31 protein-coding genes and 3 pseudogenes are annotated in these 44,525 nt (G+C 40.0%); 22 read left to right on the top strand and 12 right to left on the bottom strand.

Going from position 1 to position 44,525, the window contains the following annotated elements:
- Nucleotides 1-579: 579 nt before the first annotated feature.
- Nucleotides 580-1,467: a 16S rRNA (guanine(527)-N(7))-methyltransferase RsmG gene (gene rsmG / locus F7734_RS35570; RefSeq protein WP_155749213.1), complete on the bottom strand. Its 888-nt coding sequence runs from the start codon at nt 1,465-1,467 to the stop codon at nt 580-582.
- 526 nt (nt 1,468-1,993) lie between these two features.
- Here rsmG and iscB point away from each other — a divergent pair.
- The 15 genes and pseudogenes from iscB to F7734_RS35495 all read left to right on the top strand — a co-directional run bounded on the left by iscB (nt 1,994) and on the right by F7734_RS35495 (nt 26,044).
- Entirely contained in the window at nt 1,994-3,367 is a 1,374-nt protein-coding gene (gene iscB / locus F7734_RS35565) for an RNA-guided endonuclease IscB (RefSeq protein ID WP_155749208.1), read from the top strand.
- A 10-nt stretch (nt 3,368-3,377) separates the two neighbouring features.
- Complete coding sequence (locus F7734_RS35560; protein ID WP_155749207.1) at nt 3,378-4,631, top strand: ABC transporter substrate-binding protein; 1,254 nt, start codon at nt 3,378-3,380, stop codon at nt 4,629-4,631.
- Nucleotides 4,632-4,806: 175 nt separating this feature from the next.
- Nucleotides 4,807-5,757, top strand: coding sequence for a branched-chain amino acid ABC transporter permease (locus tag F7734_RS35555; RefSeq protein ID WP_155749206.1), 951 nt, complete (start codon nt 4,807-4,809; stop codon nt 5,755-5,757).
- An 85-nt stretch (nt 5,758-5,842) separates the two neighbouring features.
- Nucleotides 5,843-6,775, top strand: coding sequence for a branched-chain amino acid ABC transporter permease (locus F7734_RS35550; protein ID WP_155749205.1), 933 nt, complete (start codon nt 5,843-5,845; stop codon nt 6,773-6,775).
- Nucleotides 6,776-6,827: 52 nt separating this feature from the next.
- Nucleotides 6,828-7,604, top strand: a complete 777-nt coding sequence (locus F7734_RS35545; RefSeq protein WP_155749204.1) for an ABC transporter ATP-binding protein — start codon at nt 6,828-6,830, stop codon at nt 7,602-7,604.
- Nucleotides 7,605-7,630: 26 nt separating this feature from the next.
- Nucleotides 7,631-8,353 (top strand): ABC transporter ATP-binding protein, encoded by a 723-nt coding sequence (locus tag F7734_RS35540; protein WP_155749203.1) that lies wholly within the window; start codon nt 7,631-7,633, stop codon nt 8,351-8,353.
- A gap of 1,314 nt (nt 8,354-9,667) precedes the next feature.
- Nucleotides 9,668-16,333: pseudogene (locus F7734_RS35535) on the top strand (sigma-70 family RNA polymerase sigma factor); the annotation flags it as partial.
- Nucleotides 16,334-16,495: 162 nt separating this feature from the next.
- Nucleotides 16,496-19,777 carry a helicase-related protein gene (locus F7734_RS35530; protein WP_155749202.1) on the top strand — a complete coding sequence of 1,094 codons (3,282 nt, stop codon included), beginning with the start codon at nt 16,496-16,498 and terminating at the stop codon, nt 19,775-19,777.
- A gap of 25 nt (nt 19,778-19,802) precedes the next feature.
- A complete protein-coding gene (locus tag F7734_RS35525) occupies nt 19,803-19,946 on the top strand; it encodes a hypothetical protein (RefSeq protein WP_155749201.1) in 144 nt (47 codons plus the stop codon).
- A 728-nt stretch (nt 19,947-20,674) separates the two neighbouring features.
- Nucleotides 20,675-21,433, top strand: a complete 759-nt coding sequence (locus F7734_RS35520) for a hypothetical protein (protein ID WP_243147262.1) — start codon at nt 20,675-20,677, stop codon at nt 21,431-21,433.
- A 536-nt stretch (nt 21,434-21,969) separates the two neighbouring features.
- Nucleotides 21,970-22,641 (top strand): hypothetical protein, encoded by a 672-nt coding sequence (locus F7734_RS35515; protein WP_155749200.1) that lies wholly within the window; start codon nt 21,970-21,972, stop codon nt 22,639-22,641.
- Between the two features lie 536 nt (nt 22,642-23,177).
- Nucleotides 23,178-23,849, top strand: coding sequence for a hypothetical protein (locus tag F7734_RS35510; RefSeq protein ID WP_155749200.1), 672 nt, complete (start codon nt 23,178-23,180; stop codon nt 23,847-23,849).
- Between the two features lie 217 nt (nt 23,850-24,066).
- Complete coding sequence (locus tag F7734_RS35505; RefSeq protein ID WP_155749199.1) at nt 24,067-24,714, top strand: type I restriction endonuclease subunit R; 648 nt, start codon at nt 24,067-24,069, stop codon at nt 24,712-24,714.
- Between the two features lie 190 nt (nt 24,715-24,904).
- Nucleotides 24,905-25,576: a hypothetical protein gene (locus F7734_RS35500; protein WP_155749198.1), complete on the top strand. Its 672-nt coding sequence runs from the start codon at nt 24,905-24,907 to the stop codon at nt 25,574-25,576.
- Between the two features lie 279 nt (nt 25,577-25,855).
- A complete protein-coding gene (locus F7734_RS35495) occupies nt 25,856-26,044 on the top strand; it encodes a hypothetical protein (protein WP_155749197.1) in 189 nt (62 codons plus the stop codon).
- A 254-nt stretch (nt 26,045-26,298) separates the two neighbouring features.
- Here F7734_RS35495 and F7734_RS35490 read toward each other — a convergent pair whose 3' ends face one another.
- The 3 genes from F7734_RS35490 to F7734_RS35480 form a co-directional block, all read right to left on the bottom strand.
- Nucleotides 26,299-29,391, bottom strand: a complete 3,093-nt coding sequence (locus tag F7734_RS35490; protein WP_155749196.1) for an AAA-like domain-containing protein — start codon at nt 29,389-29,391, stop codon at nt 26,299-26,301.
- Between the two features lie 3 nt (nt 29,392-29,394).
- Complete coding sequence (locus tag F7734_RS35485) at nt 29,395-30,738, bottom strand: AAA-like domain-containing protein (protein ID WP_155749195.1); 1,344 nt, start codon at nt 30,736-30,738, stop codon at nt 29,395-29,397.
- A gap of 400 nt (nt 30,739-31,138) precedes the next feature.
- Nucleotides 31,139-31,510: a hypothetical protein gene (locus F7734_RS35480; RefSeq protein WP_155749194.1), complete on the bottom strand. Its 372-nt coding sequence runs from the start codon at nt 31,508-31,510 to the stop codon at nt 31,139-31,141.
- A gap of 444 nt (nt 31,511-31,954) precedes the next feature.
- Between F7734_RS35480 and F7734_RS35475 the strand changes: the two genes are divergently transcribed.
- The 3 genes and pseudogenes from F7734_RS35475 to F7734_RS35465 all read left to right on the top strand — a co-directional run bounded on the left by F7734_RS35475 (nt 31,955) and on the right by F7734_RS35465 (nt 34,221).
- A complete protein-coding gene (locus tag F7734_RS35475; protein ID WP_155749193.1) occupies nt 31,955-32,935 on the top strand; it encodes a site-specific DNA-methyltransferase in 981 nt (326 codons plus the stop codon).
- A 182-nt stretch (nt 32,936-33,117) separates the two neighbouring features.
- A pseudogene (locus tag F7734_RS35470) lies at nt 33,118-33,583 on the top strand (Uma2 family endonuclease).
- Between the two features lie 218 nt (nt 33,584-33,801).
- On the top strand, nt 33,802-34,221 hold the full coding sequence (locus F7734_RS35465) for a hypothetical protein (protein WP_207714289.1): 420 nt from the start codon (nt 33,802-33,804) through the stop codon (nt 34,219-34,221).
- A 29-nt stretch (nt 34,222-34,250) separates the two neighbouring features.
- Here the strand turns inward: F7734_RS35465 and F7734_RS35460 are convergent, their stop codons facing one another.
- From F7734_RS35460 to F7734_RS35440, 5 genes and pseudogenes are all read right to left on the bottom strand, one after another.
- Nucleotides 34,251-35,978, bottom strand: coding sequence for an NAD+ synthase (locus F7734_RS35460; RefSeq protein ID WP_155749210.1), 1,728 nt, complete (start codon nt 35,976-35,978; stop codon nt 34,251-34,253).
- A gap of 41 nt (nt 35,979-36,019) precedes the next feature.
- Nucleotides 36,020-36,313, bottom strand: coding sequence for an isochorismate lyase (locus F7734_RS35455; protein WP_155749191.1), 294 nt, complete (start codon nt 36,311-36,313; stop codon nt 36,020-36,022).
- A gap of 31 nt (nt 36,314-36,344) precedes the next feature.
- Nucleotides 36,345-37,091 (bottom strand): NUDIX domain-containing protein, encoded by a 747-nt coding sequence (locus F7734_RS35450; protein ID WP_038083633.1) that lies wholly within the window; start codon nt 37,089-37,091, stop codon nt 36,345-36,347.
- A 156-nt stretch (nt 37,092-37,247) separates the two neighbouring features.
- Entirely contained in the window at nt 37,248-37,832 is a 585-nt protein-coding gene (locus tag F7734_RS35445) for a nicotinate-nucleotide adenylyltransferase (protein ID WP_166482352.1), read from the bottom strand.
- A 69-nt stretch (nt 37,833-37,901) separates the two neighbouring features.
- Nucleotides 37,902-39,299, bottom strand: a pseudogene (locus F7734_RS35440) (nicotinate phosphoribosyltransferase); the annotation flags it as partial.
- Nucleotides 39,300-39,677: 378 nt separating this feature from the next.
- Between F7734_RS35440 and F7734_RS61005 the strand changes: the two are divergent.
- Nucleotides 39,678-39,830 carry a hypothetical protein gene (locus F7734_RS61005; RefSeq protein ID WP_166482351.1) on the top strand — a complete coding sequence of 51 codons (153 nt, stop codon included), beginning with the start codon at nt 39,678-39,680 and terminating at the stop codon, nt 39,828-39,830.
- Nucleotides 39,831-39,920: 90 nt separating this feature from the next.
- On the opposite strand, the gene F7734_RS35435 is transcribed toward F7734_RS61005, so the two are convergent.
- Nucleotides 39,921-40,532 (bottom strand): hypothetical protein, encoded by a 612-nt coding sequence (locus tag F7734_RS35435; RefSeq protein WP_155749190.1) that lies wholly within the window; start codon nt 40,530-40,532, stop codon nt 39,921-39,923.
- 703 nt (nt 40,533-41,235) lie between these two features.
- On the opposite strand from F7734_RS35435, the gene F7734_RS35430 reads away from it, so the two are divergent.
- A complete protein-coding gene (locus F7734_RS35430; protein WP_155749189.1) occupies nt 41,236-41,679 on the top strand; it encodes a hypothetical protein in 444 nt (147 codons plus the stop codon).
- 201 nt (nt 41,680-41,880) lie between these two features.
- Here F7734_RS35430 and F7734_RS35425 read toward each other — a convergent pair whose 3' ends face one another.
- Complete coding sequence (locus F7734_RS35425) at nt 41,881-42,585, bottom strand: diacylglycerol/polyprenol kinase family protein (RefSeq protein WP_155749188.1); 705 nt, start codon at nt 42,583-42,585, stop codon at nt 41,881-41,883.
- A gap of 61 nt (nt 42,586-42,646) precedes the next feature.
- On the opposite strand from F7734_RS35425, the gene yidD reads away from it, so the two are divergent.
- Together yidD and F7734_RS35415 are read left to right on the top strand one after the other, a co-directional pair.
- The gene (yidD, locus tag F7734_RS35420; protein WP_155749187.1) at nt 42,647-42,919 is read left to right on the top strand and encodes a membrane protein insertion efficiency factor YidD; all 273 of its coding nucleotides are present in this window, start codon (nt 42,647-42,649) and stop codon (nt 42,917-42,919) included.
- A gap of 23 nt (nt 42,920-42,942) precedes the next feature.
- On the top strand, nt 42,943-43,650 hold the full coding sequence (locus F7734_RS35415; protein WP_155749209.1) for a M15 family metallopeptidase: 708 nt from the start codon (nt 42,943-42,945) through the stop codon (nt 43,648-43,650).
- A gap of 66 nt (nt 43,651-43,716) precedes the next feature.
- On the opposite strand, the gene F7734_RS35410 is transcribed toward F7734_RS35415, so the two are convergent.
- Nucleotides 43,717-44,190 carry a TspO/MBR family protein gene (locus tag F7734_RS35410; RefSeq protein ID WP_155749186.1) on the bottom strand — a complete coding sequence of 158 codons (474 nt, stop codon included), beginning with the start codon at nt 44,188-44,190 and terminating at the stop codon, nt 43,717-43,719.
- Nucleotides 44,191-44,525 lie beyond the last annotated feature (335 nt).

Here is a 44,525-nt window from a genome sequence, read left to right as displayed (position 1 = left end):
ATATAAGGCTGACAAAGAAATTATTAGACATAATTATTTAAAGCTATTTTCTAGAGTAAAAATAGCTCCTTGATGGAGAAACTATGCATTTTAAAAATCTAATTAGATGACTAATCGACAACATAACAACAGAATTCTCCTTCGCGATTCTGTGTCAATTCTTCTATATTTCTTTTGAGAAAACTCAAATTTTTCTATTTCTTTTATTTTCGTGACTCAATCTTCAACAGGATTGCATCCTTATTGAGAATGGGAATATATCTCTACTGACTTTTTTCTTAATGCTATAAATTTTCAACTATTTGATTGCACTCTACTTTTTCTTTAGTTATTCTGTACAATTTTCTCTTTGTTTTTTTGTATGTGACACTTAGGGTGCGGAAGGCAGGTACCAAATCTGAGTTCTACAACCCCTTGTGTGCCAATCTCTAGCCTCTCGATCCGATGGTTCTACCTAGAAATGCAGATCGCGAAGCTCTGCCGAGCGCTAGTTGCATACTGGAGGCGGAGCCTCCCGGTAAGCATTCCCAGGCTGCAGCCCAGGAACGAGATGAGGGAACAAGATGAGGGGTCTCATGTTTAAAGGGGTTTTTGCGTGGGGACACCAATAGCACGAGGGAACTGAGATGGGGTAGTTGCTATTTTCCGTAAGTAAAGACAGTGACGAATGCTTTGAGTGAGGGGAGTTTTAAATTCTTCCACTGATTCAATTGTCCCACCTAGTTGTTGAACGGCATTTTCTAAAGATTTTGCTTCATCTTCCGTCCAATTACCCCGGTAAATGACGGCTAGCCCGTCCTGTTTCAACAACGGTAAGGTATACTCAGCGCACACAGAAGCTGTTCCGACAGCACGGATGAGAGCAACATCATACTGTTGCCGATGTTGGATCTGATGGCTAATCTCTTCTGCTCTACCAGTCACTGTTTTAATGTTGCTCAGGTGAAGCTCGTCTTTCACGCGATCGAGAAAAGCGATTTTTTTCCGAGTGGAATCTAGAAGAGTTACAGTGCTATGAGCAACCGTCATGGCTACTGGGATACCTGGAAAACCCGCACCAGTTCCAATGTCGATGAATGTGGGGGATTGGGAATTTTGGATTTTGGATTTTGGATTTTGGATTTTGGATTGGGGATTTTGGATTGGGGAACTCGGGGCCCCCTCTGGGGATAAGGGGCAATGGGGATTTTGGATTGGGGAACTCGGGGCCCCCTCTGGGGATAAGGGGCAATGGGGATTTTGGATTGGGGAAGATGAGGGAGTGGAGTCTTCTTTGTCCCCTGTGTTTTCTTGTGTTTGTCCTGAAAGCAAAAAAGCAATTCCCCGTAGAGAATCCCAAAGATGCTTCTCCCAAAACTCTTGAGGATCGGTAATGCGGGTCAAATTCTGCTGGCTGTTCCCGGATAAAATTAACTCGTAAAGCTTTTGAAACAGCTCTTGCTGCTGGACTGTGGGAGTCCAATTCATGGTTTGCTGCCAGATATCTACCATATCGGGCAAAAAAGGCGAATTCAAGTTATTCACAATTTAATGGTTTGCCGATAAACTTTTGCTATGCCAATGACTATATCAAGCAGTATCTTAAGTTACATTTTTTAGTAAAAATGCTACGAATTTTTTACAATAGCATCTTGCATTCACTCTGACAACTGCTTAGTATTTAATTCCTTGGCTCATATCTCAAGTCTTTTCCTTGAGTTTATCAAGGATACACGAAACCCTGCGTTATTCGAGAAGTTTGCAAAACGGAGAAATCCGTAGTAAATCGGAGTAATCCGGTGAACTGACTTCACCAAGACTCAGTGCAGAACTGTTGATTCTGCATTACCTGCAAAGGTTTAAGTCCGCTTTTAAATCATGACTTAATGGGATGAGCCAGTCCCAAGCGTCGAGGGAGGAACATAACTACATTGCGATAGTGTAACACCGAACCTTTTTGAGAAGTTTAAAAGCAGTGTCGAGGCAAACTATACCCCGAATGGGAGTTAATCAAATGATTACTAATTCTGTGTTTGTTCTTAGTAAAAATGGAAAAATACTCAAACCAACAACACCAGTTAGAGCGAGGATTTTACAATCCCAAGGCAAAGCTAAAAAACTTAAGTTGTTTCCATTTACTCTAATTTTAGAGAAGGAGGTAGATGAAAACGTAGAGCTATATTTAGAATTACGTGTCGATCCAGGAGCGAAATTCACGGGCATCTCCCTTGTAGATTTAAAGAAAAATGAAGTCGTGTGGGCAATGGAATTAGAACATCGGGGATTAGCCATTAAAATGGAATTAATCAAGAGAGCAGGTGTTCGACGTTCTAGAAGGTCAAGAAAACTTCGCTATCGCAAAAAACGCTTCGCTCGCAAAAAGCCCTCTGGTTGGCTACCACCATCTTTAAGACATCGCCTGTTAACTACTGAAACTTGGATTAAGCGATTGCTTAAGGTAGCACCAATTAAATCTATTGCAATTGAATCCGTCAAATTCGATCTGCAAAAATTAGAAAATCCTGACATAGAGAGCATCGAATATCAACAGGGTACGTTATTCGGCTATACTCTACGCGAAGCACTCCTAGAACATTGGGGAAGAGAATGTGCATATTGCGGTAAGACAGATGTACCCCTACAAATTGAACATATTCACTGCCGTTCGCGAGGTGGTAGCGAACGCTTTTCTAATTTCACCTTATCTTGTGAAAAATGTAACCAAAAAAAAGGCACCAAACCAGTAGAGCAATTTCTGAAAAACAAACCAGAAATTCTCAAAAAGATTAAATCCCATCAGAAAAAATCATTATCAGATGCTGCAGCAGTTAATTCAACTCGTAAAGCAATATTTGAAATGGCACATCAATTTGGGTTGCCAGTGATCTCAGGTAATGGTGCATCTACTAAAATGATTCGGATTCAAAGTGGATTACCCAAACAGCACTGGCTCGACAGTTCTTGTGTGGGAACTGACCAAATCGTTAAATTACGAATATGCCAACCATTGCGAGTCACTTGTAAAGGTCATGGAACAAGACAGGTACAAAGAGTTAATGCCAAGGGCTTTCCTGCCATAGCCAGTGTGAAAAAGAATCCCATCACTGGAAAAAAAGAAGTTAAGTTAGTAGCCAAAAATCAGAAATATACTCATGCTACTACAGGTGATTACGTGATTTGCTTTCTGAATCAGGATCGTAAGCACGTTAAAGCAGGAATTTATCGTGCCAGGGTGAAAACACCTACCGAGAAAGGGGTAGAAGTGTTGATTAGCGGTCATCGGATTGCTGTCGCTCAACGACACGTTAAACTTATTCATTGCTCTGATGGCTATGAATACAGTTTCCCTAGGATTTCTGACGATTTACTACGTTTTCAAGCTATTTGATAATATGACCATGAAAAAAACTACTACTTTAACAACTGCATTATTCGCAACTTGCGCTATGCTGCTAACAGCATGTGGTGGCGGTTCAACCAATAGTACCAATACGGGAACTAACGGTAACACCAGTACGACTTCTACAACAAATACAGCTGCAACAACGAACACATCTAGTGAAATTCCTATCGGTATTGCCTTTGCACAAACCAGTAATGTAGCTTTGCTTGGTCAAGAAGGTGTTGCTGGGGCAAAAATTGCTGAGAAGTATTTTAATGATAAGGGCGGCGTTAATGGCACTCCCATTAAACTGGTGTTCCAAGACACTAGTGGGGATGAAGCCGGAGCTATTAACGCTTTTCAAACTTTAATTAACAAAAATAAAGTGGTTGGGATTGTTGGTCCAACTTTGTCGCAGCAAGCTTTTGCAGCCGATCCATTTGCTGAAAAAGCTAAAGTTCCGGTGATTGGAGCATCAAATACTGCAAAAGGAGTTCCAGAAATCGGTGATTATGTTGCACGTGTATCGGCACCTGTTTCTATTGTTGCTCCTAATTCAGTCAAAGCTGCTCTTAAACAAAATCCAAATATTAAGAAAGTAGCAGTCTTTTTTGCACAAAATGATGTTTTTAGTAAATCGGAAACAGAGATTTTTCAGAAAACAGTTAAGGATCAAGGATTGGAAATTATAACAGTTCAAAAATTTCAAACAACTGATACCGATTTTCAAGCCCAGGCTACTAATGCTATTAACTTAAAACCCGATCTAGTTATTATTTCAGGTTTGGCTGCTGATGGTGGAAATTTAATCCGACAATTGAGGGAATTGGGTTATAAAGGTTTAATCATTGCTGGAAATGGGCTGAACACGGGAAAAGTATTTGCAGTGTGTCAAGCATTTTGTGATGGTGTGATTATTGCTCAAGCTTACAGCCCTGAATATTCTGGAGAAATTAACAAGGAATTCCGTGCTGCTTATTTAAAGCAATATAATGAAGAACCGCCCCAATTTAGCGGTCAAGCTTTTGCAGCAGTGCAGGTGTATGTCGAAGCTTTGAAATCTTTGGATAAAAAGTCGAAAGTGAGTACAATGCCTTTGCCTCAACTGCGTACAGAATTAAATAAGGAGCTACTATCAGGAAAGTACAATACTCCTCTTGGTGAGATTGCTTTTACTCCTGTAGGCGAGGTGATTCAAAAAGAATTCTATGTGGCTCGAATTACGATGGATAAAAATGCAAAGAAAGGTAAATTTGCAATTTTAAAGTAGTCAGCACAATTATTTGTCATTTGTCATTTGTCATTTGTCATTTGTCATTTGTCATTTGTCATTTGTCACTGATTTTCTATCTTGTAGGGGCGCAAAGCCTTGCGCCCTACTCTCTTACCCTTTTCCCTACTCCCTACCCCCTACCCCCTTTTCCCTACCCCCTACTCCCCAGAAGATGAATTTAAGTCTATTTTTGCAACAATTTCTAAATGGGTTATCTATTGGTAGCGCCTACGCTATTTTTGCCTTGGGGTACACCCTGGTTTACTCAATTTTAGGCATTATTAATTTGGCTCATGGTGCAGTTTTTACCTTGGGGGCATATTTTACGTATACACTTATGGGTGGGACTTTTGGATTTAATGGTGTTCTGGCTAATGCAACTCTCCCAATACAATTACCATTCCCTGTGGCCATGATTTTGGGAAGTATTTTTGCTGGGTTGATTGGTGTGGCGATTGAACGCATTGCCTTTCTCCCTCTGCGAAAACGAGGTTCTGACCCATTGTTAACGGTGGTTTCTAGCTTGGGTGTAGCGGTGGTTATTGTTAACTTAATACAGTATTTAGTTGGTGCAGAAAGTTATACTTTTCCAGAAAATACTTACGGTAATTTGCCAGCTGCTATCAACTTTGGTACAGCAGAAAATCCGATTCCTATTCGTAGTGTTCAGTTGGTAATTTTTGCCGTATCTGTGATAGTTGTGACAATTTTGACTTATTTTATTAGTAACACAAAGTACGGTAAAGCAATGCAGGCGATCGCAGAAGACTCTACCACCTCAAGTTTACTGGGAATTAACAGCGAGCGCTATATCGTACTGACATTTTTCATCAGCAGTTTCATTGCAGGAGTGGCGGGAACGTTAGTCGCTACAAGTGTCAGCATTGCTGGACCATACTTTGGGCTTGGTTTTGGTTTGAGGGGTTTATCGGTAATTGTATTGGGCGGGTTGGGTAGCATCCCTGGTGCAGTATTGGGAGGTTTACTTATCGGGTTAGTAGAGGCGTTTGTCCCTGGCGAGTATTCCGGTTATAAAGATGCCGTTGCTTTTGGCATTTTGTTTATTATGCTGTTAGTGCGACCTCAAGGTTTACTTGGTCGTCGGTTTATTCAAAAAGTCTAGTCATTTTGGATTTTGGATTTTGGATTTTGGATTGAATCTAAAATCTAAAATCTAAAATCTAAAACCTAAAATCTAAAATCTCTTTATGGCTGAATTTTTTACGACTTATGGAGCTCTTATCGTCTCTATGGTATTGGGGGCGCTCCTGGGGCTATCTCTATACTTACCTCTTATGGCTGGGCAATTATCTCTAGCAAGCCCTGGCTTTTATGCTTTGGGTGGGTATATTGCTGCTATTCTCTCGACAACTGTTTTTTCTACTACGGGAGTTTTTCCTGTTCCACTGCTATTGCTAGAAATGCTGATAGCAGGTATCGTTTCTGGTGTACTGGGAGTGGTAGTAGGAGTCCCAGCGCTGCGGTTGCGGGGGATTTATTTAGCGATCGCGACCATTGCTTTTGTGGAAGTCCTGCGAGTTTTAGCCCTAAACTTAGACATTACAGGTGGGGCTGTGGGTATTTTTGGTATCCCCCAACCTTTCACTGAACCAATTGAATATTTATGGATTGCACTGCCATTACTGATTGTAAGTATGGTGCTGATTTACCGTTTGGAACGTATAAAAGTTGGTAGGGCGTTCTTAGCAATTCGCGAGGATGAATTAGCTGCGGGTGCAATGGGTATAAATCCGACTTACTACAAAGTACTGGCATTCACTCTAGGGTGTATTCTTGCAGGAGTCGTTGGAGCAATTAACGCTCACGTTCTCAACACTTGGAATTCACGTCAAGGGACTTTTGATACTAGTATTAACTACCTCACTTTTGTGTTAATTGGTGGTTCAAGAACTTTTTTAGGTTCGGTAGTGGGAGGTATGGTGTTCACAGCGTTACCAGAGGTATTAAGAGCAATGGCAGACACGGGGGGTTTACCTCCATGGTTGACACAATTATTGCGAGATGGCAGGTTAATTATTTTTGGGTTGCTAATTGTCATTGGGACTATCTTTTTTCCCCAAGGTCTTGTGACTCCAGATATATTTAAGAAGCGCCGTAAATCAGTGACCAGTAATCAGTGACCAATGACCAATGACCAATGACCAATGACCAATGACCAATGACAAATGACAAATGACAAATCCTAAATTCTCTTTATTGGAAGCTAAAAACTTAACTCGCCGTTTTGGGGGTTTGGTGGCAGTCAATAATGTATCTTTTCAAGTAAATAAATATGAAATTTTTGGGCTAATAGGGCCTAATGGTGCAGGGAAGACTACACTATTCAATCTAATTACAGGGTTAATTACTCCTTCTAGCGGTCAATTAATTTATCAAGATAGAAATATTTCTCAGTTGCGTCCCCATCAGATTGCAGGTTTGGGGATTGCGCGGACATTTCAAAATATTCGTTTGTTTGGCGAACTCTCAGCTTTGGAAAATGTTGTCATAGCACGGCATTTGCATACTAAGAGTAGTATGATACAGGGAATTTTGGGATTGCCTCCTGCTCCTAAAGAAGAACAAAACAGCAAACGAAGAGCTGTAGAATTATTAGGGCTTGTTGGTTTAAGCGATCGCCTGGATGAAAAAGCTAAAAACTTTGCCTACGGTGACCAAAGGCGTTTGGAAATTGCACGCGCTCTTGCTTTAGAACCACAGGTGTTACTTTTAGATGAACCTGCAGCAGGTATGAATCCCAGTGAAAAGCATCAATTGAGCGATTTTATCCGCAACTTACGCGAAAGCTTTGAGTTAACTATCGTTTTGATTGAGCATCATGTTCCTTTGGTTATGGGTTTGTGCGATCGCATTGCTGTTTTGGATTTTGGTCAACTCATTGCTTTGGGTGAGCCTTCTGTTGTCAGAAATGACCGGGCTGTGATTGAAGCATATTTGGGGAATGAATAAATATATTAACCGCAACCTTAACGCAGATGAACGCTGATAATTTGAGGATTTTGGAGATTAAAGACCTGTATGTGAATTATGGGGGTATTCAAGCTTTAGAAAATATTAATTTATTTATTAATAGTGGGGAAGTTGTAACTCTTGTGGGTGCTAATGGTGCTGGAAAAACAACGACTCTCCGCGCTATATCTAAAATAGTGAATCCCCGTCGTGGTGAGATTCTTTATCATGGACGCAATATCACTCGCCGTCAGCCTCATGAAGTTGTGCAATTGGGTATTGCTCACTCTCCTGAAGGGCGGAGGGTATTAGCACGGCAAACTGTATATGACAATTTGTTATTGGGTGCTTATATTCGCGGCGATTTTTCAGAAATTAAAGCTGATATTCAACGACAATTTGAGTTATTTCCCCGTTTGTCACAAAGACGCAATCAATTAGCGGGAACTCTGAGTGGGGGAGAACAACAAATGCTAGCGATCGCTCGTGCTTTGATGAGTAGACCGAAACTTTTGCTGTTAGATGAGCCTAGTTTGGGTTTGGCACCTGCTATAGTGAGAGAAATTTTTAGCATTATTGAAAATTTACGTGCTACAGGTGTGACGATTTTGTTGGTTGAACAAAATGCCAACCTCGCTTTACAAATTGCCGATCGCGGTTATGTTTTGGAAGCTGGTTGCATTACTCTATCAGGTCTAGCATCGGAATTGATGACTGATGAGCGAGTTAGGAAGGCTTATTTAGGGTAATGAGCTTGCATTTACACTCAATATTTAATGGAGATAAGCTAATAATTCTTTAACTTGCACAACCTCAGTAAACCTAGCTCTTGTGAAACGGGCGTCCTCGCCCATCCTCGAAATGCATTCTTAAAAGCGCAACAGCTTATGCTTGCTAGTGAGTTTATTGTATATATTTTCACTACTTACACTTAACTAATAGGATCGTTGTCAATATTGCGTAGGTTTTGCGTATAAATACGAAAATACGTAGGTTGGGTTGAGGAACGAAACCCAACATTTACAGCCATTTGTTGAGTTTCTTCACGGTGATTCCAACGCACAAAAATTCTTAGACGAGTAGTATTGGGAGCGTTGTTTCATTTATTCCAAGTTGCCAGCTTTTGTTCATTTATATTATGTATCTAAAAAACCATATATTACTTAAGTATAACTATCGCTTTCATAAAACTTGTTGGTCTACTGAAAGTACTTGCGAGCTCTTCCAACAAAGTTTATGAGCCTTACAGTTCATTTTATTAAATCTACACACGTAAAAAAAATACGATATAATATATACTAAATGTATCCTGCTAATATCCGCGCATAGCCAACCTTCAATCTGCATCAGCCTAATGTCAATCAAAAGACCTTTAATGAATCAGCTTAAGGTTGGTTAGCTTAATCGTTAACTTTTGTCTTTAACTGGCTGATGAAACTTATTGAAATTTATTAAATTCAATCAAAGAGCAAAAGTTATGGGTGAATGCAAGGCATTTTTATTTTGGTAACGACCGATATGATTTCTCTTGTAATTAGATGCCTGACAGATTACTACACCTAGATGATGTAAAAAACATAAAAAAACCAGAACAAGTAGCAGCAATATTTCAAAAACTTGGGTACAAAACCATTTGCCAATTGCTGGATGTTACAGATTTAGAGCTTTCACAGGGAAGTACTCAAGCTGTTAATCAGGTCTACTTAATTGCAAACCAAGGAAATGCAGAGTTACAGGTTCTTCTGTTTCAACTTAAACCGTCAGAATGGCTTTCGCTTGATGCAGTTTCTTATAGAATGCAAGCTATTGCCAAAAGCCTCTGTCAGCGATTGTCTTACTTTTTATTATTATGCACAAGGGACTACAGCCAGTTAATGCTCGTCAGTCCTCGCATGAGCTTTGATGCTCAAATGAATTTTAGGCTCAACATTAACAAATATTTCATAAACACTGCTGACCCTAGTTATCATGACCTAAATCGATTAGAAAAAATTGCTGCTTTTTCACTTGACCCCCAAACGCTTCACCGCATTCAACACGAAGCACTTAGATTTAGAGCACTTCAAAAGCAATGCGAAACCCAAGATTCAATTCGCTGGTATCTGCAACAAATTGGTCGAATTAAATTGTTAAAGGCGTCAGAAGAAATTTTTCTTGCTCGTCAAGTTGCACAGTTAGAAGAGTTAGAAAACATTAGACAACGATTACAAAAACAACATCAACGTAATCCTCAAGATGAAGAGTTAGCCTTAGAATTTGGTATATCCGTATCACTGCTGCGTGAACGAATAGCAAATGGGCGATTTGCTAAAAATAAGCTAATACAGGCAAATCTACGGTTAGTTGTTTCCATTACTAAGAATTATATAAATCGAGGAGTTGATTTTTTAGATTTAATTCAAGAAGGGAATTTGGGATTAATTAAAGCAGTTGAGAAATTTGATTATACAAAAGGTTACAAACTATCAACCTATGCAACTTGGTGGATTAGACAGGGTATAAAACGAGCGATTAATAATCAATCCCGCGCCATTCGCCTACCAGTTCATCTGTGGGAAAAAATTTCCTTAATAAAAAAAACAACCAAGCAACTTTCTCAAGAAATTGGTCGTATACCCAAACAAAAAGAAATTGCTGCTAGTTTGGATATAACAAATGAATATTTACAATCTATTGTTAAATCTGCTTTACCAATAATTTCTTTAGATACACCGATTGGTAGTGAAGAAGATAATGCATTAACAGATGTTATTGAATTCGATGGAGATACGCCAGAAGCTTGGTTAAGTAAAACTTGTTTACGAGAAGAATTAGAAAGTATCTTAGCAATACTTCAACCGCGAGAACGCCAAATTTTAGAGATGCGATATGGTGTAGACGATGGATACGAGAAAACTTTGGAGGCAATTGGTAAGCAATTTGGTTTAACCCGCGAGCGCATTCGTCAAATTATCAATAAAACAATCAGTCAATTACATGGTGAAAAACTCAGAATAAGCAGAGCGCAAAAATTGATTTCTCCGATTATTGCTCCTACACAAAAAACTTTTGTTTTATCAAATGCTTCAACAAACAGAGTCAAGTTAGAAGAAACAAACGTAAACCATAACCTCGAACAAGAGAACAAGCTTGGCATCATTGTTGTGAAAGAAATTAACTTAAGTCAAACGATTCAGACTATGGAATATAATTCTAAAAACTTACTTGAACAACTTGCTTCTTTACAACAGGAATTTTATCAATTAAGTAAAAAATTAACCAAGGCAGCTAGAGAGTTACAAAACCCTGGTATCCCACTAGCCGAAGAATTAATTTTAGAACTAGGCAAATGCCGATTAAATTTTGTAACATTGCGTGATAGAAGCCTGGAATTAGCAGTTAACTCTGAAGTATCCCCTGTTCCTAAGAAGAGCGAAATTCTTTCCTCTCATGACATCGAATCTTTGCTGCAAACTATAGCCGAGTTGGAAAAGAAAAAGTCAGAGGGCGAGCAATTAGTCCATCAAGCTTTAACGATTTTACAGCGTGTTTTATCAATTGTTCATCGGGTTGAAAACGATTTTCAACCTTTAGTAGAATGTCAAGCAAGAGCTAACGAACTCTATCAAGCCATTTTTCAATCCCAAGGATGTGAACATCCCGATATCCAAAATTTAGCTGATGGCAATCATCCCTTCTCGAAATTACTAATACTAACTTCAAATTTGCAAGATTTAGACGATGAAAATTTGGCAGACCTTCAGGATTCTGTAGGCGAATCCTTTGGCAGAACTTTGGCTATGGCAGCAGTAAGAGGAAAACTGACTGTTAGAGAAGAATTTATACAAGGTTTAGCCTTGCCTTCAAAGATTAAACCTGACGCTCAAACCTTCTATGTGGAACCTCATCAAACAGAAAAATTGCCTGTAGAACAAGTAACTACAGAGCAATTAAATATGCTACAGCTAAACCCAGAAATTGCATCACCTAACAATCAAGTTATAGGAAAATATCAGGCAACCGAAACATTAATCACGACTCCAGAAAAACTAGCTAACAAAGAAATTATAATTCCAGAGCAGTCACTTATAATTAACCAGAATGCCTTTGAAGAAGAGGATACAGAAGAAGGACAGCCCCAATATCAGTTAACGCTAGAAGATATAGAGCAACAAAATACTACATCTATTAGCGATGATATTAGCGAAGAAGAACCACTAGCCCTTCGTAACCAAATTTGGCAACTACTTAAAGAAAATCAACTTTGTTTTGCCTATTATTTAGCACATAGCTTAGAAGAACTCTACCCCAATTTACAGCCAAGTCTACCATCAGGACTAATTCGGGGAGTTATTTTAGGTTGCCATGTACGCTATGATTTCGGACTGGGAGAAATTGCTAACATTCTCAGAGGCGATTTTACTAACCTTAGCAATAACTATTTTGTTGATGGAGATAATGAGTGGAATCAAGCTGTTAGTTTGCTTTTAGCCACGGCTGCTCTCCGTCCAGCATTACTAGCCCCAAATACTCACGCTCCAGCAATACTTTTCTCACTAAGATTAGGAGAAGGTCTGAGTCAGCTTTATCGGTACTGCCAAACCATTGCTAACTTTGGAAACCAAGGTTTAGCCTTAGATACCACAGCCATTAAAACAGTCAGAAATCAGACGGTGTGGGAAGCCGATGTTACTGCTTTACGTAAGCAAGTAGAAGGTTGGTGGACTCAAGCACCACGTTTAAAGATGATTTATGCTCCTGCCAAGGCAGTTTGGAATGAGTGGATAAAGCCAAATCAACTTATTTACTCCCTCATATTGCCAATTCAACAAAACGATTTGAGCAAGCTAGATGTTGTTAAAAATTATGTGAGTCAATTGTCTTCTGAAACCCAAATTAATGATGAAGTCAAACGCAAACAGCGCGAACTAGGTTTAATTCGTGGTAGTAGTGATACCATCACTGGTGTAGCTCTCAATCAGATTCGCCAGCACATTCGGGAAGCCGTTGATTTTGCCCGTCAGTGGATTTCTCTACAAGAACCTCGCATGAGCAATGGTAATAATTACGACCACAGTCAAGCTCAACAATTGCAACAAGATTTGGCAAGTCTTCACACTTCTGTCTTGCAACAACTGAATGCTTTTGATAGCAATTCATCAGTCTTGCTAAAAGCTGGAGTTTATTGTTGCAAAAAAGCGATCGAAAATATTAGCAATCTTTTTGAACCAAATGCCACATTACCAACAGTAGAACCCGATCTAAAATATCTCCTCAATGCAGAATTGCTCAAAATACCTTCACTACCTATGGATTCTAATTGGCAACCTGAAGTCAAAAGTCCTAATTCGTTCGTGAAGGAAATAATTACTTTTTGTGAGGAACATAATTTCAACTGGGAACAAGCTTTCCAGGCAAGGTGTAATTGTAAAGACCATGAGGCAACCGGACGTATTATTGAGTATCTTCGAGCCTATGCAGAGAAATCAATTGATATTGATAAATTGGAGCAGCAACGTAAATCTAGTATTAAAATTCATCGTGATGAATTAGAGAAAGCAGTTAAAAGTAGTAGAAAATTACTAGAAGATAATGTTGCTTTGGGTTTGCTCAGAGAAACCGAGCGATTAGATTATGCATCTCAGATAGAAAAAATAGAAAATTCTACCAAAAAAACTTTACGTTTTTATGAAAAAAATTCGCACCTTTTAGATATCAGTCAGGCGATAAACTCTAAACGACAGGAAAGCATTAATGACACGAGGAGTAAACTAATTCAAGAAATAGGTGAAGAAAATTCTGCATATGCTCGAATTAGCAGTGTGTTAGATACAGGGGATGTCCTGACTGCTAATGAATATATAGATATGGTGCAGCAGGGAAGACAAATACCCGAACCAGAAAATAGGAGAGATGCCTTTAAAGACTTCTTTAAGGAGAATTATTCTTCTATAGAAGACGTACTTGAGCGCGTTGACAGAATTCCAAACAAGCGACACGAGCAGCAACGCGAACTAGTAAATAAAATTTCCCAACGCATCAGTATTGGACCTCTTTATATGCGGCAGGTACCCGGTGCCCAGGCAAAACAAGCATCTAAAATGCTCGATACTTGGTTTGCAGTTAAAGGAAGAAAGCAAGCAATCACAGATAAAGATACTAGTCAAATTCTGAGCAGCCTCGGTTTTAATACTGACAATATTGTTATCAAAAAAGTTGGGAATAATACCTGGATTGATGCCATCACTGAGCCGATTCAAGAAAAAAACAGTTGTTCAATGCCCGCCTTTGGTTCAGAGGCAAAAGGTCGTTATCGCATTCTCTGTGTATGGGACAGACCTTCAGAAGAAGAAATTCTTAATGCTGTTGGACATACTTCTCATGGCTCTGCAGTACTAGTGTTTCATTTTGGACGGATGTCAGAAAAAAGGCGTAGAGACCTTGCCCGGTTGTGTCGGGAGCGCCGTCGTACCTTTACCGTTATTGACGATGCTGTCATCTTCTATCTTTGTGGAGAAAGGGGCGCACGTCTACCAATATTATTTGAGTGTACTTTGCCCTTCACTTTCTTAGAACCATACACAACTACTTCAGGGTTTGTCCCCCCAGAAATGTTTTACGGACGGGAACGAGAACGAGACTCGATTATTAAGCCTACGGGTTCTTGTTTTATTTATGGGGGACGACAGTTAGGTAAAACAGTTTTGCTGCGTTTTGTGGAGCGTACTTTTCACTCACCAAATGAAGGGAAAATTGCACTTTGGCTTGACCTTAAATCAGAAGCAATTGGTTACGATAGGGATATTGATGAAATTTGGAATTTGCTTGCTTCAGAATTTAGAAAAATCGGGGTATGTTCTGATACTAAATCTAGCCGAGTAAAAGCAGAAGAACTGCTAAAGGAAATTGAAATTTGGCTGAATCATGATACAAATCGCCAGATTCTGTTGTTACTAGATGAAGCAGATAAATTTTTGGAAGCCGATGGCAAAAAACGCACAGCAGATAATGACGAAAAAGGAGATTTTATTCGTTCTGCTCGTTTGAAAGGATTAATGGACAGAACAAATCGCCGTTTTAAAGTAGTATTTGCTGGCTTGCACAATGTCCAGCGTACTACCAAATTGGAAAACCATCCTTTAGCGCATTTGGGAGAACCCATTTGTATTGGTCCACTGTTAAATAATGGTGAAATGCGGGAGGCGAGAGCCTTAATTGAACGACCATTTGCTAGCATTGGCTATCGCTTTGAATCTCCAGATTTAGTTACACGTATTCTCTCACAAACTAACTATTATCCCAGCCTGATACAGCTTTATTGTCAACAATTGCTCAGGCATATTACCAATCCTGATGTCGTTAATTTTGATACCCAAGATAGTTTACCTTACATCATTACTTCGCAGCAAGTTGATGACGCTTACAACAACCAGGACTTACGTAAAGCTATTCGCGATCGCTTTATCTGGACTCTGCAATTAGATCAGCGCTACGAAGTGATTGCCTACACAATTGCCTATGGCTCTATAGAGAGCGAAAATGGCATGGTAAATGGGTTTAATGTGTCTTGGATTCGTAATGAAATACTAACATGGTGGTACGAAGGTTTCCAAGGTTTATCATCAGACGAAATTCTAGTTTTACTAGAAGAAATGGTCGGATTAGGAGTTTTACGTGTTACCAGCACGGGTGGATTTACCCTTAGAAGTCCCAATGTATTACTCCTTATGGGAACCCCAGAAGAAATAGAAGCAACACTTTTGCAGCCCCGTGAAATACCTCTAGAATATGAACCCGCAACTTTTCGTTCAGCTATTGGTATAAAGGAAGACTTTAGGCGCAGTCCCCTAACAGCCCAGCAAGAATCAAAACTGCTGCTGACTGAAAACGGAGTCTCTATTATATTTGGTTCTCAGGCAGCAGGACTTGATGACTTGAATCTTTATGTCAAATCAGTTGTGAGTAAGAAAAAGGAATATTTTGATAAATATTTGGATAACATCTCATCTTTAGATGAATTTACCCAAAGCTTGACTCGTCTAATTCGTAATCGCCAAAAAGAAGGTACAACAATCATTTTTGTGTCTGCTTTAGCCAAGTGGAATCATCACTGGATTGATGAAGTAATTGCACAGCTTGGAAGGTTGAGATCAAACAATTCCTTTGTGCGAATAGTCTTTATTGCTGACCCTCAAATAGCATGGAACTTAATCTGTGATAATAGCACAGAATGGAATCCTGTTAACAGAATAACCACTTTGAGTTTAAAACCTTGGCATGATATAGCTCTACGGCAATGGCTACAAGATTGTAATTTTCCCAGTGATAAAAATAGTCGAGAAAAAATCACTGTAGGGACAGGAAATTGGTCAACATTACTGCACCGTTTCTACCAAAATTCCAAATCTGACATACACCGTTGGGAATTTCATTTAGAAGGAATCAAAGATTCATTGACTGACAGCCAAGAAGCACTTGATTTTACTACAGAACATTTGGGAATTGACCTTTACGAACAACAAAAAGTATTACGAGTTTTAGCTCAATTGTGTCAAATGTCTCCTGATGGCAAAGTGTCTCTTAATGATTTAGTAGATTTTATTCATGACCTCCAGACAGAAGTTGTGAATAAAGTTTTAAAATGGGCAGATCTACTTAGCCTAGCTAACCCCGTAGGTAAGAAAGACGGTCAGGAATATTGGCGTGTAGAGCCAGTCATTGGTCATATCCTCGAAGCTATTGGAGAATAAGACTTAACCCCCTGTCCTATTTTTTATGAAGGAAGGGGGTAAAGTGATTTTGGCGGCAGATACTTTGCTTTCGTTGCAGAAACTCCGCACTCAACTATCTTCCGTACTGTCCAACCTATAACAATATTTGTGACTATTTTAGTGGTAAAAGGTTTGTAACTTATGCCTCTCCCCGATTACATAGACAATCAACAACATAAACTGGAAGAAGTGTTGCGATCGCTCATTTTACATGAGAGCCAAACAAACCTAGACATTGCTACTGGATTTTTCCGAATAGAGGCGTGGATACGGCTAGAAGCAGCTTTTAATGCTTTAACTAACCTACGTCTACTGATTGGTCGTGACCCCACAATTCGACCAGCAGAGAGCGATCGCATTGACTTAACCAGCTATTTTCACCATGATGTACAAAAACAGTTAGAAGCAGAAAAATATAAGTTGAAATATAAACAGCAAATTGACCGTTTAATTGCATACCTACAGCAAGACCATATTCATGTGAGACTTTACGGAGCGATTGGTGAAGGAGTCCAGTTTCTACATGCCAAAGCTTATGTTTTTGATAATTATAGTATTATTGGCTCCAGTAACTTTACACCAGCTGGCTTGAGTGGCAATACAGAATTAAATGTATTAAATAAAACATTAGAAATAGCCCAAGACCTTCGCCAAAATTGGTTTGAAAAATTCTGGAAAGACAAAAGTGTCGATTGTGACTACAAAGACAAACTAATTGACGCTTTAAATGCCTCTAAATTCGGTAGTAAAGCTTATACACCCTATCAAGTGTTTTTAAAAGCACTTTACGAACTTTTTAAAGAAGACACCTTACCAGATACAAGCATTCGCACAAGTTTAGAACTGGCTAGTTTTCAACAAGAAGGTTTTGAACGTGCTGTCAGATTATTAGAGCGTCACCGAGGTTGCATAGTAGCAGATGCAGTTGGCTTGGGCAAAACTTACATCGGTTTGCGGGTACTTGACCACTATCTGATCAAAGACAAGCGTCCTGGTTATGTACCTCGTGCCTTGGTTGTATGCCCTGCCCAATTACGACATTTAGTGTGGTTGAAAAAGCTAGATGAATTTGGAATTAAGGCAGATGTAGTTTCTCAGGAAGAAATTAGTCGTAAAACCTTTGACATCCGTCGTTACAACAAGCATGACATCATTGTTGTGGATGAGTCTCATAACTTTCGTAATAGTGCAACAAATAGATACATAAATTTACAGAAATTAATTGGTAGCGGCAAGCGAAATAAGCGAGTATTGTTGCTAACTGCAACACCATTAAACACCAGCATCTATGACCTTTACCATCAAATTTTACTGCTGACACGGAACACAGAAAGATATTATCAAGAATGGGGAATACCCAATCTCAAAACTTATTTTAAAGAGTTAGCAAAAGGTGAGGCAGAAATTACTGAACTGCTGTTTCAAACAATGGTAAGACGCTCTCGCCAAGATGTTATCAAGCGACAGTTAGCAGGGGAAGACATTTACATTAGTGGTCAAAAAATTAGCTTCCCTAAGCGCCAATTAAAACAATTCACCTACAATTTTGAGGCTATTTTCCAGGGGCTTTACGCCAGAATTGCCAATCAAATTGATGAATTACATTTAGCTCCATATAACATCAAAGCTTTTAAACAGCAAAAAACTAAGCAAGAAAATGATGACATACTGCGGAATGATGCCCTTGTCGCTTTAATGAAGTCGCTATATCTAAAACGGCTAGAAAGTTCTCTAATTGCATTTGAAAGCAGTATCTGTAAGCAGAAAGATTTTCAAGAAAGATTTTTTACTTTGCTAAAACAGGGTAAGCTGCTAGACAGCAAAAATTTTCGCAATATTCTAGCAGCAGAGACAGATGAAGAAGATAATATTTCTGTTGATGACTTAATTGAATCTTTGGATGAAATTGACCCGAACGATTACCAAATTGATGAGTTAAGCGCTCGGATTCAATCAGACCTTAATATCCTCAAAAGTATTCATTATCAACTATTGCAAATTCAAAAAAATGTAGAAACAGGACAAGACTCCGATCTCAAGCTAGTAGAGTTTAAACAATTGCTAAAGAACGAACTTAAAGGCCAAAAAATTTTGGTATTTAGCTATTTCAAAGATACTACCGATTATTTGTATAAACAGTTGCTAGCAGATGATGAGTGGTTAAAAGAGATGTCAATAGATGCTCATTTACCAATTATTGACAAAATAACTGGTGAAACTTCTGGTAAGCAAAGAGAAGAAAAAGTTAAGCAATTTGCACCCAAAGCTAACAACCAAAGTCAGCAAGAACAGCAAAATTTTCACAGACAGGAAATTGACATTCTTATTTGCACCGACGTTTTATCTGAAGGTCAAAATTTACAAGATGCAGGTGTTTTAATTAACTATGACTTGCATTGGAACCCAGTAAGAATGATTCAGCGTGCTGGTCGGATTGACCGTTTAGGCACTAACTATGAAGAACTATTGATTTATAACTGCTTTCCCGAAGAAGGTTTGGAAGCTTTGCTCGGATTGGTGCGGCGATTACAAAGTCGAATTGCTATGATTAATGAGAAAGTTGGATTAGATGCTAGTGTTTTAGGAGAAATCATTTCCGAGAAATCATTGGAAGAATTATACCGACTTAAGAAAGCAATTAGCGATGCAGATAAAGAAGCAATTTTAGAGGAACTTGAACAAGCTGCTGATTTGGCTTCTCTAGAGGAAATGCGTTTACCCCTACTAGAATTTTTCCAACAAGAAGGTGAGCAAGCAGCTGAAGAAATTCCACTAGGAATTCACAGCACGCGCCATTTTTATATCCCTGAAGTAAAAGATGGGGGAATATTTCTGGCATTTCGTGCTAAAGATAAACACTTCTGGCAATTTTACCCTCGTATTAATGGTGTAATTTCACTTAATCAAGACAAACGAATTACCGACAAGCGTAAAATCTTTAATTGGCTAAAATGTAGAGCGGAAGACTTTCCGCTTCCAGAGAAACTGCTTCCAGTAAAGTTTGACAACTCTATATTTGAGATTTTGGAAGGGGCTGTACGTAACTTGATGGCTTACTTCAAAAAGCAACAAGCTGGTAGCCAATTAAAACCTAAGCTGAATAAACGTTTACAGCAAATCTATCACGCTTTGACGGAGTTGAAACCTTTAAATGAAGAACCGACATATCAAGAGATGAAGCAGCGAGTATTAAAGGTTATTACCACAGTTAACCTTCGCGTCTACGAGCGCGACATAAAAGCCAATTGGGAAAAATACCTTGAAAACAGAGATTTACATACACTAGTTGCTGCGTTAGACGAATTGTTTGTCGATCAAGATCAATATCATGAAATTGAGGAAGAAAGAGAAGTAAATCCATCAGAAATCATTGATGAAGAAGATATTCAGCTAGTTTGTTACCAGTGGTTTCAAGCAGAATAGCGATCGCTTCTAAAATTTCTAACGTATGCAAGAGGTTCTCCAAACAGATATTCAACTCCAAACCAACACATATAAGGATAAACACCCCAAAAAAGAGCCAATGGCATGGAGATACGCTGGTCATGACAGAGAATACACTCCACCCAGAATCTCTGAAAAAGCAGGCTAGCTCGTAGAACAACTCAGCAAATAAAATGGGAAACTGCGAGGTTTTATCATCGAAGATGCCGTGCATATTGCTAGCAGAGACATTTCAGCAAGTACATCTCGCCGTTGCGATACGGCTGTCTTCCGTAATCGCTTCTTGATCGCTTTCTAAAATAGATAATTTATTTCTAAAAAATCTCCCTTGCTTTCGCGCATATTATATTGAAGTTGCGTAAGTCCTGGAATTAAAACTGATCGGCGAACAGGTAGGGGAAGCCAAGAGGTTTTGTCATCTAAAAACCTCCGGGAGCTGGGAAACCGTGTGTCCATGACTAGCGTCACGCTTCGGTACTTAGTCGGGTCAGCTATCTAAAGGAAGAGGCATGAAGCCCCCCTCTTTAGAGCTATGCATTAGTCACATCTTTCTTGACCATCTTAAAAGCCTTGCTTACAGACCATTCTGGACGCTGAGATTGTCAGCAAACTTGACAAAATGGCAATTATTCTTCTCGCAAAAAATCCATTTTTATTGAGAATGAACGACGAACGAATCAGGGTTAGAAAAAACGTTCGTGATTACTCTGGTAAATGTTGAGAAAGCTCCGGCGGACAAGTCTAACAATGGGTAGCAATGTTGGCGAAATTAACTTACAGTTACCAGCCCCTTATGGTGTGAGAGCGCTTTTTTCTCCAAGCAAACCTAAAATTCTATAGAAAATTTTACAAGAAAAATTTCCGGAGTGTTGTATCATGAGTGAAAGAGGAAGCGCTCATGTTGCTTATGAGCACTTCCCCAAAAAATCAATCAAATTTACTTATTTCTGGAGCGATCTTAGCATGACTAAAGTACCGGAAACAAATCCTGCTGCAAATTTTTCAAAAACAGTTGCCGAAGAAGTTCAATATCTTATCCGTAGACTCGTCAAGCCTGGTCAAGATTTGACCAAAGAAGTCATTAGCGAGATTAGCTCTACAAATCCCTCCATACTACTCGGAGCCGCCAAGATTGGGCAATTGTTGCTATTCCTCAAAGATACACTCAAGCCCAAACAATATGAACAAGCCCTGGCCAATTCTCTCGGATGGATATCAGGTATTGCCAACCAGTTATTAAAACTAGCGCCCGTACTTGGAAGCTTCACCACAAAACAACTCGAGCAAATCAGTAGCCACCTCTCGCCGTCAGCGCTTTACAAATTAGCTACAGGTCGAACACCTGTTGAGGTTATCAAGTCCGTGCTGGAAAAAGCTTGCCATTGTGAGGTTTCTCAGAAAGAGATTCAAACTCAAACCAAGAAATATAAAGCCAGTCAACCCAAAAAAGAGCCAACGCCATGGAGATATGTGGGTAATGGTAGAGACTACCAGCCACCCAGACTTTCGGAAAAAGTAGGTTTAATTGTCGAACAACTTCGCGAGCCAAATGGGAAACCACGACGTTTTATCATCGAAGAAGCGGTTTTGTTGCTCGCAGAGAAATCTCAGCCAGCTTTTGTTACAGTGGCTTAGCTTTGTTGAAAAAATTTAGAGTCAATACTCTTGTCTGGTGGCTTTTGTGAATTGCCAAGAATCAAGTTCTTGAGCTTTGAGTGACTCAGAAATGAGAGCGGAACCGCTCGCATGAATTAAAACTCGTCAGCGAACAGTTAACCGCACCCTGTAGCTGATGGACGCTGATAAATTTGTACCTCAACAGACTAGGAAACGCTATATTGTCAAAAGCAATAAAGAAGCGATTACGGAAGACAGTAGGAGCGCGGCTATGAAAAGTGCTTGCTGAGATTTCTCTGCTAGCAACATACACCGCCTCTTCCATGACAAAACGTCGTGGTTTCCCCTACCTGATTTGTTTCTAGAAAATCTCCCTTGCTTTCGCCTTATGTTGTGACGCTTTTTTCTCCCAGCAAACCTAAAATTCTACAGAAAATTTTACAAGAAAAATTTCCGGACTGTTGTATCATGAGTGAAAAAGGAAGGGCTCGTGTTGACTGCAAGAGCACTTCCTCGGAAAAAAATTAAAATTATAATTCTGGAGTGATCTTAGCATGACTAAAGCATCCCTAACAAATCCTGCTGGCAATTTTTCACAAACAGTTGCCGAAGAAGTTCAATATCTTATCCGTAGACTCGTCAAGCCTGGTAAAGATTTGACCAAAGAAGTCATCGGCGAGATTAGATCCACGAATCCCTCCATGTTACTTGGAGCCGCCAAAATTGGGCAATTGTTGCTATTCCTCAAAGATACACTCAAGCCCAAGCAGTATGAACAAGCCCTGGCCAATTCTCTCGGATGGATATCAGGTATTGCCAACCAGTTATTAAAACTCGCACCCATACTGGGAAGCTTCACCACAAAACAACTCGAGCAAATCAGTAGCCACCTCTCGCCGTCAGCGCTGTACAAATTAGCTACAGGTCGAACACCTGTTGAGGTTATCAAGTCCGTGCTGGAAAAAGCTTGCCATTGTGAGGTTTCTCAGAAAGAGATTCAAACTCAAACCAAGAAATATAAAGCCAGTCAACCCAAAAAAGAGCCAACGCCATGGAGATATGTGGGTAATGGTAGAGACTACCAGCCACCCAGACTTTCGGAAAAAGTAGGTTTAATTGTCGAACAACTTCGCGAGCCAAATGGGAAACCACGACGTTTTATCATCGAAGAAGCGGTTTTGTTGCTCGCAGAGAAATCTCAGCCAGCTTTTGTTACAGTGGCTTAGCTTTGTTGAAAAAATTTAGAGTCAATACTCTTGTCTGGTGGCTTTTGTGAATTGCCAAGAATCAAGTTCTTGAGCTTTGAGTGACTCAGAAATGAGAGCGGAACCGCTCGCATGAATTAAAACTCGTCAGCGAACAGTTAACCGCACCCTGTAGCTGATGGACGCTGATAAATTTGTACCTCAACAGACTAGGAAACGCTATATTGTCAAAAGCAATAAAGAAGCGATTACGGAAGACAGTAGGAGCGCGGCTATGAAAAGTGCTTGCTGAGATTTCTCTGCTAGCAACATACACCGCCTCTTCCATGACAAAACGTCGTGGTTTCCCCTACCTGATTTGTTTCTAGAAAATCTCCCTTGCTTTCGCCTTATGTTGTGACGCTTTTTTCTCCCAGCAAACCTAAAATTCTACAGAAAATTTTACAAGAAAAATTTCCGGACTGTTGTATCATGAGTGAAAAAGGAAGGGCTCGTGTTGACTGCAAGAGCACTTCCTCGGAAAAAAATTAAAATTATAATTCTGGAGTGATCTTAGCATGACTAAAGCATCCCTAACAAATCCTGCTGGCAATTTTTCACAAACAGTTGCCGAAGAAGTTCAATATCTTATCCGTAGACTCGTCAAGCCTGGTAAAGATTTGACCAAAGAAGTCATCGGCGAGATTAGATCCACGAATCCCTCCATGTTACTTGGAGCCGCCAAAATTGGGCAATTGTTGCTATTCCTCAAAGATACACTCAAGCCCAAGCAGTATGAACAAGCCCTGGCCAATTCTCTCGGATGGATATCAGGTATTGCCAACCAGTTATTAAAACTCGCACCCATACTGGGAAGCTTCACCACAAAACAACTCGAGCAAATCAGTAGCCACCTCTCGCCGTCAGCGCTGTACAAATTAGCTACAGGTCGAACACCTGTTGAGGTTATCAAGTCCGTGCTGGAAAAAGCTTGCCATTGTGAGGTTTCTCAGAAAGAGATTCAAACTCAAACCAAGAAATATAAAGCCAGTCAACCCAAAAAAGAGCCAACGCCATGGAGATATGTGGGTAATGGTAGAGACTACCAGCCACCCAGACTTTCGGAAAAAGTAGGTTTAATTGTCGAACAACTTCGCGAGCCAAATGGGAAACCACGACGTTTTATCATCGAAGAAGCGGTTTTGTTGCTCGCAGAGAAATCTCAGCCAGCTTTTGTTACAGTGGCTTAGCTTTGTTGAAAAAATTTAGAGTCAATACTCTTGTCTGGTGGCTTTTGTGAATTGCCAAGAATCAAGTTCTTGAGCTTTGAGTGACTCAGAAATGAGAGCGGAACCGCTCGCATGAATTAAAACTCGTCAGCGAACAGGTAGGGGAAACCACGACACGGAACTAAACTATTTGCTCAGATAATACAATCTATGATTAAAGATATAGAAATGATAACTTATGGTTGAAACAGTTGGGATTATCAAAGCGATTACTAACCTGAACGAGGCGCACGCCAAGTTCAATTTAAGCCAGACTGCTAACCCAGAATTTTTCACAGAATGGTTTGAGGATTTACCCGAACTTACTGACAGCGAAAAAGCAACTTTGAATCGGCTGAAGAGTCGCTACCTCTATTATGCAGCAGACGGTTCAATCACAGAAGGTACTGTCAATATTATTATGCTTTCTCCACTACTGGAATTAATGGGTTTGTGCGATCCACCTTTTAAGATTCAGAGTGAGAAATTGGTGAATGTCGAAATTGAAAACGGAGGCAAAGAAGAACCAGTATTAGAAGGATTTATTGACGCTTTAGTTGTGCAAAATCGACTCTGGGTAGTGTTGATTGAATCGAAGCGTTATGGTTTGAGTGTTATGCAGGCTCTAGGGCAAACTTTAGCTTACATGATGGCACACCCTAACTTAGAAATGCCAGTTTTTGGAATGATAACGACTGGTGAAGACTATATTTTTATTAAGCTGAATCGGCAAACGCACTCTTACGATCTGTCAGACAAGTTTACGCTTTCAAAGCGTAGGAACAACGAGCTATATGAAGTTTTGCGAATAATGAAGCGAATTGTTAGCTTGGTTGTACAGGTGTAAGTGGTAAGGAGGACGTGGGGTGTCAAGCTAGTGTTTTTTCTCCGAGCCAACCTAAAATTCTACAGAAAATTTTACAAGAAAAATTTCCGGAGTATTGTATGATGAGTGAAAAAGGAAGCGCTCATGTTGCTCAGGAGCACTTCCTTAGAAAAATAAAATTTGATTAATTTAATTCTGGAGTGATCTTAGCATGACTAAAGCACCGGAAACAAATCCTGCTGGCAATTTTTCACAAACAGTTGCCGAAGAAGTTCAATATCTTATCCGTAGACTCGTCAAGCCCGGTAATGATTTGACAAAAGAAGTCATCGGCGAGATTAGCTCCACAAATCCTTCAATACTACTTGGAGCCGCCAAGATTGGGCAATTGTTGCTTTTCCTCAAAGATACACTTAAGCCCAAACAGTATGAACAAGCCCTGGCCAATTCTCTCGGATGGATATCAGGTATTGCCAACCAGTTATTAAAACTAGCACCCATACTTGGAAGCTTCACTACAAAACAACTCGAGCAAATCAGTAGCCACCTCTCGCCATCAGCGCTTTACAAATTAGCTACAGGTCGGACACCACTGGAGGTTATCAAGTCCGTGCTGGAAAAAGCTTGCAATTGTCAGGTTTCCCAGAAAGATATTCAAACTCAAACCAAGAAATATAAAGCGAGTCAACCCAAGAAAGAGCCAACGCCATGGAGATATGTCGGTAATGGTAGAGAATACCAGCCACCCAGACTTTCGGAAAAAGTAGGTTTAGTTGTCGAACAACTTCGCGAACAAAATGGGAAGCCGCGACGTTTTGTCATCGAAGAAGCAGTTTTGTTGTTCGCAGAGAAATCTCAGCAAGCACTTCTGACAGTAGCTTAGCTTGTCCAACAAATCAGGATTGAAAAATCTGCGGCAATATTTAAGACTTGACTAACAGTTAACCTGTTGACTTATGATAAAACACTGCAACATCAACGGTTGATAAGCTCTCGCTATCCCTTATAAGAGTAGCACTCCTTGGCTTTTAACCTATTTCCACAAATTTGAGCTTGAATGCCTGATTTTTCCTTCAAGAAAAAGCCCACCTATTTTTCCGAAAAATCTGACAAAATCCTCGATGATTTTGTGATTTTTTCGGATGGAAAGCTGTGAAGAAAAATGAAATTCTGGCTGACATCTTATGATTCGTTTAAGACGTATTTAGTAGAGTACGTACAAATAGTAACCAGAGAAAAATTGATGATGGAAACCGTAAAAAGCGGTAAGCCGGGTAAGGCTGGTGTCGAAGCGATCGCCGCTTACCGGGTCTTGAGTTCGTTAACTGGTATTGTAAATTTTAGTTTTTGAGAAATGAGAGCGTCAACGCTCTTGTCGGCTTCCCTTGATTGCCAAGAATTAAGTTCTTGGGCTTTGAGTTATTGAGAAATGAGAGCGTAATCGATCGCATGAACTAAAACTCGTCAACAAACAAAGTAGGAAGCCGTGACATTATGTCATCAGAGCAGAGGTTTTGTTGCTCGCAGAGAAATTTCAGCAAGCGCTTCTCGCAGTAGATCAACTGTGTTCAAAAAATTCAGACTCAATGCTGAAGTCCGCTCCCCTTAATTACCAGGTTTTTCGTTACAATCTATAGATAAGCGTGCGATCGGCTTGATACTGTTTTCGTAATCTAAGAAGGACAGATAAGTAGGTGAAATAACTGAAGGAAAACCTTTTGGATATTTTAACAAAAGGGGACTATGAAGGAACAATGGAGGTGTTGGGAGGTGTCCAGGAATTTTTCTTATCTCTTCTCGATCCAGTTTTAGTGAATTATCTAAAATTGTTCTGCCTCTGAAATTAAACTGATCGTAACTCTTCAAATTAAAATAATCTTTATTCCATTCACTATTCAACTTTTTTTCCTCACTCCATTTCACTGAATTAGCAAATTTTACGTAATCTAGAAATTCTAAATTTTTCAGTTTATTAATATCCTTATTCAAAAGTTTAGTGAAAATATTCTTCTGTACACTGAAACCGTAGATACCTTCTGAGTATCTTACCCATAGTGAGTCAATTGTTTGGAGGTGTTGGCAGGAAAAGCTATTAAGTTGTTCGCTGTCTAGATAACCTTCTTTTTCTCTGCTAGCAATAACAAGCATGAGTCGATGTGTTTTAACATCGGCTTCTCTCCAATTCTCTTTTTTCATTGAGTCTTCAATCTCAGCATAGTAGTGTTTGATAAGAGATTTTCTAACCTGGCTTAGCAAATGGCTATCGGGAATCTTTTGAAGTAAATCGATTAATTCCCAATGCAAAAATTCCACGTTTTTTTGGTTAATAACCTGGATCTCTTGATTAAAAGAATAAAGTTTTGTGGTCTTGAATTGAAGTAGAGCAAATGCTTCTTTATAAACTTTTACCGCTTTTTGATAGTCACCTTGCTCTTTTAGCAAAGTACCTTGTAGGTTTAAGACATAAACGCGAACTTCTTTTTCTTGAGGAGAGTTTTTTACGTACTTGTCCTCCAACAGGTTGAGGCTGTCTTGAATTGCTGTTATTGCTTCATCCGATCTTGCCAATTTCTGATATGCAAAGGCGATACCACTTAACAGTAAAGCTTGTTGAAGTTTAGAGTTTTCTTTAATTGCATAAGATAAACCTAATTGTCTCTTAGCTTCATCTGCTTCTTCTTGCATATTCTTACTATGAAGTTCTCCACTTAGTTCAGATAGCAATGAAACATTTTTAGCCTGGTTGTCAATTCTTGTAAGTCGTTGCTGCGCTGTTTCTGCTTCTCTATGTGCTTTCTGAGCCTTGTTGTTAGCTAGTGCTTCGCTTTGTTGTGCTATTTTCAATGCCTCTTCTGCTTTCTGCTGATTTTTGCGAACAACAAGCAATTCCCCTTTAGCATCGCTAGCAGTTTTTAGTGCTAAGAGAGCGTCATGCTTAGCTTTCGCTTTTTCTGACTCTGCTGCCTTACGCAATGCTTCTGCTTGCTGTTGACTTTTGCGAATAGAAGATAGTTTACCTTCAGCATCTTTAGCATATTTCTGTATTACCCGAGCATTTTTTTCTGTCCGTCGAGCCTCTAGTCTTGCAGCTGAAACTTCTTGCCTTGCTTGTTCTAACTCATCTTTAGCTATCCCTGCTTTACTATTAGCTTCTTTAAGCCTTTGCTCTGCATCCTTTGCTGTTTGGACTTGATTTCGTGCCACTATTACCGAAATTGCTGCTCCCAACACTGCCACAATTAAAACAACTTTTCCAATACTAATCAGTTGTTGAGCTTTCGTATAACCCTTGGTCAGTACCTGGTTCCTTTTTTCTATCGCTTCTCTATCTTTTCTCTCGCGCTCCAATGCAGCTTCTTTTTCTAATGCAGCTATTTCTTCTTCTCTATCTTTTCTCTCGCGCTCCAATGCAGCTTCTTTTTCTAATGCAGCTATTTCTTCTTGTTTTTCCTTGGCTTGGCTAGCTGCTAAAAACTCTCTATCCTGATAATTTAAGCTTTTATCAAACGCCCATTCCAAAGCATCTTGCAACGCCTTTCCCCGTAACAATCGGGATTCATCCTTACCATCAGAAGTCCTCCAAAATCTAAAATTATCAGAATAGGGGCGTAAATTCCTTAATTGTGTTTCAATCCAAATTTTGTCAAATATTTCTCTATAAATAGGATTGTAAACTCTTAACTGATTCTGTTGTCTGACAACTAACCCAGAAAGTTGTAATTCGCTGTGCTCTAGAGTATCATCTGCCGTAATTTCAGCTTTTTCTTCTGCAACTCGAATTTGTTGGTATAATTCCAGTAGATATCCAGCACGTTGCTCATCTCTCAAAATTCTGTCGCGAATTGTTCTAAAATGTTCGGGTTCATCTTGTGACTCCCAATTTTCAAGAATACGCGATCGCACCACCTGTTTGACAGTACGCGGATTGTCTTGAAGAGACTCCTCCACCATAAACTGACACAGCTTTTGCGTCAGAAAGGGTTGTCCTCCCGTCCAATGTAAAATGTCTTTCATGACTGCATGAGGATTGGAATATTTCCCGTACAACCCCTTCTCTAAAGAGTCAACTTCATGCAATTGGAAGCCTTTGAGAGTAATAGCTTTACCAATATTAAATGGAGTTCGTTTTTTATCTTCAATTAAATTGCTAGGTGATGCTACTCCCAATAAACAAAATGTGAGACGATTATAAATGGGATTAGCAACACGCTGATTATAGCAAGAACGGATAAACGCAAAAAAGTCATCAGTGGGAAAGTTAAGACTGAGAACGCTATCAATCTCATCAATAAAAATTACAATATTTTTTTGAATTTCAACAAGCAGTATTTCTTCCAAAAACAGGCGAAATCGCGTCACAAGTGAATTTAATTGATTCTCTGACCACCAATCCCCAAATTCCAAATCCAATCCAAAGCTATCAATGAGCGTATCAATCAAATCTGCATACCATTGTTCTGGTGGGACTTTCTGAATACCCCCAGCAGAAAGGTCAATAGCTGCACACTCCACACCATTATCTCTCAAGCGGCGCATGATTCGCACTCGCAGACTGGACTTGCCACTTTGTCTGGAATTAAGGACATAACAAAACTTTCCTGCTGTCAGTCCTTGATACAATTCGCGATCGGCTTCTCTGGTGACGTAGGTAGTCGCTTCTTCGGGTAGACTTCCAGAAAATTGGTATTCGTCAAGCATAGCTTACAAGAATCGCAAACGCTCAGAAAAGTACTGACGATATAAATCGTAACTGGGAACACAATCATTACCCTTGAGTTTTACCAAGCCCAAGCCATGCAGCTTAAACCCAACTTCCGCATCTAGTCGCACGGGTTCATTTGCCATCACCACTTTTTGATACGCTTCTTTTAACTTTCGATTATGCTGTAGTTTCCACAATTGCTGCCGCAGGTGACCGCTGAAAATTCCTTGTTCTGTTGGGGCAAGCTTCAACAGATCCTCTAAGGTAACTTGCTGACTTTTGAGGTTTGCCCCATTCGAGCTTAACCAAGCGATCGCCTGCTGTATGAGATAAGGATGTCCCCCCACCAATTTCATCAATTGACTCAGTCCCTGTTCTCCCAACTGTTCATCTGCTTCATACTCTAGAGCAAGAGTTTTCACTTGCTGTTGGTTAAATTCAGGTAACTCTATCGGTATGCCAACATTAAATGGAGAATGATTGATGTCCAACTCAGGATAAGCTTCTGTAGAATGGACTACCACCAATCGCAACTTCTTCCAAATATTCCCTACCCTATCTCCTTGTTTAGCCTTTTCGTACCAACCCCGCAATAGCAAGCAGAATTGGGTAAATATTTCGGGATATTCAAACAGCCGTTCAAAATTATCTATAGCAAAGACTAGCGGAGTTTCTAGAACCGATAATAAATATTTTTGGAAATAACGAGTACAATTTTGATTGAATCCATTAATGTCTTTCCAATATTTCTCTAAATTAGCTTCTAAGTCTAAATTATCAGAAACATCTATGCATAACCATTGCAGAAATGTTTCTAAATTGTTGAGGTTAGAATTATCAGCAAGCTTTAAATCTAATTTCGCTGTTCTATAACCCTGAATTCTAGCATAATTGAGCAATTTCTCTAATAATAAAGTTTTTCCCATTCTTGGTGGAGCTTTAATGCGAATCAAGGCACCTGAGTGTAAAATCCCCTTATAGCATTTTTCTTCAATAGGAGGTCGTTCAATATATATTGTGCTGGTTTCTATTGTAGGATTATCAGAAGGTTGTTGTATTAATTTTACACCCTCATTTGACAGTAGTTCTTCAGCAATATTTTTTAAGCTTAAATTTCCGTTATTGAAATTTCGTGCGCCAACAATTAAATCTTTAACCCATCCCTGTGCTTGCCCTATTTTTATTAAATTAAAGACAATTTCTTCTAATCCATTACCTCCAGTAATTTCATCTAGATTTTTGTCTAACTCGTATAACAACATCCGCTCTAATGATGCTTTATCAGGGAACGCATCAATTAAAGCTTGCTCTAATTTTCTCCACTGTTGACCTAATAAATTCATATTTTTCTATATAACTTATTTATTCACCTAGAAGCTAGAGGTAGTTAAAATTATTGTTGCTGTTTTACAAGCTACTTTTTAGACGCTGTAGTAGTAGAAGAGGTAAGCTTTCTGGTTATCTGTTGCTTAGTAGAAGGTACTCGCCCAGTTGCCATCTGAAAAGTTGACAGCAGAGAAACAGTACAGCCAGCACCTTGAAATCCTTGTACAGCCTTCAAAAACTACCGTATTTGAGAATTTCCCCTTGATTTAGCAAGATTTATCTTAGAACCATATTGAGGACACAGAATAATCTGAGTAGGCGTGGAACTCACATTTTGGAACATATTTTCGTATGTTAGCCCATTAAATTTATGTTACTTCCAATTAAATTTTCTTTGCTCGGAATCATATACCAAAGTTACAATATTAAGCCAACGTTGCTTCTGCTTTTCAGTAAGGCTATTTGTGCCTCACCAGAAGCTTCCTTAACTCCACACTGAGGAGCGGCAGTGTAGACGATTACTTTCTTGTTCCTACCGTTATTTAAATCTACATCTACAGAAAAAAATTCAATACGGACAAACAATTCATTGAAGTTGCTACCTATGGTATTCCCGATCGCTGACACTAAAGCTGAATTGGAAACAAATAATTTGGCATTTGATGACTGTTTTGAATTAACTAAGCCTTGTAACAATGCTTGACTTTCAGAAAGAGCCGCAGCAACAGGTTGGCTGAAGGCAAGCAAGGCTAATAACCAAGTAAATAATTGTGCTTGATACAACACCATTGAAGTAATGCTGACCAGAGTAGGCGATAACAGGTAAACAGGTTATGACTGGTCAATGACACCCTAATCTCAATGTATCAATATAGATTAATACTTTGCCACAGTAACAATAATCAGTATAAATCATAACTATGATATTTTGTCAGTCTTACACAAAATTTTTATTTTTTATACAAATGCAATACTTAATGCATTCGCTTCTCTCTAAGATTCTATAGAAAGGAAGCGGGTTGTCTACAGGTTTTGAGTAATACTTTTTACTTCAACTTCGGCTCCCGATAGCGCCAGGGATGGCTTTGTTACTAAAGCATCGCTACACAAAGCAAATTTGGGCATAAACTGGCAAGTTGTATTGGCGTTATAGCAGAGAAATTCCAGCAAGCACTTCTTACAGTGGCTTGATATTGATTAGAATTTAGTGACAGCCTAGTAAAAAAACTTTCCATGTCTTCTGTTCGCCTTATATCGCCTTTGACTGCTACTCATCAGAACTTAATAGAGGCTTATCAGAGCGATTACGGCATTCTCTACCGAGGCGATTGTCTCCAGTTTTTAAATGCTCTTCCTGATACGTGTGTCGATCTAGCATTTGCCGATCCGCCTTTCAACCTGGGTAAGGATTACGGCAAAGGTGTGAACGACCAGATGAAATCCGAAGAATACCTTGAATGGTCAAAACAGTGGCTGAGTGAAAGCATTCGTGTTTTGAAGCCAGGAGGCAGTTTATTTATTTTTAACTTGCCTAAATGGTGTATTGAGTATGGTGCATACCTGAACCAAAAAGGTATGCTTTTTCGCCACTGGATTGCATGCAGGATGCCTAAAGCTTTTCCTCGTGGCAAGCGAATGTCGCCAGCTCACTATGGATTGCTTTACTATACGAAAGGAGAACCCACTGTTTTCAATAAAGTATATACACCCATTCAAGTTTGCCGACATTGTGGAGGGGAAATTCGCGATTATGGCGGACACCGTAAAAAGCTAAATCCCCAAGGCATTAATTTGATGGATATTTGGGATACTCCTGAAGATGTCTGGGAAGATGCATCGGGCGATCGCACTGAAGCAACTTTTTGGACTGAACTAGAGGAAATGTGGAGCGACATTCCACCAGTACGACACCGCCAATATAAAACAAGAGGTGCGAATGAATTAGCTCCGATTATGCTAGAACGTATCATTGCTATGGCATCAAACCCAGGACAAATAGTTATCGATCCCTTTGGGGGTTCTGGAACTACATTCTATGCGGCAGAAAAGTTGCATCGGTATTGGCTGGGTACAGAAATTGGTGATGTTGAGCCAGCAGTAAAGCGACTAAAAGATTTAGCGCTCGGAAAAGTAGAAGAATGGGAATCGGCTAGAGGCAAGAAAAAAGCGAAAATTTTGCACAATGATTCAAAACAACTGGATTTATTTTCCTAAAAATCACTCTTCAAAACTACCACGACTAATTAAGGATACGTCTTGTACAATATTCACAGTTTAGGAGTATTCGCTTTTGGATTCTTACTTGGTATGCTTAATGGAGCTATTACAGGGGGATTTATAATGAAAATTATAAAGTTCTAAAATAGGACAGTCAGATGAACTAGATAGGCAAAAGCATGACTACAACCCCAATATACCAAAAGCAAAAACTCACCTTTGAGCAATTTATCGAGCAGTATCCTGAAGATGGTCGTTTTGAGTTAGTAAATGGAGAGATTGTCAGAGTACAAGCAACCAGACAGCACGATGATGTAGCAGATTTTATAGCCAAACAATTAGACCAAGAAGTTGACCGTCGTATCAACAAACTGGGAAGATGATTACATCGATAAGTTAGACGAATATCAACGTTTGGGGATTCCTGAGTATTGGATTGTAGACTACCTAGCTATTGGTAGCAGAGTTTATCTGGGAAAACCCAAGGTTCCCACTGTTTTTGTTTACCAATTAGATGATAAAGGAGTTTACCAACTCAATGCCTACAGAGGTAGCGATGCTGCAAAGCAGCCGCTACGCGAACGCATCATCTCCCCTACATTTCCAGAGTTACAATTAACTGTTGAGCAAATTTTAAGCGTTTAGAAATAGCAATTAAGAAAGTTTCTCTCTCAATACTTGTCGGGTTTTGCCTAAAAATATGAAAACACGTTTGTTGGGTTGAGGAACAAAACCCAACGTTTACAGACATTTGTTGGGTTTCGTTCCTCAACCCAACCTACAAAAATTCGAAAGACCTTGCAGTATTGGTTTCTCTCTTGTAGATTTACAGTATTTGAAATTGGCACTCCCCACAGCTTATAATGAGTGCTTGGACAATTCAGGAGCATTCCTTCCTTCGCTACATCCCGATTGTCTTATCGGAATTGTTCTTAACTAATAATACTGAGGTAACTACGATGGATCATCGGATAGAAAAATTGCTGAATCGCCAAATTGAGTTGATTGAAAGGTTACAGGATAGAGCTGATGAAATCTTGGATTGGAGAACTTCTCCGGATAACGCAGAAGCTGTTTTAGGATACTTTGACGCTCTAGAATGTGCCGTGGAAAGCTTGGGGGGTTTGTCTGAATTGTACCAAGAGTCCAAAGATTGGAATTTTGAGGAGGGCAACGAGCGTAGGAGCGCTCGCGACAGAGATGATGAGGACAGAAATGACTACCGTATAACCGATCGCGATCGAGATGAGAGGGATGATTATCAAGATAGAAGGCGATTGTAGCTCCATCTTGCCAACCATCCCGCTCGAGCTCACGAACTATATTTCATACCCACCCATTTACTTGCAATAGGCATTCGCCAACCCGTGCCAAAAGCGCGATCGGTAATCTTTAACCCTGGAGGTGCTTGCCTCCTTTTAAATTCTGCACGCGCCACTAAATCAATAACCCTGTCCACAATCCCCGGCTCGTGACCGGCGGCGACAATTTGTGCAGGGGATTGGTGTTGGTGAATCAAGCGTTCCAAGATATCATCCAAAACATCGTAGGGAGGAAGAGAATCTTGGTCAACTTGACCGGGTTTCAGTTCCGCGCTAGGTGCTTTCGTCAGGACGTTTTCTGGAATGATATATTGAGCATTGGAAGGTATTTTCCCCAATCCCCACTGCTTACTGAAGCGCACCTGAGTGTTCAACCACCGACAAATTGAATAAACGCGAGTTTTTGGAACATCCGCGATCGCAGCCAATCCACCATTCATATCCCCATACAGAGTACAGTAACCAACTGCAACTTCTGATTTATTACCAGTCGATAAGAGGAGATGACCAAATTTGTTAGAAATTGCCATCAATAAATTCCCTCTAATCCGGGATTGAAGGTTCTCCTCAGCCAATCCAAATTCCGTGCCTGCAAACAATTCGGCTAAAGTATTGTCATAACCTTCCATCAACTTCCCGATTGGCAAAATCTGAGTTTTAATCCCCAAATTATTCGCCAATCCCAAAGCATCACCGATCGAATGCTCCGAACTATAAGGTGAAGGCAAAAGAACACCAAGGACATTTTCTGGACCTAGTGCTGCAGTAGCAACAGCAGCCACTAATGAAGAATCTATACCACCGCTCAAACCCAGGACAACTTTAGAAAAGCCGCACTTACGCACGTAATCATACACTCCCAAAACCAAAGCGTGCCATATTTCTTCATCTTCAGACTCATATCTTGGTGCAATGGAACCCACTTGTAAATCTTTCTGCACTTCATCAAATTCCACCACAACTAAGTCTTTCTCAAAACCAGAAGCGCGACACACCATTTCACCTTTACGGTTGAGGGCAAAACTTCTGCCATCAAAAATTAAATCGTCATTTCCTCCAACCTGATTGGCGTAAATCAGGGGTTGCCCATAGCGCACGGCACTATGCTTGAGCATTTCTTCTCGAAAGCGCTGTTTCCCAACACTGTAGGGAGAAGCCGACAAATTTACAACAAAATCTACACCTAAAATTGCTAGATCGGCAATTGGATTCGTGGTGTAACTGCGTTTCCCCCAAAATTCTTCATCATTCCACAAATCTTCGCAAATCGTGACGCCAATATGAATATCATCTAAAGAAAAATAATTCGCTTGTAATCCCGCTTCAAAATAGCGGTTTTCGTCAAAGACATCATAAGTAGGCAAAAGACGTTTGTGAAAAATTTGCTGTACTGTCCCTTTCTCCAACAAAGCAATACTATTAAATAACGATTTACCGCCATTACTATGTGCTTTGACATTCTCATCAACAGTTCCTACCAAAACAGCAAGTTCCGATGGCAAATCCCTTGCCAATTGTTGCAAATAAAAATTCATTGCCTGTACAAAACTAGGATTGAGCAATAAATCTCTAGGAGGATAACCACATAAAGAAAGTTCTGGAGTCAATAGCAAACGCGCTCCAACACTTGCGGCTTTTTTTGCCGCTTCCAGAATCTCTTTTGCATTACCGGGCAAATCACCAATAATAGGATTAAGTTGAGCGATCGCAATTTTCATAGGAATTTTCAATTTTAGATTTTATTTAGTAAACTAGAATTCTAGTTTGACTGCCAATGTTTTAATTCTTCGTCAATGAAATAATTAACTAAATCTTGGTATAGCTTTTCAATAACATCTGGGTTTAACCCTGCTTCTTCTGCCCAGACTCGTCTTTGCTGCAACATAGCGTTAAATCTTTCTGGTGCTTTTACACTGTTTTCACTTATTTTGAACTTAGCTGCTGCCTTGACGTAAGCAAATCGTTTTCCCAGAGCGGAGATAACTTGCTTGTCAATTTCATCAATACAAGTACGAATTTCTTGAATATCAGAACATTTATCTGGAGACTTCATGGCTTGGCATCCTTAGGACTTTAGCGATTAATTAAATAAAAACTAAAGGTTTATCTTTAAACGGAGCAAAAGCTTCAGCATCAAACCGATATAAACTAGCCGGACGACCAGCCCCTCGCGACACCTTGATTCCGGTATCGCATAAAAAACCCAACTTCAGCAGACGTGCGCGGAAATTAGAATAATCAGAAAAATTTTCCCCCAAAACTGTAGTATATAACTGATATAAATCATTCAAAGTAAACATTTCTGGCAAAACCTCAAAAGCCACTGGGCTGTACTCCAACTTATTTCGCAAACGCCTGTGTCCGTAAGCCAGAATTTCGTTGTGGTCAAAAGCCAATTGTGGCACCTGCTTTACAGGATACCAAGCTATTCCCGTCATGCGATCGGCAATTAATTCTGCTTCTTCAAATCGCACGAGAGCAAAATAACTCACCGAAAGATAACGCACACCATAACTATCACTAGCTTCCCGTGGATCGCGTTGCGGTCCCCCAAAGGTATACAACTGCTCTAGATAAAGATTCTTTGCTCTAATTTTCTCTGACAAAATGCGATAAGCCGCATCTTCCAAAGACTCGCCTTGACGCACCAAAGTACCGGGAAGGCTCCAATGATTTAAAAATGGCTCCTGCTGTCTCATCACTAGTAAAACAAGCAGGCGGTTTTGGGCAGTATCTACAGAAAAAATAACATTATCCACACCAACCTTAAAATCTGCTAAAGGGGGTTGATTGAGTGGAGCAACAAACTTTCTTTGGCTGCGTCCCGGCATAGGAACCATTGTTCAAAGCAGTAAGGGTTGTTCTTTGTCCGTTGTCATTTGTCCGTTGTCATTTGTCCGTTGTCATTTGTTCTTTGTAAAAGATTCATAACCAATGACCAATGACCAATAACCAATGACCAATAACCAATGACCAATAACCAATGACTAATGACCAATGACTAATGACCATTTATACAAATGTTCTTTATGAATGTAGTCAACCACAAGAGGTGTTAGAACTTCGCTGTCGCCACTTTCTCGATAAGCAGTTGAAGAAACATCCGGACCGATAAAGTTGGCAAACTCGATTGTTCCTCCCAGTTTTTGTATGATATGCACGCTAGACTCATCTATAACGAATCCCGGACGTGGTACGACTAGAAGTTGTACTTGTTGTAATAACTCTTCAATTCGATACCATCTTGGCAGTTGAGATAACAAATCCGAACCGACTACTAATGTAAACTCCGATTGGTCTCCCCAACGAGCTTTTGCTTTTTCTAATGTTTCTAGCGTTCTCAAACTACTTAATTGCTGTTCCAATCCAATATTGTCCTGTGGTGCATCTATATCCTTAATTAACAAATGCAGCATTGCCACTCGATGTTCCAATCTTGTTTGATGGGACTTAAATGGATTGTCTGCAGCCCACACTGCTACCCAATCGTATTTACTGGACAACCATTTAATAATGGCTTGATGTCCTGCAGTTGGTGGATCGGCACTCGTACCAAATAATGCGATTCTCATGGTTAGGGGGTAGGGGGTAGGGGGTGGGGTTAGGGGGTAGGGGCACAAGGCATTGCCCCGTACAGGGGGTTTTTTTCTGGTTTGTTGTGTCAGTTCCTCTAGGGCGGTGGAGATATTCACTTGTACTGACATGGGGTTATTCAGTTGTCTGACATCGAACGGTAAACTGGCGACTGCAGCTGCTGTGCGCTGCCTAATTTGTGCTATGTTTTCTGGCGATCGCACTCTAGTACCCTCTTTCATAAAAAGTTCCAATAAAGGTTGTTCTTCCAAAGAATTTTCTGTCGCCAGTCCCAACTTATCGGCTTTCACCTTACCTCCGTCGAAAGTGCGAAAAATTTGCTTGCGTCCTGGATAAGTTCCTTTGCCAGTTGATTGTTTCATCACTGGGATACCATCTATTTCCACCAGTTTGTAGACTCCGTTTACGGAAGAACCTGTCACTAAACGCGTTCCTAAGCCATAACCATCAATCTCAGCACCAGCTGCTTTTAACTTCGCTATTTCCCACTCGTCCAAGTCTCCACTGGCAAAAATCGACACTCCTGGAAGCAACAACCTCACTTGTTTTGACAGGGACACCAAATCTCCTGAATCCAGCCTGACTCCAGATAATTCCATTTCCCCAGAATTGACCTTTTCCGCCAAACGCTGAGCTGCAGCTATTGAATCATAAGTATCAATCAACAATGGCGCACCTGGAAAATAACGGTGAAATGCGGTAAAAGCTTGTTCTTCGTTACCTTCCATTGCTGACAATGCCATAACCAAAGAATGAGCCATTGTACCACTGGGCTTTTGCCCCAGTTGCAGTGCTGCTAACACATTTGATGTTGCATCCAAACCACCAGCTAAAGCCGCACGTGCTGCCCACAAAGAAGCTTGTGGGCTAAATGCTCTTCTTGTGCCAAATTCCAACAGTGTTGCATTCTCAGATGCGACATCGCGCACTCTTGCTGCCCGTGTCGCAATTAAACTTTGGTAATTCAAAGTGTTTAACAGGTAGGTTTCCACCATCTGGGCTTGCCAGAGGGGTGCTTCTACTCGCAACAGTGGTTCGTGAGCAAACACGGCTGTTCCTTCAGGAACTGCCCAAACATCTCCTGTAAAACGTCCTTCAGCTAGGAGTGACCAAAAGCGGCTGGGCGCATTTGCAAAAATTCCTGTCGCTTGTAAAGCTTCCACATGAGTTGCACTAAAGCGAAAATTTTCCAAATATTCCAACGCTTGTGCCAAACCCATTGCAATTAAATAACCAAAATTTTGTGGCAAGCGTCTGACGAACAACTCAAAACTTGCTCGCCGTTGTTCTACACCTTCGCCGGTGTAACAAGCCGCCATCGTCAACTGGTAAAGGTCTGTCAGCAAACTGTAGTTAACAGATGAAAACGTTAACTCTTGATTTTCCAAACTCTGCTGCTTCTGGCAGTCTGTAGATGCATAGTTCAATACTGGGAAACTGGTCATGGCATAACGCTCTTGGAAGAAAGCTTATGATTTATGGTAGTTTTTACCATAACTATTGTCAACTAGTCATCAGTTTTTTCTTGAAAATGCCTGAAACCCGTATTCATACGTGGTGCATATTATTATCTTAATCTATTATTTAAAATTTTTTAATAGTTTTACGTGGTAATAAAGAAAAAGAGGACAGCATAAAAGTAAAAAAAACTTATCCTTTACCTCCAGTCTTACCCTTTTCCCAGCTTAACTATTGCAAATATGTATCTCTTATTGTTGCGGAGAGTATAAATATATTTCTAATGAGAGACAACCAAAAAGTTGTTAACTAAACTAGAAAGATATAACAATCTAAGCAATTACAGACAAGGGAGTATTGGTATTATGGCTATCTCCAAGATACTTGCTGATTTCACTCAGTTTGTTTCTGAAGCAGCAATGCGGATTTTTACTCCTACTAATGATGCATATCCAAATATTGGTGTACAACCATTTACAGGCGATCCTTATAAGCAAAAAACAGATAATCGGTGGTAAGGTTAGTGGATAGTAGTTAGTGGTTAGTGGTTAGTAGATAGTAGTTAGTGGCTTTTCTACTAACTACTAACCACTAACTACTATCCCTGTTTAACAATGATCCCATTCCAACTCGGCTAATAGGAATAGGCAGAAAAACATTACAGCGCCAGTTACTAGAAATTGCCAACCACCTACATACGGTAAAATGAAAATTCCTAACAGGTGAATAACGCTTGCGAAGAGTAGAGCTCGCGCTCGGATTGCTAACCCGGTACAAACATAGCCGAAGGAGCACAAACCCAACCACACAGGGCATAAATTTAACAGTATTTCTCCCCAGCAAAAAAAAACGGCCAAATCAGTTAAAACTACACCCAATAACATCAGCCTAACCCAACAATATAATATCCAACAGACTTGTTTTTGCTTTACCCAAGAATGAGTCCAAGAAACCATTCCTACAGTCGCAATAATGGAAAGTATCGACCACAAAACTGCCTGTACATCCCAACTAACAGCTAAGAACTGAGCAGTGACAAACATGGGTGCGATCGCTAAACCCCAAAGTAGAAAGGATTGGTCAAGACGGGTGTAAAAATTTGAATACAGTTGTATGTTACCTATTTGCCAACTAACTTGCCGACACCCTTGTAAAAGATAAGTTTCTTGGGTAGCTTGTTTGCGGCGCAAAGGTGGCACGGAATTATTAAAAAAGCTCATTTTAATTTTTGCAGAAAACAATGATTTTTTGGGTATTATATTGCCATATTTAGTCTTTAAATTTATTGCTTATTGTGCGGTGTTTTTCTCTTAATCTCTCTCTAGGTATGACTTCTGTTTGGTTATATTCTCTCGTTTGTTGGATTTTTGTGCTCAATTTTACATATAAGTAATAATAACCACTTTTTCATTAATTCTGACTTCTGAATTCTTCTTCAATTAAAAACTCCTTCTAATGGAATAGTTTTTGATATTGATAAATTAAAAATTGTTATAGAATTGCAATATTAACTAAGTGAGCACCCTGACTTCTTAAAGAAGTCGGGGTTCTTGCAGTAACCCAAGTGGTGTCAACAGTAAAAACCTTTACTATATGTCAATCTATAAATACAACTAGATTTTGTTTGTATTGAAAAATACACCATTGCGATTCATTTTTTTGCTTTACTTTTGCCAAAAAATCATTTCCAACTTGTCTTTAGCAGTGTTTAGACAAGAATGCAAACATTAACAAATAATAAAGATTCTGGCAAAAAGAGAGTTGCGATCGCTAATAACTCTCCTTTATCTGTCATGCGTGATAACCCATTTTTATAGGCTTTGCTTTCTCTTCAACTCAAGTAAAAAGGATAGCTTCAGCCAAAACCTTGCAAAAGGAATTCCCAGGGAACAAAGAGGGAAAAAAACTAGGAGCACCGAAAGAATGTTGTCTAAAAACAGTTATTTGCGGTTTGCAGTCAGTGCCTTAATATTGCTAAGTTGTTTGGGGTTTGAGACAGCCACAGCACAGACAAATAGAAGAATTAAAAACCAGCAACAGCCTCTTCAAACAAAGGCTGATACAAATGTGATGAATCTCCTCTCACCAGAAGCAGAAAAATATTTATTAACGGAAGATAATTTGGAATCAGAAGGAGAACTCATACAAGCTAAACATCACCACTGTCATAAAGTTCATCACCGGAAAGTGCGGCATTACAGAGTGCATCATCGCAGGAGCGATCGTTGTCCGTGTCCTGTCAAGCATCACCACCCCGTTCATTATCCTCGAAAGGTCTACCACTATCACTATCATCACTACAGAGTGCATCCACGTAAGGCATATCGTCACGGGATTCCGCGTCACGAGAATTTTTATCGGCATTAATTAGTTGTTGGTTGTTAGTTGTTAGTTGTTAGTTGTTGGTTGTTAGTTGTTGGTTGTTAGTTGTTGGTTGTTAGTTGTTGGTTGTTCCACTCACTACTAACCACTAACTACTAACCACTAACCACTAACTACTAACCACTAACCACTAACCACTAACCACTAACCACTAACCACTAACTACTAACCACTAACCACTAACCACTAACCACTCAACCAAGTATTCAAAAAGAAAGCGACTGCAGCGCTACCTAAAGGAACTGTTAAATTGTCGATTCCGAACATTGAAAAAACTTCCAAGCCAGTAGCCACCAAGGCGACTGCTAAAGAAACCAACCAAGTTTGCCAGACATTACCTTGTACGGTTAGTAAGATTGAACTACCAATTAAATAGCTCACAGCAGTAACTGTTAGAGAACCTTCCAAGCTTTTCTGTCTCCCAAACACTTTGTATTTGTGCTTCCCAAATCGCTGACCAACGAGTGCTGCTAGTCCATCACCCCATGTCATCACTAAGACTCCCAAGACTGCATAGTGGGGTTGCTGTATAGACCAGAAGCCAGCTATGAGAATACCGATACTGGCAGAATAGAAAAAAGTTCCGAGACTTTTGCGCCCAACACTATCAATACCGGGGAGAATAGGAAATCGGTAAGACAACAGGGTGGCTGCACTCGCTACAATCGAAGCGGTAATGCCAACACTGGCTGGAATACCCAACCACCAAGCAACTAAGATTATGTTGCCAGTCCCAATATGTACGATCTTTCTAACAACTTCAGGGTCTTTGTTATCAAGACGATTTACCCACCACGCAACTCCGAGCATGAGGAATACCCAAATTGACGCAATGGCAATCTGTAGGTAAACAGGAGGGATGGATTCTAAACTAGGTAATGAATTTAGCAAAGATAAAACAAGATAAAAACTTTAACCTCTAATACCACTTTATTAGATCTAAGCAACATAAATGAAATTATTACTAATTTTGCCGATTCGGTTCTACCGAATATTTATTTCACCTATGTTTCCTCCAAGCTGTCGCTTTCAACCAACTTGTTCAATGTACGCTCTCCAAGCCATTGAACGATTTGGAGTCTGGCGGGGTAGTTGGTTGGCAATTAGGCGTATTTTACGTTGCCATCCGTTTCATCCCGGCGGCTACGATCCCGTACCGGAACAGATAGGGGGGACAAGGGAGACAAGGGAGACAAGGGAGACAAATGACACTAGTGACCAATGACAAATGACAAATGCCTAAATAAAATGCGACCCTATCATAAAGTATTAATTCTTGAATGTGGTGAACCGTTGGTAGAGATTCCTTTGGGACGGTTTGCTGTGGAATCTCCCCATCCTTATGAAAGGTTGGGTGCTCCTTATGGCGAAGTCTCACCTTATTTTCTCCGTAAAAGCGTTGTGGATAGCTTGATAGTTGCTCAGAACTATCTCCAGCAAATCCGTCCTAACTGGCTGATCCAAATTTTTGATGCCTACCGTCCCGTACAGGTACAGCAGTTTATGGTGAATTATGCTTTTTCCCAAGCCTTAGAGATGAGAGGGCTGAGTGAGGCTGAATTGTCACCAGATCGTCTCAGCGAGATTTGGGAGGAGGTTTATAAAATTTGGGCTGAACCCAGTTTGGACAAAACAACTCCACCTCCTCACAGTACGGGTGCTGCTGTTGATGTTACATTGGTGGATGATGTAGGAGGAATTGTCGATATGGGTTCGCCTATTGACGAAATGTCAGAGCGATCGCACCCATTGCACTTTGCCAACACTACCGATTTACAGGGACAACAGTATCACGCCAATAGGCAACTTCTGTGCAGTGTTATGGAAAAAGCAGGATTCAAGCGCAATCCCAGAGAGTGGTGGCATTTTTCCTTAGGCGATCAGATGTGGGCTTGGCTAAATAATGAAGCGAATCCCGACAATCCGTTCAACGCACGCTACGGACGATTATTTTAATACTGTACGGGCGCATTGCCTTGCGTCCCCACTAACAACTAACCACCAACCACTAACAACTAACCCTCAAGCATCTTGAGGATTAAGTTGAATTAACTCCTCTGTCGTATAAGTTCCTACTGGACTCCAGATCAGATACGGAACGAGCAGTAACGCAGCCAGTTTTGATATTGGTAAAACTGCGATTGTCAGCAAAACACCCAGAATAACGCCTATCGATCCAATGATTTCTCCGATTCTTAAACTCCGCCACCTTAGCATAAGTGGAATGTAAGAAATAGTAATAATTTCCAATAGGAGAAACAGACCCATAAAAATCCAACTTCTCAAACTACCTGGATTATGCTGCCAAACAATATTAGCGGAAGCTGCACCGCAAATAAAAATAACAGTCCAAATGATGGGAATCAGCGGTTCAAAGACTAACCAACGGGGGCGAGTTAACCGTGCAAACCACTTGACATCACGAGGTGTTATGAAAAAACTGCCAACTGCGATTAAAAAAGTAACAGCCCCAATTACCATCCAAGATTGAATCATTGCCCTTATACCTTGTTAAGTATTTTGTCAAGCCACACAAGGCAATTGTGGCAATTGAGTGCATAATTTTAATCAGTCGTAAGTTGGAATTGTTAGTTGTGAGTTGTTAGTGGTTAGTAGATAGTGGTTAGTTGCTAGTTGTTAGTGGTTAGTTGTTAGTTGCTAGTTGCTAGTTGTTAGTTGTTATCAACCACTATCTACTAACCACTATCTACTAACCACTATCTACTAACCACTATCTACTAACCACTATCTACTAACCACTATCTACTAACCACTATCTACTAACCACTATCTACTAACCACTATCTACTAACCACTATCTACTAACCACT

It is taken from the genome of Scytonema sp. UIC 10036, assembly GCF_009725235.1.
The sequence above is the reverse complement of the archived record's forward strand: the minus strand, read 5'-3'. Positions and strand labels throughout refer to the sequence as shown.

Coding starts and splice junctions, on each gene's coding strand:
- F7734_RS35450 (WP_038083633.1), bottom strand. CDS start 37,091: ATGCCGGGACGCAGCCAAAGAAAGTTTGTTGCTCCACTCAATCAACCC.
- F7734_RS35540 (WP_155749203.1), top strand. CDS start 7,631: ATGAACGCTGATAATTTGAGGATTTTGGAGATTAAAGACCTGTATGTG.
- F7734_RS35435 (WP_155749190.1), bottom strand. CDS start 40,532: ATGAGCTTTTTTAATAATTCCGTGCCACCTTTGCGCCGCAAACAAGCT.
- rsmG (WP_155749213.1), bottom strand. CDS start 1,467: ATGAATTGGACTCCCACAGTCCAGCAGCAAGAGCTGTTTCAAAAGCTT.
- F7734_RS35480 (WP_155749194.1), bottom strand. CDS start 31,510: ATGGTGTTGTATCAAGCACAATTATTTACTTGGTTATTAGCCTTGCTT.
- F7734_RS35505 (WP_155749199.1), top strand. CDS start 24,067: ATGGTTGAAACAGTTGGGATTATCAAAGCGATTACTAACCTGAACGAG.
- F7734_RS35415 (WP_155749209.1), top strand. CDS start 42,943: ATGCGACCCTATCATAAAGTATTAATTCTTGAATGTGGTGAACCGTTG.
- F7734_RS35510 (WP_155749200.1), top strand. CDS start 23,178: ATGACTAAAGCATCCCTAACAAATCCTGCTGGCAATTTTTCACAAACA.
- F7734_RS35530 (WP_155749202.1), top strand. CDS start 16,496: ATGCCTCTCCCCGATTACATAGACAATCAACAACATAAACTGGAAGAA.
- iscB (WP_155749208.1), top strand. CDS start 1,994: ATGATTACTAATTCTGTGTTTGTTCTTAGTAAAAATGGAAAAATACTC.
- F7734_RS35410 (WP_155749186.1), bottom strand. CDS start 44,190: ATGATTCAATCTTGGATGGTAATTGGGGCTGTTACTTTTTTAATCGCA.
- F7734_RS35500 (WP_155749198.1), top strand. CDS start 24,905: ATGACTAAAGCACCGGAAACAAATCCTGCTGGCAATTTTTCACAAACA.
- F7734_RS35485 (WP_155749195.1), bottom strand. CDS start 30,738: ATGAATTTATTAGGTCAACAGTGGAGAAAATTAGAGCAAGCTTTAATT.
- F7734_RS35460 (WP_155749210.1), bottom strand. CDS start 35,978: ATGAAAATTGCGATCGCTCAACTTAATCCTATTATTGGTGATTTGCCC.
- yidD (WP_155749187.1), top strand. CDS start 42,647: ATGAAATTATTACTAATTTTGCCGATTCGGTTCTACCGAATATTTATT.
- F7734_RS61005 (WP_166482351.1), top strand. CDS start 39,678: ATGGCTATCTCCAAGATACTTGCTGATTTCACTCAGTTTGTTTCTGAA.
- F7734_RS35525 (WP_155749201.1), top strand. CDS start 19,803: ATGCAAGAGGTTCTCCAAACAGATATTCAACTCCAAACCAACACATAT.
- F7734_RS35550 (WP_155749205.1), top strand. CDS start 5,843: ATGGCTGAATTTTTTACGACTTATGGAGCTCTTATCGTCTCTATGGTA.
- F7734_RS35495 (WP_155749197.1), top strand. CDS start 25,856: ATGAAATTCTGGCTGACATCTTATGATTCGTTTAAGACGTATTTAGTA.
- F7734_RS35545 (WP_155749204.1), top strand. CDS start 6,828: ATGACAAATCCTAAATTCTCTTTATTGGAAGCTAAAAACTTAACTCGC.
- F7734_RS35555 (WP_155749206.1), top strand. CDS start 4,807: ATGAATTTAAGTCTATTTTTGCAACAATTTCTAAATGGGTTATCTATT.
- F7734_RS35465 (WP_207714289.1), top strand. CDS start 33,802: ATGAGTGCTTGGACAATTCAGGAGCATTCCTTCCTTCGCTACATCCCG.
- F7734_RS35430 (WP_155749189.1), top strand. CDS start 41,236: ATGTTGTCTAAAAACAGTTATTTGCGGTTTGCAGTCAGTGCCTTAATA.
- F7734_RS35520 (WP_243147262.1), top strand. CDS start 20,675: ATGAGTGAAAGAGGAAGCGCTCATGTTGCTTATGAGCACTTCCCCAAA.
- F7734_RS35490 (WP_155749196.1), bottom strand. CDS start 29,391: ATGCTTGACGAATACCAATTTTCTGGAAGTCTACCCGAAGAAGCGACT.
- F7734_RS35475 (WP_155749193.1), top strand. CDS start 31,955: ATGTCTTCTGTTCGCCTTATATCGCCTTTGACTGCTACTCATCAGAAC.
- F7734_RS35445 (WP_166482352.1), bottom strand. CDS start 37,832: ATGAGAATCGCATTATTTGGTACGAGTGCCGATCCACCAACTGCAGGA.
- F7734_RS35515 (WP_155749200.1), top strand. CDS start 21,970: ATGACTAAAGCATCCCTAACAAATCCTGCTGGCAATTTTTCACAAACA.
- F7734_RS35455 (WP_155749191.1), bottom strand. CDS start 36,313: ATGAAGTCTCCAGATAAATGTTCTGATATTCAAGAAATTCGTACTTGT.
- F7734_RS35560 (WP_155749207.1), top strand. CDS start 3,378: ATGAAAAAAACTACTACTTTAACAACTGCATTATTCGCAACTTGCGCT.